Genomic DNA, 55,465 nt, shown 5'->3' with positions numbered 1-55,465 from the left:
GCTTTATGGTCACTGGATCACTGTCAATTACCGTGAAAGCTTCGGACTGCATGCCTCCAGCGGCATCTTGTTCAATCACGAGTCGCCGTTGCGCGGCATCGAGTTTGTCACCCGTAAAGTGACCGACGCTGTCGCACGGATCAAGCTGGGTAAGCAAAGCGAGTTGCGCATGGGTAACATCGACGCCAAGCGTGATTGGGGCTTTGCCGGTGATTACGTGGAAGCCATGTGGCTGATGCTGCAGCAGGAACAGGCCGATGATTACGTGGTGGCCACCGGGGTGACCACGACTGTGCGTGATATGTGCAAGCTGGCCTTCGAGCATGTTGGCTTGAACTATGAAGACTATGTGGTCATTGATCCGCAGTTCTTCCGTCCCGCCGAGGTTGAGGTGCTGCTGGGTAATCCAGGCAAAGCCGAGCGCAAGCTGGGCTGGACACCGAAAACTAGCCTGTCCACCTTGATTGAAATGATGGTTGAGGCTGACCTGCGCCGCGTTGGCAAGGAATAAGCCCATCATGATCATTCCTGTCATCCTTTCCGGTGGCGCCGGTACTCGTTTGTGGCCGGTATCGCGCGAGGACCATCCCAAGCCCTTTATGCGCTTGCCGGATGGCCAGTCGCTGCTACAGAAGACCTACTTGCGTGCCGCCAGCCTGATCGCCGAGGGTGGCGATATTGTCACGGTGACCAATCGCGAGCATTACTTTGAAAGCCGCGACCACTTCGCCCAAGCCAGTCTGAGCCGTCATCGCGCGCGGTTCTTGCTTGAGCCGCAAGGTCGCAATACCGCCTCGGCCATCGCGGTCGCAGCCCTGGCGTTGGCGGTCGAGCACGGCGAGGATGCTGTGTTGGTAGTTATGGCGGCGGACCACCTGATTCATGATTTGCCAGGGTTCAAGGCTGCAACCGAGCACGCGGTAGCATTGGCTCGTCAGGGCTATTTGGTCACTTACGGCATTCGGCCAACTGCACCCGAAACCGGCTTTGGCTATATCGAGGCGGGAGAGGCGCTGGACGAACAAGGAGGCTGCCGAGTACGACGTTTTGTCGAGAAGCCTGATTTTGCGACAGCGCAGGAGTACCTCGAGAGCGGTCGCTTTCTGTGGAACTCGGGGATGTTTTGTTTCACTGCTGGCAGTTTGATTGATGAGCTACAGGTGCATGCACCTGAGTTGCTGGAGCTGGCCCGTTCGTGCGTGGCGCAGAGCCCGCGTGGCGATGGTGCGCAAATGCGGGAGTTGCACGCCCAAAGCTTTGCGGCCTTGCCGGATATCTCCATTGACTATGCCTTGATGGAACGTTCAGACAAGGTTGCCGTCGTGCCTGCAGCCTTTGACTGGAGTGATATCGGCTCTTGGAATGCTCTGCGCGAATTGGTTGACGCCGACGCCCAGCAGAATCGTGTGCAAGGCGATGCGATTTTTATCGATAGCCGCAATACCTTCGTGCAGAGCCAGGGCCGTCTGGTCGCCACGGTGGGGGTCGACAACCTGATCGTGGTCGAGACACCCGATGCGATTCTGGTGGCGAACGCCGACTGCGCGCAGCAAGTGGGCCAGGTTGCCAAGCGTTTGAAGTTGGAAAACCATCAAGCCTATCGCCTGCATCGCACGGTATCGCGACCTTGGGGCACTTACACCGTGCTCGAAGAGGGTCCGCGTTTCAAAATCAAACGCATCGTGGTCAAGCCAGGTGCCGCGTTGTCGCTGCAGATGCACCATCACCGCAGCGAGCACTGGATTGTGGTGCAGGGCATGGCCAAGGTTGTGAATGGTGAAACCTCGCTACTGATCAACAGCAACGAGTCGACCTTTATCCCTGCAGGGCATAAACACCGGCTGGAAAACCCTGGTGTGATTGACCTGGTGATGATCGAAGTGCAAAGCGGCGAGTATCTCGGTGAAGACGACATTGTTCGCTTCGAAGACCAGTACGGCAGGGTGCAGTAATGGCCGTGGGGATAGCTCGTGCAGTATGGAATTATCGCGGCTTCGTACTGGGTAGCGTGCAGCGCGAGTTTCAGACGCGCTATCGCAACTCATTGCTGGGTGCGGTGTGGACGATCCTCAATCCGCTGTCGATGATCATTGTTTATACGGTGATTTTTTCCCAACTGATGAAAGCCCGCCTGCCAGGCGTCGACAACAGCCTGGCCTATGGCATTTACTTGTGCGCCGGGATTCTCGCGTGGGGCTTTTTCGCGGAAATCATTGGTCGTAGCCAGTCAGTGTTTCTTGAACACGCCAACTTGATCAAGAAGCTGAGCTTCCCACGGATATGTCTGCCGTTGATTGTGGTGCTGAATGCCAGCGTGAACTTTGCAATTATTTTTGCCTTGTTCCTCGGCTTCCTGGCGGTGACGCAAAACTTTCCCGGTTGGACGGTATTGGCGGTGATTCCGTTATTGATGATCCAGGTCGCCTTTGCCATTGGCCTTGGAATCATTCTTGGCGTGCTGAATGTGTTCTTTCGCGATGTCGGTCAGCTAGTTGGTATTGTCCTGCAGTTCTGGTTCTGGTTGACGCCTATTGTCTACCCCGCCTCTATTCTGCCGGAAGGCATTCGTCCGCTGATTGAGGCCAATCCCATGGCCGCGCTCATCGCGGCCTACCAGGGGATTTTTGTTTACGACCAGTGGCCTGATTGGTCGTCGCTCGGGCCGGTTACCGTGCTGGCGGTGATGATGTGCCTACTAGGGATGCGCCTCTTTCGCAAACGCTCCGGCGAAATGGTGGATGAACTCTGATGGGCAGTATTCAAGTGGTTCAGGTAGGTAAGGCCTACAAACAATATCCCACGCGCTGGTCGCGGCTGGCCGAATGGCTGATTCCCTTTTCGGCGCCCAGGCACCAATTGAAGTGGGTGCTGCAGGACGTTTCGTTCACCGTTAATCCCGGCGAGGCGTTGGGCATTATTGGCATCAATGGCGCGGGTAAAAGCACGCTGCTGAAGATGATTACCGGCACCACTCAGCCCAATGCCGGGCAGATTCATATTCAAGGCCGTGTCGCTGCCTTGCTTGAGTTGGGCATGGGTTTCCATCCGGATTTCAGTGGCCGGCAGAATGTCTTTATGGCCGGCCAACTCCTTGGGCTGAGCATGGAGGATTTGCAGGCGCTGATGCCGGAAATCGAGGCGTTTGCCGAGATTGGCGATTACATGGATCACCCTGTGCGCACTTACTCGAGTGGCATGCAGATGCGTCTGGCCTTCAGCGTGGCCACGGCTCGACGCCCCGATGTGTTGATCGTCGATGAGGCTCTATCGGTGGGTGACGCCTACTTTCAGCACAAAAGCTTCGATCGCATCCGTGAGTTTCGTAAGGCCGGCACCACGCTGTTGATCGTTTCCCACGATCGTCAGGCGATTCAGAATCTGTGCGATCGCGCGATTCTCCTGGCGCAAGGGCGTTTGGCCCTCGAGGGCGCTCCCGAGGAAGTGATGGACTTCTACGGTGCGATGATTGCGGAAAAGGAGCAGCAGACGGTCCGTCAGGAGCGTTTGGACAACGGCAAAGTGCGGACAATTTCTGGAAGCGGCGAAGCCGGCTTTGCTGATATCGCCTTGCTTAATGCCCGGGGCCAGCGGGTCGAAGTGCTGGAGGTCGGCAGTCAGGCGGTGCTTGAAGTGACTGTCGACGTTAAGCAGGCGGTTCCGCGCCTGGTGCTTGGTTTTATGATCAAGGACCGCATGGGCCAAGCCATTTACGGCATTAATACCCATCGACTACATCGTGCTCTTGAGAATGTATCCGCGGGTGAGCGCATCGTTTATCGCTTTGCGTTCCCCGCGAATATTGGCAAAGGCAATTACTCCATTGCCCTGTCACTCTCACGATTCGACTCGCATCTGGATACCAACTACGAGTGGCGGGATTTCGCGCTGGTGTTCCATATGATCAATATCAACAAGCCGGACTTTGTTGGTTGCAACGCGCTGGATGCCGATTTAAGCATTGAGCGCTTGCAGCAGGCAGCCAGTGTCTGAATCTGTGTGAGAGCTGCATGCGTTTTTTGATTGAATGTACTTATGTCTACGAGCATCCGCAGGACAACTCCGGGATTCAGCGGGTTGTACGCAATATCATTCGCGAATTAGGGGCTTCTAAACCCGCTGTCGAGTGTGTGCCGGTGATGATGAATGGTGGCCAACTTTATCGGGTTCTGAGCCTGGCCCCGATAGAGGTAGACCATCGAGCCAGCCGTCGTCAGGCGCTTATCGTCAAGCTAGACCACTGGCGAAATCGCTACTGGTGGTGGCATTCACGGTTAGAGCGCCTTTGGCCTTTTAGTGCGTCTAAGACTGCGCGTCGCTTACTCTATTGGCCGTGCAAACTGGCCAGCCTGGCCATTAGCCTGCCGTTGCGCGGACTGCTTTGGTTGAACCGCAACGCCCTCCCTGCGCCTCAGCGTGCAGTGCCGTTACAAGTGCAGGTCGGTGATCAACTGGTGCTGTTGGACTCATCCTGGCATGACGATATCTTCCCTTTGGCCGAAAAGCTCAAGCGCCAAGGCGTTGGCATCGTTTCAGTGATTTACGATTTGATCCCGCTTACACATCCGCAGTTTTGTGATGCAGGACTGGTCAAGGTGTTCGATCGTTGGTTTGACTGGATCGCAGCGACTGCCGATGGCTTTATGGCTATTTCCCAGACCATCAGTGAGCAAGTCGATAGTGAGATTCAGCGGCGTCTCGGCGAGGCTGAAGCCGCGAAGCGCTGGCATGGTTACTTCCACCTCGGTTCGGAGTTGGATTTACTGCGTAACGAGGCTCGTGTGCACCCTGATCTGCAGCGCATGTTTCGCGATCCAGCGCCGGTTTATCTGATGGTCAGCACCATTGAGCCGCGTAAGAACCATGCTTATTTGCTTGATGCATTCGAGTTGTTATGGGCTCAGGGCAGCAATGCGCGTCTGTGCATCATTGGCAAAATTGGCTGGAAGTGCGAAGCCCTGGTGGAGCGCATCAAGCGACACCCGCAATGGGATAAGCGCTTGTTTATGTTTAATCGCATTAATGACAAGAGCCTTGAGTTTGCCTACGCCAATGCGCGGGCGCTGGTTTTTCCGTCTTATGTTGAGGGCTTTGGCTTGCCGCTGGTGGAGGCGATGCAGCGAGGCCTGCCTGCGATGGCCAGCGATATTCCGGTGTTTCGAGAAATCGGCGGTGAATTTATGGCCTATTTCAATCTGGACGACCCGCAGACCCTGGCTGACAGAGTCACCCAATTCGAGTCCAGCAACGAGTTTCCGGCCAGTAGATCCGTTGCGGATTGGCAGTGGATAGGCTGGCGCGAGGCGAGCCAGCAATTGGTAAGCGGCGCTCTAGAGGGGCTGCGCCAGGGGCCGTCACTCAGTCAGGCCGATGCGACTCGCTCTTAACGCCAGCATCCTGCGGGCGCCGCGCACCGGTATTGGCCAGTATCTGGTTGAGCTGGTGCAGGCGCTGGCAGCCGATCCAGAGCTGGAGTTGGCTCTGTTCAACGGCTGGAATTGGCAGTCCGAATTACCTGGTGCAGCGCTGCCGGGCTATTCCCGAGCGAGCGGGTTGATCAAGCGCTGGGTGCCTAATGCTTATGTTTTACGCCGACTGATCGAGCAGCAGCGCTTCAGTCGCGGCTGTGCGGGTGTCGATCTTTATCACGATCCGAGCCTGTGGCCATTCGAGTTCGACGGGCCGATGGTTATGACCCTGCATGATCTGACCCATGTGCATTTCCCCGAAACCCAGCCCAAGGATCGCCTCGTCGAGATTGAGCGACATGCCGCACGAAGCGTCGTGCGGGCTGAGCGTATTCTGGTGGACTCGGAATTCATCGGTGCCGAGGTGTGTCGTTATTACGGGGTTTCGTCTGAGCGGGTGACGGTGGCGCCATTGGGCTGTGCAGCGCGGTTTCATCCCCGTAGTGCTGAGCAGTTGGTCGCGCCGCTGCAGGCCTTGGGTTTGCAAGCGGGCGAGTACTTGTTGTGTGTCGGCACTGTGGAACCGCGTAAGAACCTGCAACTGGCCTTGCGTGCCTACGAGCTGTTACCAGCGGCTGTACGTTCGCGCTATCCGCTGGTGATCGTGGGCATGCCGGGCTGGCGCACTGAGCAATTGGCGGCACCGCTGCAACGCGCCATCGCCAGCGGGCAGGTGCGCCTGCTCGGTTACCAGAGCGATCATACTGTTGCCGAACTGCTATCGGGCGCGCGCTTGCTGGTGTTTCCATCGCTGTATGAGGGCTTTGGCTTACCTGTACTGGAAGCCATGGCCAGTGGCACGCCAGTGCTGCTCACGCGCAGTTCGGCGTTGCCGGAGGTGGCCGGTGGGGCAGGCACTTATATCGATGCGCAGGATGAGCAGGTGTGTGCCGCAGCTATGCAGCGGCTGATCGATGATCAAGTCTATTGGCAACAACAACGGGATGCCGGTCTGCTGCGCGCCCAAGCATTTTCCTGGCAGCGCTGTGCGCAGATCACTGCACGCGTGTACCGACAAATGGTGAAATCCTGATGCGCGTTTTGCACTTTTTTAAAACATACCTGCCAGAGTCGGTGGGCGGCATAGAGCAGGTGATTTATCAGCTCTGCCAAAGCGGTATTGGCCACGGCATTCATGGTGAAGTGCTAACCCTCAGTGCTAATCCGCAGCCCCGTGAAGTCATGGTCGCTGACCACAAGGTGCATCGGGCCAAGCTGGACATTCAGCTGGCCTCCACCGGTTTTTCCTACAGCGTGCTCAAGCGTTTTCGGGTGCTGGCGGCACAGGCCGACGTGATCAACTATCACTTCCCTTGGCCGTTTATGGATTTGGTGCATTTTACCGCACGCATGCATAAACCTACGGTGGTCACCTATCACTCGGACATCGTGCGGCAGAAGAACTTACTGCGCCTCTACAGCCCACTGATGCACCGCTTTCTGGGGCAGGCTGACCGCATTGTCGCGGCTTCCCCCAACTATCTGGCCACCAGCCAGGTGCTCAAACATTACCGCAACAAGACCGTGGTGGTGCCGTACGGCCTGGATAAAAGCAGCTATCCGGTTCCGGTGAATGCTTGCGTCGAGGGTTGGCGTCAGCGTTTCGGCGAGCGCTTCTTCCTCTTTGTCGGCGTGATGCGCTACTACAAAGGCCTGCACATTTTGCTGGAGGCGGCGCAGGGTACTGGTTACCCGATAGTCATTGTTGGTGCCGGCCCTCTGGAGCAGGAGTTGCGTGAGCAGGCGGCTGCGCTGGGCTTACATCACGTGCACTTTGTCGGTCGCCTGGGTGAAGAAGACAAGGTGGCTTTACTACAGTTGTGCACGGCCATCCTGTTCCCTTCTCACCTGCGCTCCGAGGCCTTTGGCATCTCGCTGCTGGAGGGCGCCATGTACGGCAAACCGATGATCTCCAGCGAGATCGGCACCGGTACCAGCTACATCAACATACATAACGAGACAGGCCTGGTAGTGCCGCCCAGCGATCCGTTGGCGTTCCGTGCAGCCATGCGCACGCTTTGGGACAACCCGCTGCAAGCGCTCGCCATGGGGCAGAAAGCGGCGCTGCGTTATGAACAACTCTTCACTGCTGAGCAGATGGGCCGGCAGATGGCGAAAATCTACCGCGAGGTGGTGGCTGAAAAATCGGCGCGCTGAGGCAACCTCAACACACAAAAAACCCGGCACATGGCCGGGTTTTTTGCAGTTGCGGCGGGCGATTACTCGACCGCTTTAACCATGTCCTCGATAACCTTTTTGGCGTCGCCAAATACCATCATGGTTTTGTCGAGGTAGAACAGTTCGTTGTCCAGACCGGCGTAGCCGCTGGCCATCGAGCGTTTGTTGACGATCACGGTCTTGGCTTTGTAGGCCTCGAGGATCGGCATGCCGGCGATAGGCGAGGTGGGGTCGTTCTTCGCGGCCGGGTTGACCACGTCGTTGGCGCCCAGCACCAGTACCACGTCGGCTTGGCCGAACTCGGAGTTGATGTCGTCCATCTCGAACACTTGCTCGTAAGGCACTTCGGCCTCGGCCAGCAGAACGTTCATGTGGCCTGGCATACGCCCGGCAACCGGGTGGATCGCGTACTTCACGGTGACGCCGCGATGGGTCAGCTTTTCGGCCAGTTCCATCAGCGCGTGCTGGGCACGGGCCACCGCCAAGCCGTAGCCCGGAACGATGATCACGGTGTCGGCGTTGGTCAGCAGGAACGCGGCGTCGTCAGACGAGCCGGATTTCACCGGGCGGGCTTCCTGAGCGCCGGCTGGGCCTGCGGCTGCCGGAGCGCCACCGAAACCGCCGAGGATCACGTTGAAGAACGAACGGTTCATCGCCTTGCACATGATGTACGAGAGGATGGCGCCCGACGAACCTACCAGCGAACCGGCGATGATCAGCATCGAGTTGTTCAGCGAGAAGCCGATACCCGCCGCTGCCCAGCCCGAGTAGCTGTTGAGCATCGACACCACGACCGGCATGTCGGCACCGCCGATCGGGATGATGATCAGTACGCCAATGATGAAGGCCAGAGCCAGCATCACCGCGAATGCCTGCAGGTTGCCGGTGAACATGTACACCAGGCCCAGGCCGATCACGGTCAGGCCGATGGCCAGGTTCAGCATGTGCTGGCCCTTGAACTGCACAGGTGCGCCTTGGAACAGGCGGAACTTGTACTTGCCCGACAGTTTGCCGAAGGCGATCACCGAACCGGAGAAGGTGATGGCACCGATGGCTGCACCGAGGAACAGTTCCAGGCGGTTGCCGACCGGGATGGCGTCGCCGAGGCTGGCCACGATACCCAGGGATTGCGGTTCAACCACAGCGGCGATGGCGATGAACACTGCAGCCAGGCCGATCATGCTGTGCATGAAGGCGACCAGTTCTGGCATCTTGGTCATTTCCACGCGCTTGGCCATGATGGCACCCGCGCTACCGCCGACCAGCAGGCCGACGAGCACGAAGCCCAGGCCTTGGGCCAGGTCGATGCCCACGCCGCGCTGCTGGAACTCGCTCACCTTCATCGCGATCAGGGCGATGGTGGTGAAGGCGGCGAGGCCCATGCCGAGCATGCCGAACAGGTTGCCGCGGCGCGACGTAGTCGGGTGCGACAGGCCTTTGAGGGCCTGGATAAAGCAGATCGAAGCGATCAAATAGAGGACGGTGACGAGGTTCATGCTCATGTCAGTGCTTCTCCGCCGGCGCGCCGGTCGATACCGCTTTGGGCGCTTTCTTCTTGAACATTTCCAGCATGCGTCGGGTGACTAGGAAGCCACCGAAGACGTTTACTGCGGCCAGGGCCACGGCCAGGGTGCCCATGGTTTTGCCCAGTGGCGTGACGGTCAGTGCCGCAGCCAGCATGGCGCCGACGATGACGATCGCGGAAATCGCGTTGGTCACCGCCATCAGCGGGGTATGCAGAGCCGGGGTCACGTTCCACACCACGTGGTAGCCCACGTAGATGGCCAGGGCGAAGATGATCAGGTTGTAGATGCTGTCAGAAATTTCCATCGTCTTGCTCCCGCTTAACCGTTCTTGCGCACAACGTCGCCGCCGGTGCACATCAGGCACGCCGCGACAATGTCGTCTTCAAGGTTGAGGTGGAACTTGCCTTCGCCGTCGATAACCAGCTTGAGGAAGTCCAGCAGATTGCGTGCGTACAGCGCCGAAGCGTCTGCCGGCACCAGGGCCGCCAGGTTGGTGTGACCGACGATGGTCACGCCGTGCTTGACCACTACCTGATCGGCTTCGGTCAGCGGGCAGTTGCCACCCTGAGCAGCCGCGAGGTCGATGATCACTGAGCCTGGCTTCATTTCTTCCACGGTCGCGGCGTGCAGCAAGGTCGGTGCCTTGCGGCCCGGAATCAGCGCGGTGGTGATGACGATGTCGGCCTGCTTGGCGCGTTCGTGCACGGCGCCAGCCTGGCGCTGCATCCACGACGCCGGCATTGGACGTGCATAGCCGCCTACGCCTTGGGCGCACTCGCGCTCTTCATCGGTTTCGAACGGCACGTCGACGAACTTGGCGCCGAGGGATTCGATCTGCTCTTTCACCGCCGGACGTACGTCCGAGGCTTCGATCACCGCGCCCAGGCGCTTGGCCGTGGCGATGGCCTGCAAGCCGGCAACACCGGCGCCGAGCACCAGAATGCGCGCAGCCTTTACGGTGCCGGCAGCGGTCATCAGCATCGGCATGAAGCGCGGATAGTGATGGGCACCCAGCAGCACGGCCTTGTAGCCGGCAATGTTGGCTTGCGACGACAGCACATCGAGGCTCTGGGCGCGCGAGGTGCGCGGCGCGGCTTCGAGGGCGAAGGCGGTAATGCCGCGGGTGGCCATCTTGGCGATGGTCTCGCTGTCGAACGGGTTGAGCATGCCAACCAGCACGGCGCCGGCTTTCATCTGCGCCAGTTCGGCATCACTTGGGGCCAAGACCTTGAGGACCAGGTCCGCGCCCAGAGTGGTCGCGGCATCACCGATATCGGCACCGACGATCTCATAGACGTGGTCCGGCAGGCTGGCAGTAACGCCGGCACCGGTCTGGACAGTCACCTGATGGCCGTGGGCAATCAGCTTCTTGATGGTTTCCGGGGTAGCGGCAACCCGCGTTTCGCCGGCATGGGTTTCGAGAGGAACACCGATGTGCACTTCAAATCTCCTGCGTGTGATCGTTAGGAAAACCAGTTCACTACGTTGGCAAGCTGGGGTGGCTGATCAGCACAAAACTCCCTCGGCGCAGGGCTGCAGGCCGGCGGGGGCGGCATTCTGCCGGCGAACGGGCAGGGCATCAAGAGGTTCTGCTAGTGAACTGGAGAAGTAACTACAAGCCGCCGCCTGACTTGCTGGTCACGGAATGTGCTTAAAGCCCCGTTGTGAAAGGCTTTATGGGGTTTTTAGGGTTTTTTTTAGGATGCGCAGATGGCCGTCATGAATAACCGTTCATCAGGCCGGATCGGGGGTAGAAAACAGGGCTGGAGGCCTGATTATTAGGCCTCTGCATTAACTTTTATTAATGAATCTTATCCTCGGTATTAGCTATTGATTATGTATTTATGTAGCGCCGTTTAATATTCGCTACATAAGGGCCTGTAGTGGTTCGTTATTGCTTACGGTTGCTTGTCCTCGTCCAGCAGCCGTTGCAGTTCTGCACTAAGCGGCTGGCGGGCGAAGGCACTGATTCGCGCCCGGCCACTGTTGCCGATCGGCACCCACAGCCGCGAGAACAGCAGGGCGGCGATGATCCGCGGCAGTTGCCCGGCCACTTCGCGCCAGTCGCGTAGGTTCTGTTGACGTAAGCGCGCATGCCGCGACGGAGGCTGTTTTGCCGCAGGGCAAGGCGCGAGGAGCGCGGTTTGGTTATTCCAAATAAGCGACGAGTAACGCAGCCCTGCGGCAAAACAGCACCGTCCCTTCGGGTTGCGCGTCAAAGCCCGCCATACGGCGTTGCAGGACTTGGCAAGGGAATAACCATTGCCGGCGTCCTGCGCCTTGTCTGGCGGGCTTTGGCGCGGCAACGCGGCGCGTGCGCTTACGTCAACAGAACCTTAGCCAGCCCAAGCGCAGCATGCGCCAATGGCTGTAGGTGTGGAGCACAGGCAGGCGCTGGCTGAGGATGTGCGCGCGTTCGAGGGCGGCAAAGGCCGCCAGCGGATCGTCGGCCGCGCGATTGGCCGCATCGAGAGCGGCGTGAATGGCGCTGCGCAGGGCGCTACTCATGCCTGTTTCTCCTGACGCAGCAGGCGCAGGCCGTTGGCGACTACCAGCAGGCTGACACCCATGTCGGCGAACACCGCCATCCACAGGGTGGCGTGGCCGGTGAGGGTGATCAGCAAGAACAGCGCCTTGACCCCCAGGGCCAATGCGATGTTCTGCTTGAGGATGGCGGCGGTGCGCCGCGACAGGCGGATAAAGGCTGGGATCTTGCGCAGGTCGTCGTCCATCAGCGCCACGTCGGCCGTCTCGATGGCGCTGTCGCTGCCGGCCGCGCCCATGGCGAAGCCGATGTTGGCCTGGGCCAGGGCCGGCGCATCGTTGATGCCGTCGCCGACCATGCCGACGATTTGGTTGTTGCCTTGCAGGGTTTGGATGGCCGCCAGCTTGTGTTCCGGCAGCAGGTTGCCGTGTGCTTCGTCGATGCCGGCTTGCAGGGCAATGGCCGCGGCGGTGTGGGCGTTGTCGCCGGTCAGCATGCAGGTTTTGACCCCGAGTTGATGCAGCTCGGCGATGGCTGCCTGGCTGGAGGCCTTGAGCGTGTCGGCCACCGCAAACAGCGCCAGCACCTGGCTCGGCGCGCACAGCAGCACCACGCTTTTACCCTGGCGTTCCAGGGGCTCAAGCAGGGCTTCCAGGGCCGGGCTGCACAGACCCAGTTCTTCCACTAGGCGATGGTTGCCGAGCTGGTACAACTGGCCATCGAACAGGCCGCAGACCCCCCGACCAGGCAGGGCCGTGAAGTTGACCAGCGGCAGCAGTGTTACGCCTTGCTGCTCGGCGTGGCGGGCGATGGCCTGGGACACCGGATGGTCGGAGCGCTGGGCCAGGCTGGCAGCCAGTTGCGCCGGGTCACAGGCGTCGCTGTGCAGCGCCAAGTAGTCGGTTTGCACCGGGCGGCCGTGGGTCAGGGTGCCGGTTTTATCCAGGGCCAGGGCGCGCAGCTGATGGCCGAGCTCCAGGTACACCCCGCCCTTGATCAGGATGCCGCGGCGGGCGGCTGCAGCCAGGCCGCTGACGATGGTCACCGGGGTGGAAATCACCAGCGCACAGGGGCAGGCGATCACCAGCAGCACCAGGGCGCGGTAGGCCCACTCCAGCCAGGCGCCGCCGAGCAGCAGGGGCGGCAGCAGCGCGACGGCTACGGCCAGAGCAAACACCGTCGGGGTATAGATGCGCGAGAACTGGTCGACGAAGCGCTGGGTCGGTGCCCGCGTGCCCTGGACTTGCTCCACCGCATGAATGATGCGCGCCAGGGTGCTGTTATCCGCCGCCGCGCTGACCTGATAGTGCAACTCGCCACCCTGGTTGATGGTGCCGGCAAACAGCGGGTCGCCGGCAGCTTTGTCTACTGGCAGGCTCTCGCCGGTAATCGGGGCCTGGTTGACCGTGGACTGCCCAGCGCTGACCACGCCGTCCAGGCCAATGCGCTCGCCGGGGCGCACCCGCACCTGGGCGCCGATCGCCACCTGGCTGGTTGGTACGCTCTGCCACCTGCCGTCGGCCTGCAGCACCGTGGCCTGTTCCGGGGTCAGTGCCAGCAGGCTGTGAATCGCCTGGCGGGCGCGGTCCAGGGACTTGGCCTCGATCAACTCGGCGAGGGCGAAGAGCACCATCACCATCGCCGCTTCCGGCCACTGGCCGATCAGCACGGCGCCAGTGACGGCAATGCTCATCAGCGCATTGATATTCAGGTTGCGGTTTTTCAGCGCCACCCAGCCCTTCTTATACGTGCTGAGGCCAGAGAGCAGAATCGCCAGCAGGGCCACGCCGGCCACGGCCCATTCGGGCGCCAGCGCGCTGAAGTGCAGCAGCTCTGCAGCCAGCGCCGCCACACCGGCCAGGGCCAACGGCCACCAGGGCTTGCTGGCTGGGGTGGTGCTGGTGGGTGGCTGTTCGGCGGCGACGGGCTGGGCACTAAAGCCCAGCTCGTTGATCGCGGCAATGATCGTCTGTTCGTCAGGCAGTGCATGCCAGACGCCTAGCACCCGGCTCAGCAGGTTGAACTCCAAGGCGCTCACGCCGGCCAGTTTGCCCAGGCGCGTCTCGATCAGGCCCTGCTCGGTGGGGCAGTCCATCTGCTCAATGCGAAAACGGCTCAGACGGGCACCTGTAGGGTGCGGATTGCTGTCGCCGCTGGGCGCCGGAGTGGCCGGGTTTGGGTGCTGATGATCGCAACAGTGACTCATGGGATGCTCCTCGGTAAGCCGTGTTGCACAGTCAACACCCTGAAGCCACTATAGGGTCAAGCACCCTGTTGGAGGCAATTATGAAAATCGGTGAACTGGCCACCTTGGCCGACTGCCCGGTACAGACCATCCGCTATTACGAGCGCGAGGGCCTACTGCCGCCGCCGGCACGCAGTGACGGCAATTACCGGCTGTACAGCCCAGAGCATAGCGAGCGCCTGACCTTTATCCGCAATTGCCGCAGCCTGGACATGACCCTCAACGAAATCCGCGACCTGCTCAACCTGCGCGACCGTCCTCAGGAGGACTGCGCCAGCGTCAACCAACTGATCGACGCGCACATCCAGCACGTGCAGGCGCGGGTCGCCAGCTTGCAGGCCCTGCAGGAGCAATTGTTGGAGTTGCGCCAACGCTGCGCGGCGGCCCAGGAGGTTGAGCACTGCCCGATCCTGCAGCAGTTAAAGGTCAGTGGCGGGGTCGGTGCGCTGGCGGATGACGACTCCCACGTCGGCCGCAGCCATGGTCATTAGTGACCTCGCCCCCATCTAATCCGGGCACAGGCCGAGGGTTGCCAACTCTTCCAGCGGGACCTGTTGTTGCAGGCTCAGGCAGGTGGCGCTGGGCGCTGCCACGGTGCTTGGCGCGGGTGCGTTGGCGCTGGGTTCGGCGCGCTGGCTGGAGGCGTTATCCAGGTACAGCAGGGCCTGGCGGCCGCCGCGTTGCACGCGCACATGGTCGCGGTACACCGCTAACAAGGTGATGCCCTCGAGGATCAGTTCGCCGGGCCGCACCGCGAGGGGCGCGGCGCCGGCGATGCTGATCAGGGCCATGGAGTTGCTGCTCTGGTTGCTCTGGAAGGCGCCGTTCAGTTGCCAATTTTCAAGGCCGTGCAAGGGCGCGGGCGCCGGCAGGTGGAAGGCCGGCACCCGCCAGGCACCGCCATCCAGGTGCAACTCCAGCGCGCTGCCCGGAAGACTGCTCAGCAGCCCTAGGGCGAGCGCGGCGGCACGCCCGCCGTTAGGGGGCGGCATTGGCCTGGTCCAGGCGCACGATCTGCCCCAGGTTGCGCCGGCTGACCAGCGGCAACAGCAGGTTGTCGGGGTTAGCGGTCAGCCCGGTCCACCTCTGGTTACCGCCACCGTGGCAGCCGTACATCAGCACTTCGCCCGTGCCGTCGCTCATCGAACTACCGGCCAAGTCCATGCAGGCGCTGCCCTGCTTGAGGGTCAGCGCTTGGCTGAGGTCGAAGCTCTGTCCGTTATTGGCCAGGTCACAGGGGCTCAGGCGCAAGCCGCTGGAGTTGGTCAGGCACAGGGTTGGATCGGCGCCGCTGTGCACCGCACCGCGGGCGTCGATGATCCAGGTTTCGCTGGCCGCGCCGCTGCAGTTGGCCGCTGGCAAGACTTGCAAGGAGGTACCCGCGGCTTTCAGGCAATTGGTGCCGTTCTTGATCGGCACGGCAGTTGGCAGCAGCGGCGTGCTGTTGAGGTTGAGGGTGGTGAGCAGTTGGCGCAGGGCAGCATCGGCCGCCGGGTCGCCCTGTTCCAGTTGCGGGCGGTAGACGTTGATCCAGCGGTTCAAACGCAGAGCCCGCTGTTGTTGGTCCTGGTAGCGATCAAAGACGGCGCGCGCCTCGGCCGAGAGGCCGTCGGGGTTGTCGCTGTAGCTGTCATACAGCAGTTGCGCAGTGCCGCTGAGCACCAGCACGGTTTTGCTCGCCAGGGCGCGCAGGGCGGTGTCCAACTCGGGTATTTCGACGCTGCGCAGGGCGCTGTAGCCGGCTTCTTTGCCGACCACCACGGGTGCCGGCATCGGTGGCAGATTTTGCGGCAGGGCCAGGCTGGCCAGTTCAGTGGGTGTTGGGTCTGCCGGAGCCTGGCAGAACAGCTTGGCGAGGGTCGGCTGCTGGTCTTCGGCCAGTTGGATATGCAGCTTGTTGGCCTTGTTGGCGGCGTTACTGTCCAGGCGCTGGCCGGCCACGGCGATGCGCTGGTTACTGCCATTGGCATAGTCGACGCTCAGCCAGCACTGGCGTGTTGTGGCGTTAGCGACCGGCGCCGGCAGGTTGAAGACGTTGCCCCAGTTGCTGCGCAGGGCTGGATAGAGCACCGCGCTGCCGGTTTCCGGCACATAGCCGCCGAGGATGGTGAATACCGGCACGCCGAGGCGTTGCGGCTTGGCGAAGGTTTTGGCGCCGTTATAGAACAGGTTGCTATTGTTTTGCACCGGCGGTGCCAGCTCATCCATTTTGCGGGTCACGGCATTCCATTTCAGATAGCCGGTGCTTGAGCTGCTGCTGGGGATGGCGCGGTCCAGGCGCGGTTGGATACCGGTCTTGGCACTGAAGCCGGTGTAATGGGTGTAGCGCGACAGCTTGCTGGCAAAGGAGCCGCCGGCCATGGCGTCCGGGGCATAGCTGTACAGGTCGAGGAACTGGTGGCTCCACTCGCCCTGTTGGTTGGCGGTCACTCCGGCAGTCCAATGCACATTGGCACGCAGGCGCTTGCGGTGGCCGATCAGGCCCCAGCCGCTGTCGGCATGGTGGTTGGACCAGAAGTAGGGTTTGGGCGGCAGATTGCTGCCGGGGTAGTGACCGAGGCCGAAGTGATGGCCGATCTCGTGGCTGAACTCATTGCCCTGGCTGTCGTAGAGCGTAAGCATGCCATTACCGCCGCTCAGTCCGTGGCTTTGCACGCCGTTGCTGTAGAGCCCGGCGGTGTGGTGGGCGACCACGCTCTGGAACAGTTGCGGCTGGCTTTGCGAGGCCATGCTCGAACTGGTCACGCCGTAGTTGGCCAGGTTGATGCCGACGCTGATGGTTGATTTGCCGGTGTTCTCGCGCATATCGCCCGAGTAGACGCCGCCCTCGCTGGCGCTGGCGGTGGGTTCTGGCGGGGTGTGGCTGGCACCGTCGAGGTTATAGATCACCCCGCTGGCGACCATCACCCGGTTGAACTGCACATCCTCGTACTGCGCGGCGGTGATGCGCGCCACCGGAATGGTCTGGAAGTAGTCGGTGGCCGCCTTGGCCGGCTGCAGGCTGAGCCAATGGCCGTTGCCTTTCGGTGGCGCGGTGAGGAAGCCGGCGCGGATGGTGTGCAGCACCAGTTCGGCGGGCGCGGCAAACTCGATGCCCTCAGCCGCCAGTTGGCCGTTGCGGCCCTGCTCGTCAGTGAGGCTCAGACTGAGACCCGGCTTGACCCAATCCCACGGCAGCAGCACCGACCAGGCGCGACGCGAGTAGGTTAGGTCGGGGCGGCCATCGGTGTTGGAGTAATCGGAGCGGAACAGCTCGTTGGGCGAGCGCAGGGTCAGGGCCGGCAGCGGCTGACCGTCCAGCGTGGCATTCAGGGTCAGCGTTTGCAGCTTGCCCAGGCTCGGGTCCGGGGTGATCAGCAGCAGCGCTTCGCGTTCGCTGGTCAGGGTCGGCATGTTCTTCGCGGCGTTACCGGCCGGATCGACCGAATGACTCTGCACGAACTGCACCATGGCCGGCAGGCTGCCGGACAAGTCACGGCGCACCGCGCGCGGTTGGCCTTCGCTGTCAATGTCGTAGAAGGCCACGGCATTCACTTCATCATCCGTAACGCCGGTGGGCTCGGCAAAGGTCGGCGCCGGCGGGCTCACCGGCGGCGGTACCTCAACGTCCGGGGCCGTGCCGTGGTCGCCGTCGGGATCACTGGGCGTGGTGCCGGTCTGGTCGTTGTCGTTGTCATCCGCGGGCGGTGTCACAACGGGCGGCGTTTCCGGTGATACAGGTGGCGTTACGTCGGGTGGTGTTTCCGGCGATACCGGCGGGGTGACCACGGGCGGCGTTTCCGGTGAAACGGGCGGCGTTACAGCCGGTGGGGTTGCTTCGGTGTTTTTCTGTGGGTCAAAGAAGGTGGTTTGCACCACCAGCGGCGCGCCGATTGTGGGGTTCATATAGAACGGGCGCTTGATGCGCAGGCCTACGCCGTTAGCGATGAAGGTGTAACGCACGGTGTGATACTTGGGTTTGGCGGCCGCTGAAAAATCGGCGTTCATCTGCGCAAACCAGGCCTGCGGCATGCGGAACTGGGTGGGGAAGTTGCTGCCATCGAGGGTGAAGTGATAGCCACCACCAAATACTGCGCCTGCTTGCGGGGTAATGAAGTCCGGCCCGTCGTAGTCGGGCAGGCCTTGCGCATTGAGGGCGCCTTTGCCGCCGGCATTGACGCCACTGCCTTTGATGTCGGAAACCTCGATGCTCGCCACCGGATTGCTAAGCGTGCTCAGATCGCCGTCTTGTTCGTGGACGAAATATTCCATCTTCAAGGTAACGACTTCGTCTTGGCTGGGCGCGCTGACATCCTCGGAATACAGTTTCATGCCCCAGCTTTGGTTGCGTCCGTGGAGGGCAAAAAACGGAAAGTAACCATGCGATGGCCAGACTTGCACCCCATTTGGCGTGCGTCCTTGCGGATAGCTGTCATGAATACGCTTTTGTTCGGCTCCGCCGAGCAGGTTGCCGTTGTTGCGCAGGGGGTCGGCGCCCCATGACTGCCATGAGTGGAGTCCGGGCATCAAGCCCGCCCCAATGTCTTTGCCTGGGGTGAACATAAAGCTCACGCGATGGCCGAGGGTGGCAATGTTGTCCCATTCGCCCTCATTCCAGATGCCGGTCAGATCGTCATTTCGGTCGAGGCGCGTCGCATTGGCGAAGTCCCAGTTGCGGTTGACGTTGCCACCTTGCAAGTTGCTGCTGCTGCGGCCAAAGGCGATGGCATCAAAGAATGCGCCGGTGAAGCCTTTGCTGGCGCCGTCGGCCGCCGAGGGGTAATGCCCGCCAGAGAGGTCGCTGAACGATGAAGCCTGTGCCGACACCTGTTTGTAGCCGGACATATACACCCGCTGGGCACCGAACAGGGCGCGCATGAAGTTGTAATAGTCCAGGTGGTTTTCCGCGTAGGGCTTGCTCAGGATGCCGATGCGGTATTGGCCTTTGGTAAAGTTCGGCGCCTCGGCGTAAACCCGTGCGGAGCCATCGAAGTTCCGAAACGGCGTGCTTGTATCGGCGTGCCGAATGGCGTTGTACCAGCGGATCAGATCGAGGCGCTTGGTACTGCCCTGATCGTTGCCCTTGCTCGTTGCGTTGACGTACGAGTCATAGGGCTCCTGAGCATTGCTCGGCATATCCGGCAAGTTGGCCAGCAAGGTTGGCTGATCATAAAACACGCTGGTGCTGCTCGGCGGCGTTACAGGCGGCGGTGTCGGCGTGGTAACGGGCGGTGTCGCAGGTTTGCTATTGCTCCCGCCGCCGCCACCACCCTTATCAAAGCAGCCGGTGAGCATCAGCGGAAGAAGTAGCAGAACTATGGGTCGAGACATCGGTGTGTATCACTTAAACAGGGAGGTTTGAAGGTTGAGCGCTTCGCGTTTGGCGCAGTGCTGACTGTTCGGGTCGGCTCAGGTCAGTGCGGCACGACGTGTGCCCTCTGATGCGGTAGTTCGTTTGGCAAACTGGCCATTACCCGCTCTGCCAGTGCGCGGTCCGGGTAGTTGCCGTACAGCACGCGGAACCACGGCTGACCGTCGCGCTGGTCGCGCTGCAGGCGCAGGGGTTCGCGTGGGTGCCGCTTGAGCAGGGCCAGCATGTAGGCTTCGCCGGTGCCGCTGATCAGCTCAATGGCATAGCGCTTGGCTGGCGGGGTCGGCAGTGCCGTGCTGGCCTTGGCCAGTACGGGCAATGGCGGTTTACTCGGGGCGCGGCTTAGGCCCTCACCGCCCTGGCCATTGCCGAGCGTGGCGGGGTCGATGGCCTTGGGCTTTTCCAACAGGGTGCGCGGCGGTGCGGCGTAGGGCTGGGCGGCAGGCGCTTGGGCCGCCGGGCGCAGGTCGAGGGCATTAGCGGCCGGTGCGGCGGGCTCGAACAGTTGTTGTGGATTGTTCGGCAGCAAGCTGGCTTGGTCGAGCACGCGGATGCCCTGGTACTTCTCCCGGCTCAGGTTGGCCAGGCCGGCGGCATCGCGAACCACGCTGGGGCGCAGGAACACCATCAGGTTACGTTTGACCTTGACGTCCTTGCTGGAGCGAAACAACCCACCAATCAGCGGCAGGTCACCCAGCAGCGGCACCTTGCTGTCGCTGCGGGTGACGTCATCCTGAATCAGGCCGCCGAGGACGATGACCTGGCCGTTGTCGGCGAGGATGGTGCTTTTGATCGAGCGCTTGTTGGTCACCAGATCGACCGCTTGCGCGCTGGGCGCCAGAGAGGAGATTTCCTGCTCGATCTCCAGGCGCAGGGTGGCACCTTCGTTGATATGCGGCGTGACCTTGAGGCTGACGCCGATGTCCTGGCGCTCGATGGTGGTGAACGGGTTGTTGGCCCCGGCCGCGTCGGTGGTGTAGGAGCCAGTCTGGAAGGGCACGTTCTGGCCGACGAGGATTTCCGCCTTCTGGTTATCCAGGGTCAGCAGGCTTGGGGTGGACAGCAGGTTGCTGTTGCCGGTGGCCGACAGCGCGGTGATCAGTGCGCCGAAATTGTCGTTGCCAACACCGACGATGGCGCCGTCCGGTAGCCCGCCAGGTGGCGGTGTGCCGCTTTGGATAGCCCCTAACAGGGTGCCGACGGACAGCCCGGTGTTGCTGAAGTTGACCCCGCCCAGACCGCTCTTGCCGTCGCGGCCATCGATCGCCCACTGCACGCCGAGTGCGTCACTGATGTCGCCGGACATCTCGACGATGGCGGCTTCAACCAGCACCTGGGCGCGCGGCACGTCGAGCTGGCGGACGATGTCTTCAAGCAGGCTGACGGTGGTGGGTTCGGCCAGCAGCACCAGGGCGTTGAGGTCTTCGTCGGCGCGGATCAACAGCGGCTGAGCAGCGTTGTCGCTGCCGCCCGCCGGTTTGAGCCCGGCACTGATTTCGCCGAGGGTGGCGGCCAGGCGTTTGGCGTCCCCGTGGCGCAGGCGAATCACGCGGGTATTGGCTGAGCGGCTGGTCGGCGTGTCCAGTGATTGCGCCAGTTTCAGCAGGCGCGCGCGGGCCTGCGGGGTGCCGAGGAAGATCAGCCGATTGCTGCGGCTGTCGGCCAGCACTTGGGTGTTGCTGGTGCCGCTGCCCTGGCTCTGCTTGAGGCTAGCCTGCAGCGCTTGCACGGCGTCCTGCACCCAGCCGTGGCGCATGTCGTAGACGCTGTAGTCGCTGTCGCTGGCGCGGTCGAGTTGGTTGATCAGGTCCTGCACGCGCTCGATGTTGGCGCGCCGGTCGCTTATGATCAGTGCATTGGAGGAGGCCACCGCCGCCAGGTGCGCGTATTGCGGCAGCAGCGGGCGAATCAGCGGGATCAGTTCACTGACCGGGGTTTGCTGCACCTGCAGTAGGCGGGTTTCCAAGGCGTCGGGGCCGGTCAGGTTGGCGTTGTCGCTGTTCTCCGTCTTGGCCTCAGCATTTGGCACGATGCGCGCCTGGTCGCCTTCGGTGAGTACCGAGTAGCCATGGGTCGACATCACCGAGAGGAACAGCTGATAGACCTCGGTGAGGGTCAGCGGTGCCTGGGAGATGACGCTGACCTGGCCCTTGATGCGCGGGTCGAGAATCAGGGTCTGGCCGCTGATGCTGGCGATCTGCTCGACGAAATCCTCGATGTCGGCGTCGCGCATGTTGATGGTCCAGCGTTCTTCGGCCTGTTCATTACTGGCCGGGGCCGCCAGCAGCGGACTGCCGGCGGGCAGGCCAAGTAGCGCCAGGCAGAGGGCTGCGGCGCGCAGCGTAATGGCTGTGTTCATGGGTAGCTCGCCGTGGCGGGTTTGCGATAAAGGCCAAGGCGCTGACGCTGGCCATGGACGTCGAGTTCTACCTGGCGGGCCTGGATGCTCAGCAGGCGTACGCCAGGCTGGATCTGTGCGCCCACCCGCAGGCGCCGTGCCGGTTGGCCGGCACGGGCGATCAGGGCGCTGGACTGCTCCGCTGGGTCGCGCACAAAACACCCCTGCAGACGCAGATCGAGGGCCGCGCTGTTGGCGATTGGGGCGGCTGCCGGTTGGCCGAACAGAATGCGTGCCTGCTCTGCCAGGGGCAGTGCCGGGCCTGGACGACTGGGTGCCGGTAGGGCCTGCGACTTGGCGGGTTGCAGCAAGGTCCGCAGCTGCCAGCCTTGCCAGGCCAGGCTGGCGATGATCAATAACAGGCCAAGCAGCCAGGTCGGGTTGAAGAGGCTGGGTTTAGGGCAATGAAGAGCGAGGGACACGAACAGGTTTCCGAGCGGGGCGCCTATCCATGCACCAACAGCGGCTGATTCCGGCAATCCGCCGCAATCGTCTGGGATCTACCCAGGAACGGCCGGCAGACTAATCAAAAATCATCCATCTGGTCAGTTTCGGTTCTGTAACTGTGTGATTGCTCACATAAAGCAGCGTCTGCGGATATTGGCGCCCGGCACTCAGGCAATAATCGCCGCGGCTTTTTGCTCGGCGGCGATTGACCGCCGTGCCGAACTGCGGTTTATAGCGTTCTGCGCCCGAAGAGGCGCGGCCGTCTGCCATTCGTTTTGTCCGGGGCACTCCAACACCATGCACGACCCAGCTCAGCCGTCGCCGCGGCGCCTGCCGTTTACCTTTGCCAAGCGCCATGGCGTGCTGTTCGACGGCCTGCGTCTGCAGGCGCGCCGCGGCGCCAGCCTGAATGCCCTGCACGAGGCACAGCGCTTTGTCGGCAGCGGTCTGGCCTGCGACTGGCTGGACGCGCCGGCCTTCGAACAGGCCCTGAGCGACGCCTACCAGCACGACTCGTCCGCCGCGATGCAGATGGTCGAGGGCCTGGGTGCCGACATGGACCTGGCCAGCCTGGCCGAACAGGTGCAGGAAACCGAAGACCTGCTGGAGCAGGAAGACGACGCGCCGATCATCCGCCTGATCAACGCCATTCTCGGCGAGGCGATCAAAGAGAACGCCTCGGACATCCACGTCGAAACCTTCGAAAAACGCCTGGTCATCCGCTTTCGTATCGACGGCATCCTGCGTGAGATGGTGCAGCCCAAGCGCGAACTGGCCACCCTGCTGGTGTCGCGGATCAAGGTCATGGCCAAGCTGGACATCGCCGAGAAGCGCGTGCCCCAGGACGGCCGCATCTCGCTCAAGGTCGGCGGCCGCGAAGTGGATATCCGCGTCTCCACCCTGCCTTCAGCCAATGGCGAGCGGGTGGTGCTGCGTCTGCTGGATAAACAGGCCGGGCGCCTGACCCTGCAACACCTGGGCATGAGTGACCGCGATCGCAGCCTGATGGAAGCGGCGGTGAAGAAACCCCACGGCATCATTCTGGTGACCGGCCCCACCGGCTCGGGTAAAACCACCACCCTGTACGCCAGCCTGGTCAGCCTGAATGACGGCACGCGCAACATCCTCACCGTCGAAGACCCGATCGAATACCACCTTGAAGGCATCGGCCAGACCCAGGTCAACAGCAAGGTCGAGATGACCTTCGCCCGTGGTCTGCGCGCAATCCTGCGCCAAGACCCGGACGTGGTGATGATCGGCGAAATCCGCGACCAGGAAACCGCCGAGATCGCCGTGCAGGCCTCGCTGACGGGTCACCTGGTGCTGTCCACCCTGCACACCAACACCGCCATCGGCGCCATTACCCGGCTGGTGGACATGGGCATCGAGCCGTTCCTGCTCTCGTCGTCCTTGCTCGGCGTGCTGGCCCAGCGCCTGGTGCGGGTGCTGTGCCCGAGTTGCAAGCAGCCTTATCAGGCCGATGCCGCCGAGTGCGCGCTGCTCGGCGCCGACCCGGCCACGCCGCCGACCCTGCACCACGCGGTGGGCTGCGCGGACTGCCGGCAGCTGGGCTATCGCGGTCGTACCGGCATCTATGAACTGGTGATCTTCGACGAACACCTGCGCGGACAGATCCACAGCTGCGCCGCCGAGCAGGAGATGACCCGCCACGCCCGCAGCCTCGGCCCGAGCATCCGCGACGACGGCATGCGCAAGGTCCGCGAAGGGGTGACCACCCTGGAAGAAGTGCTGCGCGTGACGCGGGAGGAATAGCCGTAATGCCGACCTTCTGCGTAGCCCGGATGCAATCCGGGACGGCTGTTGCTCCGTGGCTCCCGGATTGCATCCGGGCTACGTTCGCTTCGGGCGAGGGGGCATAAGTCATGGCCGCCTTCGAATACCTCGCCCTCGACGCTCAGGGCCGTCAGCAGAAGGGCAGCCTCGAAGCTGACAGCCCGCGTCAGGCGCGCCAGTTGCTGCGCGAGAAGCAGCTGACGCCGTTGCAGGTCAAGCAGGCCAAGGCCCGCGAGAGCCGCAGCGACAGCCCGCTGAGCTTCGGTCACGGCCTATCGGCCAGCGACCTGGCGCTGATTACCCGGCAACTGGCAACCCTGGTGCAGGCGGCCCTGCCGATTGAGGAAGCGTTGCGCGCCGCCGCCGCGCAAACCCGTACGCCGAAGATCAAATCCATGCTGCTCGCCGTGCGCGCGCGGGTGCTCGAAGGCCACAGCCTGGCCGCCAGCCTCAAGGAATACCCGGCCGCTTTTCCCGAGCTGTACCGCGCCACCGTGGCCGCCGGCGAACATGCCGGGCACCTTGGTCTGGTGCTCGACCAGTTGGCGGACTACACCGAGCAACGCCAGCAGTCGCGGCAGAAGATCCAGCTGGCGCTGCTCTATCCGCTGATTTTGATGGTCGCCGCGTTGACCATCGTCGGTTTCCTGCTCGGCTACGTGGTGCCGGATGTGGTCAAGGTGTTCGTCAACACCGGGCAAGAATTGCCCGCCCTGACCCGTGGCCTGATTGCCACCAGCGACGTGGTGAAAACCTGGGGCTGGCTGATGGTGCTGGTGGGTGTCGGCGCTGTGCTCGGCCTGCGTGTGGCCCTGCGCGACGAGGCCCTGCAACGGCGTTGGCACGCGTTCATTCTGCGCATCCCGCTGGTCGGCCGGCTGGCCCGCGCCACCAACACTGCGCGGTTTGCCTCGACCCTGGCGATCCTCAGTAAAAGCGGCGTGCCGCTGGTGGAGGCCCTGGCGATTGCCGCGGCGGTGATCGCCAACCTGCGCATTCGCGACAAGGTTATCGTTGCCGCGCAAGCGGTGCGCGAAGGCAGCAGCCTGACCCGCGCCCTGGACGCCAGCGGCGAGTTCCCGCCGATGATGCTGCACATGATCGCCAGCGGCGAAAAATCTGGCGAGCTGGACCAGATGCTGGCGCGCACCGCACGCAATCAGGAAAACGATCTGGCCGCCCAGGTGGCCTTGCTGGTCGGGCTGTTCGAGCCCTTTATGCTGGTGTTTATGGGCGCCGTGGTGCTGGTTATTGTGCTGGCCATCCTGCTGCCAATCCTCTCTCTCAACCAACTGGTGGGCTAATCCCGATGCAACGACGTCAATCAGGTTTCACCCTTATCGAAATCATGGTGGTGGTGGTCATTCTCGGCATCCTCGCCGCGCTGGTGGTGCCGCAAGTGATGAGCCGTCCGGACCAGGCCAAGGTCACCGTGGCCAAGGGCGACATCAAGGCCGTGGCCGCCGCCCTGGACATGTACAAGCTGGACAACTTCGCCTACCCAAGCACCCAGCAGGGCCTCGAAGCCCTGGTGAAGAAGCCTTCCGGCAACCCGCAGGCGAAGAACTGGAACAAGGACGGCTACCTCAAGCGCCTGCCGGTGGATGCCTGGGGCAATCCCTATCAATACCTGGCACCGGGCACCAAGGGCCCGTTCGACCTGTACTCCTTCGGCGCCGACGGCAAGGAAGGCGGTACGGACAACGACGCCGATATCGGTAACTGGGACAACTGATGCCCGCGCCCCGTAGCCCGGATGCAATCCGGGGAAACCGTCCTGGATGGCATCCGGGCTACGGGCGTGCACGCGGTTTTACCCTGATTGAGCTGCTGGTGGTGCTGGTGATTCTCGGCACCCTGGTCAGCCTGGCCGTATTGTCGGTGGGCAATGGCGCGGGCCGGGCGTTGCGCGACGAAGGCGACCGCTTGGCCACGGTGATGGCCCTGTTGCTGGAAGAAGCGACCCTGGATAACCGCGAATACGGTCTGCAACTGCGCAGCGATGGCTACCGGGTGCTGGTCTATGACGATCTCAACAGCCGCTGGCAGCGCCACCCCGACACGGCCGACTACCAGCTGCCCGCACGCCTGCAACTGAGCCTGGCGCTGGACGGCGCGCCGCTGCAATTGGCGGCGGTACCCGGCGCTGATGACGACGAAGAGCAGCCCGCCGCCAAGGGTGAAGCGCCGCCGCAACTGTTGCTGCTTTCCAGTGGCGAGCTGTCGCCGTTTCGTCTGCAACTCAGCGAGCGCGGCAAGGGTGGCGCCGCCTACGAGCTGCACAGCGACGGCTTCAGCCTGCCCCACGCCGCACCGGTGGCCAGTCGATGAAAGCGCAGCGCGGCTTTACCCTGCTGGAAGTGCTGGTGGCCTTGGCGATTTTTGCCAGCGTCGCGGCCGCCGTGCTCACTGCTAGCGCGCGCAGCCTGCAGAATGCCGCACGCCTGGAAGACAAGACCCTGGCCGGCTGGATCGCCGACAACCAGCTCACCGAACTGCAACTGGCCAGCAGCCCGCCGGCCACCGGCCGCGACACCCGCGAAGTCAGCTATGCCGGGCGCCAGTGGCAGCTTTACAGCGAAACCGTCACCACCAGCGACCCCGGCCTGCGCCGCGTGACCCTATGGGTGGCCAACATGCCGAGCAGCCGCGACACCAGCAGCGTGCAAGAGCGCGCACTGCTGTCGCTGGATGGCTTTGTCGGGGTGCGCCAGTGAAACAGTCGGCGCGCGGTTTCACCCTGCTCGAGGTGCTGATCGCCATCGCCATCTTCGCCCTGCTCGGCCTGGGGTCCTACCGCATGCTGCACAGCGTGCTGAGCGCCGATGAAGCCACCCGCCGCCATGAGCTGCAGTTGCGTGAAGTGGTGCGTGCCTTCGCTGTGCTGGAGCAGGACCTGGCCCAGGCCGGCGCGCGGCCGGTGCGCGATGGTTATGCCGACCTGCGTCCGGCGCTGCTCGGCGAGGCCGAACCCGCGACCCTGGAGTTCACTCGCCTGGGTTGGCGCAACCCGCTGGGTAGCCCGCGTTCGGCTTGGCAACGGGTGCGCTGGCAACTCACCGGCAGCACATTGGAGCGCCAGTACTGGACCGTGCTCGACCAGGCCGTGGACAGCGCGCCGCGCCCGCAACAGGTGCTGACCGAGGCGCGCAACCTGCAACTGCGTTACCTCGATGATGACGGCACCTGGCTCAGCGACTGGCCGCCGAGCGAGGCCGGCAGCGATCCGCAACAGCGCCTGCAACAGCTGCCGCGCGCCGTTGAAGTCAGCCTCGAACACCCGCGTTATGGCCTGCTGACCCGCGTGCTGCGCCTGCCCGACAATCCACCGAAACAGAACGCCGCCCAGTCACCGGCGCCCGAGGGTGGTGGGTCCGAGGCCGGCACGCCCGATGCCGGAGCCCCCGAGGTGCCGGCCTCATGAAGCGTCAACAGGGCGTGGCCCTGATTACTGTATTGCTGGTGGTGGCCCTCGTCACCGTGGTCACCGCGGGCATCATCGCCCGCCAGCAGTTGAGCATCCGCAGTAGCGCCAACCAGCTCACCGCGCGCCAGGCCTGGCACTACGCGCTGGGCGGTGAGGCGCTGGCCCAAGCCATGTTGCAGCGCGACTTCAAGCAGGCCGGCGGCGCACCTGGCCAGGCGGTGGATCATTGGCGTGAGGCCTGGGCGCGCAAGATCGCCCCTTATGAGGTCGAGCACGGGCGCATCAGTGTCAGCATCGAAGACCTCAGTGGGCGCTTCAATCTGAACAGTCTGGTGGTCAATCAGCAGGTCAATCAAACCGCCTTGCAGCGCTTTCGCCGTTTGCTCCTGCGCCTGGAGATCGAGCCGCAGCTGGCCGAGCGCCTGATCGACTGGCTCGACGACAACCAGGACGTGAGTGGCAGCTACGGTGCTGAAGACAACCAGTACCTGCTGCTGGAGCCGCCCTATCGCGCCGCCAACCGGCCCATGCAGGATGTTTCCGAGTTGCGCCTGCTGCTCGAACTCAGCGAGCGTGACTACCGCCGCCTGTTGCCCCACGTCAGCGCCTTGCCGGCGGCGACGGCGTTGAACGTCAACACCGCCAGTGCTCTGGTGCTGTCGACCCTGGCGGACAACCTCAGCCCGCAAGCCGCCCAGCAACTGGTGCAGGCCCGTGGTGCCGAGGGTTACCGGCAACTGTCTGACTTCACCGGTCAACCGGCCCTGGCCGGGCTGGGCGTGCAAGCCACCGGGCTGGCGCTGGGCAGCCAGTACTTTGCTGCGCGCAGCGAAGTGCAGTTGGGCGAGCGCCGGCGCGTCTTAATCAGTGTGTTGCAGCGTGGTCCGGACGGCCGCGTGCACGTGTTACAACGAGATCTCGGTCAGCCCGCCCGTGTGCTGGCGACCGTCAAACCGCTTGAGGAACAACCATGAACGACTGCCTGTTTCTGCCCGCCAACTGCGGTGCCGAGCTGAGCACCGCACCCGCGCTGTACTGGCAGCCGGCCAACGGCCCTGGGCTGGCCCTGAGTTGGGCGGCCTGCGCTAATGAGCTGGCGGGTCGCAGCCTGGCGCTGGTGCTGCCGATGGAAGTGGTCAGCGCCTGTGCGGTGCAACTGCCCACGCAAAAGGCCCGCTGGTTGCGCCAGGCGTTGCCCTACGCGGTGGAGGATCTGCTCGCCGAAGATGTTGAGCAGCTGCACCTGGCCCTTGGCGAACCTCTGGCCGACGGCCGCCACTTGCTGCTGGCGGTGCGCCGCGACCTGCTCAAGGGCTGGTTGGCGCAGCTGCATGCCGGGGGCATCAGCGTCAGTGCCATTTATGTGGATGCTGACCTGCTGCCGCGAGATGGCATTCAGGTGCTGCTGCACGGTGAGCGCGGTTTGCTCGGCGGTGCGGGTGAGCTGCGTCTGGCCTTCGCCGCCCGCGACTGGGACAACCTCGCCGGCGCCTGCAGCGAAGAACCACAGCTGACCATCGACGCCAAACCCTGGCCGCTGCTGGCTGCGGGTCAGGCTCAGGCGATCAACCTGGCCCAGGGCGAGTTTGCCGTGCAGCAGGCCAGTGGCCACGGTCAGGCGTGGCGCAGCGTGCTTGGTCTGGCCGGCCTGTGGCTGGTGCTGCAGATGAGTTTCGACCTGGCCCAGAGCTGGTATCTGCAGCGCGAAGGTGATGCCTATGCGGCCCAGAGCCGGGCGCTGTACCAAGAACTGTTCCCGGCCGACACGCGCATCGTCAACCTCAAGGCGCAATTCGCCGAGCATTTGAATGCCGCTGCCAGCAACGGTCAGGGTGCGTTTTTCGGCCTGCTCGAACAGGCTGTTGCGGCCCTGAGCGAGGCCCCGCAACTGAGCGTGCAGCAACTGGACTACAGCGGTGACGGCGGCGAGCTGGCGCTGCAACTGCGCGCCGATGACTTTGCCAGCCTCGAACAACTGCGCCAGCGCCTGTTGCAAGCCGGTCTGCAGGTGCAACTGGGCTCGGCCAGCCGCGAGGAGCAAGGGGTGAGTGCCCGCATGGTGATAGGGGGTGGAGCATGAATGCCATGGTCAGTTTGCGCAGCCAACTGCAACAACGGGTGCAGCTGTCGCCCCTCGGCCAGCGTTGGCAACAGCTGCCGCCGCGCGATCGCCTGGCGCTGCTCGGCCTCGGTGCCTTTATGGCCGTGGTGCTGATTTATCTGGCGCTGTGGCTACCGTTGCAGCGCGACTTGCAACAGTCGCGCGCGTGGTACAGCCAGCAGCGCGAACTGCATGCCTATGTGCTGGCCCATGCCGACCAGGCGCGGCAACTGGCCGGCCAGCCGCAGCAGCAGATCGACGCCGAAGCCTTGCACGGCTTGGTCACCCGCAGCGCCCAGGAGCGCGGCCTGAGCATCGAGCGGGTGGACAGCGACGCCACTGGCGTACAGGTCAACCTGGCCCCCGCGCCGTTCGCCAACTTGCTGGCCTGGTTGCAGCAGTTGCAGAGCGAGGGCGTGCGCTTTGCCGACGTCAGCCTGGAGCGCGGCGATAACGGTCGCGTGCTGGCGCGCCTGAGCCTAGCGGCCAACGGCTAAGCCCAGGCTGGTATGCTGCTGGGCACCTATCGGCAGCGAGGCAAGGGATGAACTGGTGGTCTGATCTCATCTGGGTGCTGGGCCTAGCGCTCAGCGTGCTGCACCTGCTGGGCATTCTCGCTGCCCTGCATGCGCTGCTGACCGTGCGCACCGCCCAGGGCAGCAGCGCTTGGGTGCTGTCGCTGCTGCTGTTGCCTGAGCTGACGCTGTTGCCGTATCTGATCTTCGGCCGCAGCCGCTTCGAAGGCTATATCGCCGCCCGCCGCCAGGAAAACCGCCAGATGCAACTCGCTGCCCAGGCCCAGGGCTGGCCGTTGGCGACCCCCGCGGACAATAGTGTGCGCGGCCTGCCGGCCCTGGCCAAGCTCACCGGCATGCACTGCCGCGGCGGCAATCAGGTGCGCTTGCTGATCAATGGTGACGATACCTTCACGGCCATTCTTCAGGCCATCCGCGCGGCCCAGAGCCTGGTCATCGTGCAGTTCTTTATCATCCGCGACGACCGCCTCGGCCGCCTGTTGCAGGAAGCTTTGCTGGAGCGCGCCGCTGCCGGTGTGCGGGTGTATCTGTTGTACGACGGCGTCGGCAGCCACGACCTGCCACCTGCCTATATCGAGCGCCTGCGGACTGGCGGCGTGCACGCCCGCACCTTCCGTGCTCGCCAGGGCTGGGGCCGGCGCTTCCAGCTGAACTTTCGCAACCACCGCAAAATCGTGGTGGTGGACGGCACCTGCGCCTTCGTCGGCGGCCACAACGTCGGCACTGAATACCTCGGCGAAAAACCACCGCTGGCGCCCTGGCGCGACACCCATGTGGAAGTGCGCGGCCCGGCGGTGGTCGACCTGCAACTGACCTTCAGCGAAGACTGGTACTGGGCCAGCCAACACCTGCCCGAACTGAACCTGCAGCTCCAGCAACAGGCCGGCAGCATGCACTGCCAGGTGATCGCCGGCGGCCCGGCCGATCGCCTGGAAACCACTCAACTGTTCTTCCTCGAAGCCATCGGCCAGGCCCAGCGACGCATCTGGATCACCTCGCCGTACTACGTCCCCGACGAAGCCATCGACGCCGCCCTGCGCCTGGCCGTGCTGCGCGGCGTGGACGTGCGCCTGTTGCTGCCCAGTCGCCCGGACCATCGCGTGGTGTTCGCCGCCAGTTCGCTGTACGCCCTCGGCGCGGTGGCCGCCGGCATCGGCGTGTACCGCTACCAGCCGGGGTTTATGCACCAGAAAGTGCTGCTGGTGGACGACGAACTGGCCGCCATCGGCAGCGCCAACCTAGACAACCGCTCGCTGCGCCTGAACTTCGAAGTGATGCTGGTCACCGTCGACCGCCCGTTCGCCAGCAGCGTCGAACACATGCTCAGCGCCGACTTCGCCCAAGCCCGCAGGCTGACCCTCGAAGATGCCCGCGTCAGTTTTATCCAGCGCCTATGGATGCGCCTGACCCGGCTGTTTGCGCCGATTTTGTAAGTGCTGCCGTCGTTAGGTGCTGTGTGGTTGAGCAATGCCGGTGGCGGCTTTACGCCGAATCACTGCCTCTGCTGCGCTGCCTGCCGGCCACCTGACAGAACCAGGCGCGCTAGGCACCTGCTACGCCCGTGGGAGCGGTCTTGACCGCGAAGCTTTTCAGCGCACATGAGTAGACGATCCGTAGGATGGGCTGCTGCTCGCACTCGGCCATGCATTGTTCGTACAGGTTGATTTCCGCCAGGACGATATGCAGTACGCGGCCCCAGTAGTGGGCCGTACCACAGGCCACTATCACCCCTCGACCGGCTCGGCCTGCTCCTGTATATATCGCCTAAATGCCTCTCGGTTCAGCCGCTTGCGCTGCACCACTTGGCCGGAACGGACACTCTCGGCAACTTGGTAAACGGACTTGGCCAGATCAACCGCTATTCGCTTCATCACGACACTCCCAATTTCAGTCACCACCGTTCTAGGTATAGAACGGTGGCGCGGGGAGAGTCCATTACAGCCTTCAAATCGTTCGCTTCGCTCTCTGGGACCGGCAGAGCCGGCCCCTTAACCAAACGTTAGGCCGCTTGGAAAAGAACATGCCCTCACCATCACAAAACGACCGCTCGTTGATGCCTTTGCTGATCACCAGCATGGCTGTTGTAGCTCCACTTCTCTTCATACTTGGATTGGTGGTCGGCAACCATCTACAAGGAAACGCAAGCCTCACCGCGGACTCAATCTCTTCATGGTTGTCTGCTATTGCAACCGTCGCAATTGCAATCTTGACATTCATACTCGCAAAGGAAACCTGGTATCTGCGAGAAGCGCAGATTCGACAACTTGAAGAGTTGAAGCGCGAGAATATTCGGCCCTGCATTGGCATTCAGCTTGATAGCAGCCCCGTCGGGATCCACTTCATAGACGCAAGAGTCATCAACTCCGGTAAAGGCATAGCAAAGAAGGTCCGCTTCGCCTTTAAGGACCGGTCTGGGGCAGCACTGGCTCCTGGCAACGATCCCGTCTCAGATAAGTTCCTAAAACTTTCGATGTTCAGCAAGGGAATAGAGACAATCGGCATTGGTCAAACACTGTCGAGCTTTGTCTTCAGCTTCCTCGATCTTGGCAAAGAGCTGGACGGCAAGATATTTGAGCCGTACCTCAGCATCGTCGTCGATTTCGAAGATATTGAGGAAAACAAATATCAGAACACCTTCGAAATTGACTTTGCACAGTACGAAGGCGTGAGTCACCTCGGCGGTGCAGATGCTGTGCACAAGATTTCGGATGAGATAAAGAAGATTCGAGAGCTACTCGGAAAGGTCGTAAAAACCTCGAGAAACAGATTAGAGGTGGATGTATTCGACGAAGCCGATAGACAGGCTGAGAACGAACTCATTCATAAGCGTCTTGAAGAGGCCCGCTGCCAAAATAACGGTGGAGCCTAACCATTCAATCAACCTGACCGCTCAAAGCTACGCTTTGGGTACCCTCCATGCCTCCGGCACTCCGGCGGCAGGGTATTTCCAGCGTTAGGGTGGAAGTACCACATACCAACCAAGGATAAACAATGCTAGCTATACGCCATGAAAACAGCTCCACTTCAGACAATCTAAATAACATCTGCAATATAATCAAAGATCAAAAATGCGAAAGAGTTACACTGTTTGCAAGTCCTAAATTTGCTACCGGCGACACAAGGAACTCCGATGGCCCTGAAACAAACTTTCCACTGGTAGTTGTACTGGCGGAATACAGCATTCCAGGTATCACAAAAATATCAGTGGTTTTTGATGGTATATTCTTAACAGCAGCACGAAAGCCGCGATTCTTTGAAATACAAGATTTGCTCGATGTGTGCGAGCTTAGTGATAAAGTCTTCTACTCAAAGACCCGCGCTCCATTCACATCCTCGCTAACCGCAGAAGATGCTGTGAATATCCTTGCTGAAGTTACGCCTGTAGCACCGCTCACAAAATTATCTCGGGCAGATTATTTTTCACTTCTAAGCGGCTTTACAGAGTCTACGTACCCCTAACAACTGTATATAGACTCTCCCCGCAAGTAGTGAGCAAAGCTTTTCTTTTGCACTTGTCGTCAGCGCGGTTGCATTCGACTATCCGGCCTGTTTTGGGCTTTTCGCCCTGGCCGATCTGTAGTTCGCGCAGCGGGGGCCAAGCGTTCAATCGATCACGCGGATCATGATTGTTGTCGGCCTTATTCCGCTGCAGGAACTGTGGCGCGGGGAGAGTCCATTACAGCCTTCAAATTGTTCGCTTCGCTCACTGGGACCGGCAGGGCCGGCCCCTTAACCAAACGTTAGGCATCTTTATCGAGTACCCGATGGAAAATATTGACGGAAATACGCTTTACTATGCATTTAGTACTATTGCGCAGGCTGGTGCCGGAGCATTTGCATTTGTATCTGCATTCGTACTGTATAGACTTCAATCAGTAGATCAGAGAATGTATTCAGCGGCCACACATATCGCTGAGCAAACGCGCAGGCAGGACGGTCTTACTTCTGCTCGTGGTTATATTGCAGGAAGACAATATGATCTATTGTTGGTTAGCTTCAATGCATCAATGGCTGTGATCAATGCGGATCAGTCACTTTCTGCTAGCTGGAATCTACTTCAAAATGAAAAGCGTATAGCAAAATATCTAGTAGGCGGGTTCAAAAGACAAATTTGGCCAACTGTAATTATTCTGGGGCTTTCGGTGGCATCAATCTTAATGGTTACAACCTTAGTTCGGTGTCAAATTCTTGCTGTGCTAGTTGCTGCTGTGCTGTCTATAAGTTTTGTGTCACTTTTGGTATTTCAGGCGTGTTTGCTTACCAAATGTTTGTCGGAGTAAATATGCCTAACAGTCGTATATGGACTCTCCCCACAGGTAGTGAGCAAAGCTTTTCTTTTGCACTTGTCGCCAGCGCGGTTGCATTCGTATATCCGGCCTGTTTTGGGCTTTTCGCTCTGGCCAATCTGTAGTTCGCGCAGCGGGGGCCAAGCGTTCAATCGATCACGCGGATCATGATTGTTATCGGCCTTATTCCGCTGCAGGACTCGCCTGTTCCGACAGTGCTGCTGCTCACCACAACCACAAGAAAACCATCGCACCTTACTGATTACCTCCGCCGTCAGGCGGGCTTTGTGCTCTGCCAATTGCCATTGAAACGTCGCTCATGGCACCACACCGCCCAGCAGATCCTGACCAACTTGTTGGCCAGCGCCACAGCCGCTTTGTTGTGGCCAATACGGGCTGCCGTCTCGACCGCCCAGCGTTGTAGCTCGGTCAGTTTCTCCGGCGTGCGTGCCTGGCAGCGCTGCGCCGCTAGCAAGGCCGCTCGCGAACCGTGGATAAAGAGCGTGCGCACATAAATATGTGCCTTTGCAGCTGATCCGCCCAAGCCGTCGCCGTAAACGCGTTAGACGTACCTATCAAATACCGGTGATAAGTAAATCAAGTGCAGCAATTATTTCATTGCGCTGTGCTGAGAGGTCGGCAACTTGCGTGCCGAGTTGTTTCTTAGCGATACCGGCCAGTTGCGGAGTCACCATCACGTACTGTTTGTCATCAATTTCAAACGTTGGCGTGAGGGTTTTGAGAATTTTTCCCTTCATGGCAGTAGCCGTGTAGAGAGGCACTACAACCCGCGTGCCGAGCTCGGCAATCAGGTCGCTTTGCACGTCAAGCAGAAAGGGCACGACAGCCTTGGTGGCAGCGTTGGTGTTCTTGTGTACGGCGAACGGAGGCATCAGAAGCTCCGTAGGTCGTCGCTGAACACGCCGTGGGCTTCCACATGCTCGTTGTAGGCGTTGATGGCGTTGCGATTTTCTGCCAGCCACTGCTCACGCTGTTTCTTCTTCAGGGCCTCGGCCAGAGCCTGCTCTAATGTCGCGGAGAGGTTAATATCCAAGTCCTTAGCTTTATTGAGCAAGTCACCGTTAACGCTGAGGTTGGCCGCTCGTTTGGGGGCATTGAGGTTGTAGGCAGCAAGCATGGGCATTCCCTCCTGGGTGTGCATGCGCATATGGTCTGCGCACTCAAGCTTGCGGTCAAAGGCGCCTCTAGCAACAGCATTCAAGATGATTTACTTGACTGACTTTTACGGATTAAAAATGCCCATGGCTTACGACAATCAGAAAATTACTGAAGTTGTTTTGGCTCTGCTTGGAGCGTTCGAGTTCGAGAATGGACGCGTTTGGAAGCGCATAGATTTCAGCGTGATGGATGAGTTATTTGAAAAGGGCTACATCAGTGATCCGAAAGGGAAGTCGGAATCGGTCTTCTTGACAGACGAGGGGCTGCGACTGGCCAAGCAACTGGCTATTAAGCATTTTTCTCCTGAAGACTGAGCTTCTGGCTAGGCACGTTGAGCCGGGCAAGTAGGCGTTGGCTAGGTATGTTGCTAGGTGTTATTTGAATTTTTCCAGATTGGGTAAGTAAGCATGAATCGCCGTAAAAAAATTAAGCAGCTATTAACGGCGCACGCTAAAAAAGCCAGTGCCAAATTGGCGCCAAAAAGAAAATCTACCTATGTCAGTAAAGCCGACCGCTTGAAGCTGGAGGCTGAAGCCAGTTCAGAGGCCAGTGCTTCTGCTGAGAGCTGATCGCTGTGGCGGGCTTAAGACCCGACCTCTAACCTCGCGTTAGCCAGAGACATAGCAATGCCAATTATCCAGACTCAAAACCCGAAATTTTTCCTGCGCACTGCCACTCCTGAAGACGCAGCACTGGTGGTCAGCTTTATGCAGAAGCTCGGCACCTTTCAGAAAATGGCCGATAAGATCACGGCCACCCCGGAGCGAATTGAGCGGCTGCTTGCCGCTCAGCAAGGTGAGGCGGTGTTTGGTGTTTATGCCGGTGAAACGGTGGGGTTCGCCTACTTCCATCAGAAAAGCTCGGCCTTTACCGGGCGCTCAGGCTTATACATTGATGGGTTTTTCATTGATGACTCAATGCGCGGCAAAGGTTTGGGCAATGTGATGATGCAGTTTTTGTCCAAGCACGCCCTTGAGCGTGGCTGCGAATTGCTCGAATGGGGTTGCCTGGATTGGAATACGCCGGCCATCGAGTTTTACAAAAAGCTGGGCGCCTACTGTGTGGATGCCATGCACATCTATCGCCTCTCGCCAGATGATTTAGCAGCAAACGCGGCGTTGTTTAACGACGCTAAACACAGTGAACTGTCTGCGCAGTAGGTAAACGCTGGCCGCCCTTTCACTTAATCGTCAGGCCCGAATATGCCCTTTACGCCCATTCACCTCGGCCCAGGTGCCGCCTGCAAAGCCATTGGCGGCAGGCATTTCAGCTTTATGGTGTTTGGCGGGGCGCAGGTGTTGATGGATATCGAGCCGCTGCTGGGCATCATTCAGGGCTGGGATGTGCTGCATGGCTATAGCCACACCCTTGTTGGGGCGTTGGTGATCGGTTTGTTGGCGGCGCTTATGGGTCGGCCGATCAGTGCCTGGGTGCTTAAGGCGCTGAAGGTTGAGCACTACCCACTTACCTGGCTGGCTGCGTGCACCGGGGCATTTATCGGTACGTTCTCGCATATCGGTTTGGATGCGCTGATGCACAGCGATATGAACCCGTGGTGGCCGCTTGCCGATGGCAACGGTTGGCGCGGGTTTATTTCTATCGATCAATTGCACCTGCTGTGCTTGGGCCTGGGTGTATTTGGCGCGCTGCTGGTGGTGGGTAAATACCGCCGTTATGGCCGTGCCTGAATAATGCCTACAGCGCACGTTTTGCAGCGTGGCATCTGATCCCAGGGAGGCTTGCCGAGCATGCTCGATTACCTACAGACAATGTTCGACCTGGCGCTGCGCAAGGAGCTGCAGGGCCTGCATTTTTGGGCGACGGTGTATGTGCTGGTCGTGTTGTTGGGCACTGTGTGGCATGTGCTGCGCGTGCGGCGTTGGCCCAGTACCCAGGGGCAGTTGTTGCGCCTTGGCGTGCGCGAGTTTGCCGGGCCGGCGCTTAATCCTGTGGATCAGGCGTATGTGCCGGATGCGCTGTATGCCTATGAGGTGGCGGGTCGGGCGTATCAGGGCCGCGAGCTGTCCGTGTGGAAGGTCTCGGCGTCGGGCATCTTGCGCGGTGCCGCCGGCCTGCTGCCCGCACGGGTCAAGGCGGATGCTGCGGGGCGGGTGCCGGTGTATTACCACCCGACGCGGCCGCACAAGAGCGTGCTGCTGCGCCCCGGTGTGGCGACGGTGGTGAGCGTGTGGCTGCTGATGGCGTTGGTTGCCGGGTTTTATCTCTGGCGCTGGTGGCCGTCGATCTAACCCGTGGCGCCACGCTCAGCCGGTGAGCGCATGCCAGGTGATGACGCCTACGCCTTCAGGCTGGTCAGCCAGGCGCTGTCGAAGCGCGTCTGGTCGAGGTCCAGGCCTTGGGCTTCCATGTGCTCGCGGTGTTGGTCGATCTCGCGGGTCAGGCTGCTGAGGGCGCTGGTGTTGCCGTCCAGTTGGTGCATTTGCAGCAGGCCGAGGTGGTAGAAGCGCAGCAGCTTCATCGCTGCGGGGTTGTTGGCGGCGACGCCGCTGGTGACGTGGTGCATGACGTTGGTGACGCGCATCAGGTTGCGTTTCAGTTGCCAGCCGTACACGGCGGCGGCCATCCACGGTTGTTGCCAGAACTGCAGGCGCACCAGGGCGAAGGTGAGCAGCACGCCGGCAATCACCCCGCCGAGGTTGTAGCGGAAGTTGTCGCCACCGGGCTGGCCCAGCAGGCTGACGGCACCGGTCGAGAGCAGCATGGTCAGCAGCACGAACAGCACGACGATGATCAGTGTGCTGCGGCGGGTTTGCTGGCGGTAGGTTTGCGGGTCCATCGGCTTGATTTCGAACATCTGCAGCGCAGGGCTCCGGATTGGGCAGGGTTGGGCGTGGATCATCCCACGATTGCGCGGTCACCGCCGCGGGATGATCGCGCCGGCGCTTGGCGTCAGGCGCTGACCTGGCGGACCTGGGCTTCCAGTTCGACTTTCAGGGCCGGGTCGAGTTTCAGCTGGCGGGCCAGTTCGTCGAGGTAGGCGCGCTCCATAAAGTGTTCTTCGTCGACCAGCAGCACGCTGGCCAGGTACATCTCGGCGGCCATTTCCGGGGTGCTGGCGGCGCGGGCGACTTCGGCCGGGTCGAGGGGTTTGTTCAGTTCAGCTTGCAGCCAGTGTTGCAGCTGCGGGTCGTTGTCGAGCTTGCTGAACTCGCCTTCGATCAGCTCACGCTCGCGGCTGTCGACATGGCCGTCGGCTTTGGCCGCGGCCACCAGGGCCCTGAGAATCGCCTGGCTGTGTTGTTCGGCTTGCGCGGCGGGCAGGCGGTCGAGGGTTTGCGGCTCACCCTGGGGCGCGCTGGCCTGCTGGCTCTGCCAGTTGCCGTAAGCCTTGTAGGCGAGCACGCCGAGGGCCGCGAGGCCGCCATAGGTGAGTGCCTGGCCGCCGATCTTGCGCGCGGTCTTGTTGCCCAGCAGCAGGCCCATGGCGCCGGCAGCCAGGGCACCGCCAGTGGCGCCGGAGAGCAAGCTGCCGAGGCCGTTCTTGCCGGCGCCGCCGAGCAGGTCGCCAAGACCGCCGCCGCTCTGCTGATTGCTGTTGGTCGGGTTGTTGGCGCGTGCCGGTTGGTTGTTCTGCAGCAGATCCTGGCCGGATTTAAGCAGTTGGTCGAGTAAGCCACGGGTGATCATTGGTTGCCCTCCACGGACGTTGGCTGAGATGCCCGCAGGGTAAAACGAAGTGCGCCAGCGCTGGTGGCGGGAGTGCTTCCAGATGTTGCCTGGCGGCGGGTCGATGGCGCTGTAAGGGGACGATTAGCTATTGCTGTAGCGCCCGTGTAGGAGCGGCTTTAGCCGCGAACAAGGGGGTGTCATTTGTCGCTCCAGGGGCTCCAGAGCTTTAGAGCTTTAGAGCTTTAGAGCTTCGCGGCTGAAGCCGCTCCTACGGGAGAATGCGTGGGTCGTTCGCCGCCCCCCATTCAGACCGGTGGGTTGGCGGCGCGATAGGCGCTGGCGGCGCTCACCAGCCAGTCGCGGAAGGCTTGCAGGGTGGCGGACTCGACCTTGCGCTGCGGCACGATCAGGTAATAGCCCTTGTCGCTCTGGCTGCCCTGCGGGTGGGCGATCACCAGGCGGCCTTCGGCCAGTTCGCGCTGGATCAGGAACGGCGGGATCAGGGCGATGCCCATCTCGTGCATGGCCGCTTGGGCGAGCATGGAAAACAACTCGTAGCGCGGCCCACTCATGTCGCGCGGCACGTTCAGGCCACGCGAGCTGAACCACTGGCGCCAGGCGTAGGGGCGGGTGCTCTGTTGCAGCAGCGGCAGGTTGGCGATCTGTTCGGCGCTGAGCTGGCTCTGGCCGTCGAGCAGGGCCGGGCTGCAAACCGGCAGGAGGTTTTCCTGCATCAGGAAGTAGGCCTCGGTGCCGGACCAGTCGGCATCGCCGAAATAGATGGCGGCGTCCAGCTCGGTGTCGGCAAACAGAAACGGCCGGGTGCGGTTGGTCAGGTTGACGGTGACATCCGGGTGCAGGCGCTGGAATTCTTTTAAGCGCGGCAGCAACCACTGAGTGCCAAACGTCGGCACCACCGCCAGCTCCAGGCTGCCGGCGCCAGGTTGGCCCATGACCGCCAGGGCGTCGCGCTCGACGGCATCCAGCTGGGTAGCGACGCGTCGGCTATAGGACAGCCCGGCCTCGGTGAGCTTGACCCCGCGGCGTGAGCGGCGGAACAGCTCGATGCCGAGAAACGCCTCCAGTCCGGCGATCTGCCGGCAGATCGCGCTCTGGGTCAGGGCCAGTTCGTCGGCCGCCTTGGTAAAGCTCTGGTGGCGGGCGGCGGCTTCGAAGCTGATCAGGGCGGCGGTGCTGGGAATTTTGCGGCGCATGGCGGGTTTCCTGGGGCCGGTCGGGGACGCAATTGGGCTTCTTATGCGCATGCTGCACATGCAATTGCTTGATACGGGCTAAAAAGTCCATTCGAAGTGCGAAATTAGCACAACAGCGTGCAAATTCCTCGGTTGTCGGACAGTCCGCTGCTGGCTAGGCTTAGTCCAACCGTATTTCCGGGTGCGCCGCGACTGTGCGCCCCAGTCCACCGCATGTTTGAGGATTCGCTTATGGCCGGCAAGGCAAGCTTCAACTGGGAAGACCCGCTGTTGCTCGATCAGCAACTGACCGAAGAAGAACGCATGATCCGCGACAGCGCCCGGCAGTTTGCCGCCGACAAGCTGGCCCCGCGCGTGCTGGAAGCCTTCCGTAAGGAATACACCGACCCGGCGATCTTCCGCGAAATGGGCGAAGTAGGCCTGCTCGGCGCCACCATTCCAGAAGTCTACGGTGGCAGCGGCCTCAACTATGTCAGCTACGGCCTGATCGCCCGTGAAGTGGAGCGTGTCGACTCCGGCTACCGCTCGATGATGAGCGTGCAATCGTCCCTGGTGATGGTGCCGATCAACGAATTCGGCAACGAAGCCACCAAGCAGAAGTACCTGCCGAAACTGGCCAGCGGTGAATACATTGGCTGCTTCGGCCTGACCGAACCGGACCACGGTTCCGACCCAGGCTCGATGATCACCCGCGCCAAGAAGGTTGAGGGTGGCTATCGCCTGTCCGGCGCCAAGATGTGGATCACCAACAGCCCGATGGCGGACGTGTTCGTGGTTTGGGCCAAGGACGATGCCGGTGAGATCCGCGGCTTCGTGTTGGAAAAAGGCTGGGAAGGCCTGAGCGCCCCGGCGATCCACGGCAAAGTCGGCCTGCGCGCCTCGCTGACTGGCGAGATCGTCATGGACAACGTGTTCTGCCCAGAAGAAAACGCCTTCCCGGACGTGCGCGGCCTGAAAGGTCCGTTCACCTGCCTGAACTCGGCCCGTTACGGCATCAGTTGGGGTGCCCTGGGTGCTGCCGAAGCCTGCTGGCACACTGCGCGTCAGTACACCCTGGACCGTAAACAGTTCGGTCGCCCATTGGCGCAGACCCAACTGATCCAGAAGAAGCTGGCTGACATGCAGACCGACATCACCCTGGCCCTGCAAGGCTGCCTGCGTCTCGGCCGGATGAAAGACGAAGGCACCGCCGCTGTCGAAATTACCTCGATGATGAAGCGCAACAGCTGCGGCAAGGCCCTGGATATCGCCCGTATGGCCCGCGACATGCTCGGTGGCAACGGCATCTCCGACGAGTTCGGCGTGGCCCGTCACCTGGTCAACCTGGAAGTGGTCAACACCTACGAAGGCACCCATGACGTGCACGCGCTGATCCTCGGCCGTGCGCAAACCGGCCTGCAAGCCTTCTACTAAGGCGGCGCGCCAAAGGGCGGGTAGCTGAGCTGCCCGCCTTTTTAGTTTCTGTCTGATTGGCTGACTGGCCAGTCAGGGTTTAGCTGCTGCTTGAGGACGGCTTCGATGCCCGACATGCTCGCTCACCGCCAGGCTTGCCGCAATGCCCATCCGGCTGCTGCGCAGGCGACGGCGGGCGGTCAGTCGCAGTTCGCGCCGTGCCACATCTTCCCCAGTGCCGATGGCGCGTTCTTTGTTGCGGTCAGCACCGATCAGCAGTTTGCCGAGCTGAGCCACCTGGCCGGCCAGCCGCAGTGGTTGCATGACCCACGCTTTGCGACCCATGGTGCGCGCATCCGTCATGAGCATGAGCTGAATGGCGTGTTGCGCCGGGCCACCGTTGAACACCGCACCGACGAGTGGATGGCGGCCCTGCGTTTTGCCGGTGTACCGTGCGCGGCACTGGCGCCGAGCCCTGCCAACGTCGGTGGCTGACGCGCCGGGCCCAGCGGTTGCCTGACTTCCTGCAAGCGTGCTGCAGCGATAGCGCCTTGCGTTTTGACCTTGAGGTTTCACTCCCATGCATCCCCATTTATCCACCGCCAGCGAAGCCCAGAGCTGGTTGCAGGCCAATGACATTCGTCGGGTTGAGTTGGTGTTTGCTGACCTGACCAGCGTGGCGCGCGGAAAGGTCATGAGCACTGCCAGTTTTGTTGAAACCCTGGCGGCGAAGATGCCCTCGCTGTTTCTCGGTCTGACCGTCACTGGCGGCGAGCCACCGGAAGTGTTTAAGCGCATTTTCCCGCCGATGTTTCCGGACATGGCCATGCGCCCGGACTGGAGCACCCTGGTACGTGATCCGCTGGCAGGTGTGCCGAGCGCCACGGTGATCTGCGATATCGAGGCGAGCTTTACCGCCGCCGACGGTCACTGCCAGTACGAGGTGGCTGAGCTGTCGCCACGGCAGTTGCTCAAGCGTGTACTGGCCCGTCTCAAGGCTGCTGGCTACACCGCCAAGGTGGCGCCGGAACTGGAGTTCTTCTTGGTGCATCCGCAGCGCGCCGCCGATGGCGGCCTGCAGGTGGCCCACGGTATGTCGGCCCAGGTGCCGCATATTGAAAGCTCCCACGACCTGGCCTCGGCGGAAACCGCCAGCAGCTTCACGCCGTTCTTTGACGAGCTGTGGGCCGCCTGTGAAGCCCAGGGCATCCCGATTACCGGCTACGGCCATGAGTCGGCGCTGGGTCAGTACGAAGTCAATTTCGGCCCGGATGCGCCGCTGGCTCAGGCCGATGCAGTGTTCCGCTTCAAGCGCCTGGCCCGCGAGATTGCTCGCCGCCATGGCTGCTACGCGACCTTTATGGCCAAGCCGTACCTGACCGAGCCAGGCACCGGCTTGCACTGGCACATCAGCCTGGCCGACGCCGAGGGCAACAACCCATTTACCGCTGCTGACGGTTCGCCGCATGCACGGCTGCAGCACTTTATCGGTGGCTGGCAGGCCTCGGCGCGGGCGTCGATGGCGTTCCTCGCGCCTTATGCGCACTCCTACGTGCGCCTGCACCGCCCGGATGCCTCGCCGGCCAGCGTCGAGTGGGGTTATGACAACCGCACTGCGGCCTTCCGCGTGCCGCATTCCGATCCAGCCAACCGCCGCGTTGAACACCGCCTGCCGGGCGGTGATGCCAACCCGTACCTGAGCCTGGCGCTGATGCTCGGTGCCGGTCTGGCTGGCATGCAGCAGCAGATCGAGCCGGGGCCGGAAGTCAGCGACCGTCCGGCCGTCTCGGAGCGCGGCGCGTTGCCGGCGGACCTCAGCGAGGCGCTGGTGGAATTGCAGGCCTGCCCGATCCTCGGCGAGGTGTTCGGCGCACCGTTTATCGAGCTGTACAACATGATCAAGCAGCATGAATTGAGCGAGCAGGCCGCCGACGCGGACTTCGCCATCAAGCATTTGCTGGCCAGAAGCTAATTGGGTGGCGACCCGATCGGTCGCCCTACTGCCACGAAATCGGAGGCGCTATGAGCACTACTCACAAGAACCCACAAACCCAGAAATGGCAGGCCATGAGCCGCGACCATCACCTGGCACCGTTCAGCGACTACCAACAGCTGAGCGACACTGGCCCGCGCATCATCGTTAAAGGTGACGGTGTGTACGTGTGGGACAGCGAAGGCAACAAGATTCTCGACGGTATGGCCGGCCTCTGGTGCGCCGCCATCGGCTACGGTCGCCATGAGCTGGCCGATGCCGCCAGCAAGCAGATGAAAGAGCTGCCGTTCTACAATACCTTCTTTATGACCGCCCACCCGCCGGTGCTGGAGCTGGCCAAGGTGATCGCCGAGATCGCCCCCAAGGGCATGAACCACGTGTTCTTCACTGGTTCGGGTTCGGAAGGCAACGACACCATGCTGCGTATGGTCCGCCACTACTGGGCGGTCAAAGGCCAGCCGGAGAAGCAGGTGATCATCAGCCGCATCAACGGCTATCACGGCTCCACCGTTGCTGGCGCTGCGTTGGGTGGCATGGCTGGCATGCACGCCCAGGGCGGCACGCTGCCGGGCATCGTGCATATTCCGCAACCGTATTGGTTCGGCGAAGGTGGCGACAAGACGCCGGAAGCATTCGGTATCTGGGCCGCCGAGCAGCTGGAAGCGAAGATTCTCGAAGTCGGAGTGGACAAGGTGGCGGCCTTTATCGCCGAGCCGATCCAGGGCGCGGGTGGCGTGATCGTGCCGCCGGAAACCTACTGGCCGAAGATCCGCGAGATCCTTGCCAAGTACGACATTCTGTTTGTCGCCGACGAAGTAATCTGCGGTTTTGGTCGCACCGGCGAGTGGTTCGGCAGCGACTACTACGGCAACACCCCGGACCTGATGACCATCGCCAAGGGCCTGACCTCGGGTTACATCCCGATGGGTGGCTTGATCGTCAGCGACAAGGTGTTCGACGTGATCAAAACCGCGGGTGACTTCAACCACGGCTTCACCTACTCCGGTCATCCGGTGGCGGCGGCTGTAGCGCTGGAAAACATCCGCATCCTGCGCGACGAGAAGATCATCGAAACCGTGCGCGAAGAAACCTCACCGTATCTGCAGAAGCGCCTGCGCGAGCTGCTCGACCATCCGCTGGTGGGTGAAGTGCGCGGTGTTGGCATGCTCGGCGCCATCGAGCTGGTCAAGGACAAGGCCACCCGCGCCCGTTATGAAGGCAAGGGCGCTGGGATGATCTGCCGCGGTCACTGCTTCAACAACGGTCTGATCATGCGCGCCGTGGGCGACACCATGATCATCTCGCCGCCGCTGGTGATCAGCAAAGCCGAGATTGACGAGTTGGTGACCAAGGCGCGCTTGTGCCTGGATCTGACCTTGAAGGATCTGCAAGGCTGATAGGTTCAGCCCTCTGCAGGCTGTAGCCCGGATTCCATCCGGGGCCACAGCGCAGGCCATCCCCGCTCCCGGATTTCATCCGGGCTACGGCAGACACGAGAACGCCCGGCATTGCCGTAACTCTGCTCACTTAAGGTTGTACGTGCTTTGCCCCCCTCGCCCATTTATGGGAGAGGGGCAGGGGGAGAGGGCTGAAATCAGCACGTAACTGCCGGTTTATCCCCTCTCCCTAACCCTCTCCCCTGAGGGACGAGGGGACTGATCGCGTTAGGCTAGTTCCCGGATTTCATCCGGGCTACGGCAGACACGAGAACGCCCGGCATTGCCGGGCGTTTTTGTTGCTGCGGTGTGCTTTTACATGTCCATGCTCAGCGACAGGTGCACGGCGCGGGGCTGCTGGTCGGCGCTGCGCAGGGATTGGCGCAACACTTCATTGAGCGGCAGCTCCACCGGCATACCGGTGCTGGTGCGACCCTTGAGCAGGGTCCAGGGGTGAACGGTGTCGACATAACGCGGCGACTTGCCGTAGGTCTCGGTAAACAGGGCCACAGCCTGATCCGCCTGCTTGGCGGCAAAGTAATCCTGCTCGACCTGGAAAAACTGCAGTGTATTGACCTGGCTGGTACCGCCCAGCAGCAGGTTCAAGGTGCGCCCGATAAGGGCTACTAGAGACTTGATCATGGGTTAATCCTCGTTATTGGCGGTGCTCGGCACCAACAGAAACGTACGGCAAAGGTTGACCGCGCCAGGTAAAAGGCGGGTGCACACAAGGCAATGAATGACTGAAAGGGTTCGCCACTGTTGGTGTTAGGGCGCCGCGCATCCTGTTGCGCGATACCCGGCTGGCGTCTGGGCGACGGCATGTCCGGGTAGAGGCGGGCAGCTACTTTGGCTGCCGCTCGGTTGTTACTCGGGGCGATTATGCCGGATATGAGCGATAAGTCAGCTTTTGGCGATCAACGGTCATGCGTAAACGGCTCTGGAACGCGGGTTCCAGAGCTATTTACGCCCCAGCTTGGTGCGTTTGGCGCCAGGCTTACGCCTCGGCAACGGCCACTTTGGTCTTGGTAAACACCGGCAGTTCGCGTAGCTGCTGACCAAGCTGGGCGACGATATGGGCGCCGATTGGCAGTGCCGAGGTGGCCGCCGGTGAGGGCGCGTTGCACACGTGCAAGCTGCGGCGACTGTGGCGGAACAGGAAGTCGTCGATCAGTTGGCCAGCGTCTGACACCGCCTGTGCGCGCACGCCGGCCGGGTGCGGCTGCAGGTCGCCGAGCTGGATGCTCGGGCAGTACTTGCGCACCTGCTGCAGGTAGCCGCGCTTGAACAGCGAGTTCTTCAGCTCGCCTAGCCCTGGGCGCAGGTTGGCCTTGAGCACCTTGAGGATGCCGGGGTTGCTGAGCATGCGTGCGCTGTCGGCCAAGGAAATATCGCGCTTGCGGTAGCCCTCGCGCTTGAACGCTAGCACGGCGTTGGGGCCGACGGTGACGCTGCCGTCGATCATTCGGGTCAGGTGCACGCCGAGAAACGGCATGCTCGGGTCGGGGATTGGGTAGATCAGGTGATTGACGATCTGGTTGTGGCTGGCCGGCAGGCGGAAGTATTCGCCACGGAACGGGCAGATGCTGAAACCCGGATCGATGCCCAGCATGCGCACCACGCGATCGGCCATCAGCCCGGCGCAGGTGAGCAGGAAGCGGCAGGCAAAGTCGCCGGCGCTGGTTTGCACGCGCACTTCCTGCTGGCGCTCTTGCAGTGCAGTGACGCTGGCGCCGTAGCGGATCTCGCCGCCGGCGTTGATGAACTCGCGGGCCATGGCCGCTGTCACTTCGGCGTAATTGACGATGCCGCTGGAGGGTACAAAGATGCCGCCAAGGCCCTGGATGTTCGGCTCGCGCTCGCGCAGCTGCTCGGCATTCAGCCATTCGCGCTCAATGCCGTTGGCGGCGGTGCGCTCCCACAGCGCCTGCATGCGCTGCATTTCCAGGTCGTTGGTGGCCACCAGTAGCTTGCCGGGCACCTCGTAGGCAATCCCGTGCTGATCGCAGAACGCCTTGGTGGCCCGATTGCCGGCCAGGCAGAACTTGGCCTTGAGGCTGCCGGGCGTGTAGTACACACCGGCGTGGATAACGCCGCTGTTGTGGCCGGTCTGGTGGCGAGCCGGGGCGGCTTCCTTTTCCAGCAGCAGCATGCGGCTGTCGGGGTAGGTGCGCTGCAGTTGCATGGCGGTGGACATGCCGAGAATGCCGCCGCCGATAATGATGAAGTCGTACACCGGATCACCTGTTGTGCGTGATGGCCAAGCCATAACGTGGTTGTGCGCAGCGCTGGCGGCCTGGGTTATTTGGCCGCCAGCACGGGAAAAGGATTACTGACGCGGTTCGCGCAGCACCTTGGCGTGGGTGAAGTAACCGCGCTGGCGCATCAGCTCGCGGCGCAGGCCCGGGTGGGCGGTGAAGCGGTCGCGGCCGTGCAGCCAGAAGTGGTTGTTGATCAGCAGGAAGCTGCCCACTGGCACGGGGACCGAGAGCTTGGCCGGGCTGTTTTCCAGGGACTGGCTGAGGTCGGTCAGCCAGTTGCCTTCCTCGAAGTTCTTCGGCTGCACGAACTGGTCGATGTAGCTGATGATCGGCCGGCCTTCGGCATCGTTGTCGAACACCGGGTGGAACACGTCCTTGTCCACGCGCTTGCTCGGTGGCGCGGTCCAGCGCAGTTCGCGGCGGGCCAGCGGGTGGTGGTTGAAGGTGGCCAGGTCTTCCCAGTCGTCCAGATGCAGCAGCAGCGAGTTGCCGCCCTCCATGTTCTGCTCGTCGATTTTCATCATCAGCACGTAGTCGGTGTCCTGCTCGACGAAGGTGCCATCGGTGTGCAACTCCAGTACCCGGTGCGGCTGGCGCAGGTAGCTGTCGGAGGCATCGACGTTCTGCACCACGAAGCGTGCGTAGTACTGGCCGCTCATGGCGTCGAAGTTGGAACGGCCGAACAGGTGCGACACGGCGGTGGCCAGCTTGACCATCTCGTCGGCCTGGGCCACGTGATCGAGGCCTTCGGCACTGATCAGCAGGCCGCCTGTGGCGCGGTCCATCAGGGTATTGATCAGCACTGGCTGCAGGGTGTTGTCGCACAGGTCATCGAGAATCCGGGCGATGCGAAAGCGCAGAAAGGATTTGTACTCCAGCGCCTGCACCGGCCATTCCTCGACCATCGCCAGAAAGGCCTGCACGGTGGCTGCCGGGAAGCTCAGCTGCAGCAGACGCGGCGACTGTGGCGAGGGCTGCAGGCTGAAGCCGCTGAGGGTTTGTGGCGCGGGGACTACCAGGTTTTTCAGCTGAACAAAGGTACTCATGGCGATGCTCCTGGGCGATAGAGGTGCTGTCGGTGGCGACGAGCTATTGTCGATGTAAATTCAAAATATCGACATTTTATGAAAGTGTCAAAAATAACTTACGCCCTGTGCACAACAGCATCCGCTCGCTGATTCGGTATGATGGCCGCGGATCTGTGCAAGGACGGTGCGATGCAAGCTTCTGGCTCCCGAGAAAATCTGCCGCTGGGTGGTTACCCGGCACTCAAGCGCGACATCCTGCGCGGCGTCTTTGCGCCCGGTGAAAAGCTCTTGATGAGCGCCCTCAAGGCGCGCTACGGCCTGGGCGTTGGGCCGCTGCGCGAGGCGCTGTCGCAACTGGTGGCCGAGCACTTGGTGGTGGCCATCAGTCAGCGCGGCTTTCGCGTGGCGCCGATGTCGCTGGCCGAGCTGGCGGACATCTACGATGCCCGCGCCCATCTGGAGGCAATGATTCTCGGCCTGGCGATTGCCCGCGGCGACGATGCCTGGGAGGCACAGATTGTCGCCAGCGCCCACCGCCTGGCGAAGGTGTTGGAGGTCAAGGACGGCGAGGAGATGCTCAGCCTCTGGGATGCCCGTCACCAGGACTTCCATGCTGCGATTGCTGCCGGTTGCGGCTCCCAGCACTTGCTGCAGGCGCGCGCCGCGCTGTTCGATCAGGCCGAGCGCTACCGCCACCTGTGGTTGCAGCAGACGGTATTTTCCCCGGCGGCACTGGAAGCCAAGCGCCAGGAGCATGCCGAGTTGGTCGAGGTGATTCTGCGGCGCGACAGCGCCCGTGCCTGCGCCCTGATGCAGGCGCACCTGCTCAGTCCGGTGAGCATCATCGGTGAGCTGTTACAGGCTCGGCAGAAGAGCGCCGAGTAAGCGTATCGCGCACATCGGCTGGCGCTACTCCTCGTGCCTTGCCCTGCGGCAAAACAGCCTCCGTCGCGGCATGCGCGCTTACGTCAACAGAACCTATTGCTGTTCTGGAGTGAGTAATTGGCACAGCTGCGTGCGAATTCCTCGTTTGCCGCCGTCCCGCCGCCCTCCTAGGATGAAGCCATGGGTGAGTGCTCGACTGCGGTCGCGGCACTGGCGTTATTTACGCGCGCGCCCGACCTCTTTCTTGGAGCACTTGTCATGTCTGGCGCCCTCTCGCATATCCGTGTTCTCGACCTCACCCGTGTGTTGGCCGGCCCTTGGGCGGCGCAGGTGTTGGCCGACCTCGGCGCCGAGGTGATCAAGATCGAGCGCCCCGGCAGCGGTGACGACACCCGCGCCTGGGGCCCGCCCTTCCTCAAGGACGCCGAGGGGCGCGACACCAGTGAGGCGGCCTATTACCTGACCGCCAACCGCAACAAGCAATCGGTGACCGTGGACTTCACCCAGCCGGAAGGTCAGCGCTTGGTACGCGAGCTGGCGGCGCAGTGCGACGTGGTGCTGGAGAACTTCAAGGTCGGTGGCCTGGCCGCTTATGGCCTGGATTACGCCGCGCTGAAAGCGGTCAATCCGAAGCTGATCTATTGCTCGATCACCGGCTTCGGCCAGGACGGCCCCTACGCCAAGCGCGCCGGCTACGACTTTATGATCCAGGGCCTGGGCGGCTTGATGAGCCTGACCGGGCGCCCGGAAGGCGAAGAGGGCGCAGGGCCGATGAAGGTTGGCGTGGCCCTGACCGATATTCTTACCGGCCTGTATGCCACCGTGGGTGTGCTGGCGGCGCTGAATCACCGTGAGCAGACCGGCATCGGCCAGCATGTCGACCTGGCGCTGTTGGATGTGCAGGTGGCCTGCCTGGCTAACCAGGCGATGAATTTCCTGACCAGCGGCGTATCGCCGCGGCGGCTGGGCAATGCCCACCCGAATATCGTGCCCTACCAGGACTTCCCCTCGGCGGATGGTGATTTCCTCCTGGCGGTGGGCAATGACAGTCAGTTCCGCAAGTTTTGCGAGGTCGCCGGTCAACGGGAGTGGGCCGACGACTCGCGTTTTATCAGCAACAAGGCGCGGGTCGCCAACCGCGATGTGTTGATCCCGCTGATCCGCCAGGCCACGGTGTTCAAGACCACGGCCGAGTGGATCTCTGCCCTGGAGCAGGCGGGCGTGCCGTGCGGGCCGATCAACAACCTGGCCGAGGTGTTTGCCGATGCTCAGGTGCAGGCTCGCGGGTTACGTATCGACATGCCCAACAGCCTCGGCGGTACCACGCCGCAAGTGGCCAGCCCGCTGCGCTTGTCCGCCACCCCAGTGGAGTACCGCAACGCTCCACCGCTGCTCGGTGAGCACACAGACACTGTGCTGCAGCGCCTGCTGCAGTTGAGCGCTGAGCAGATCGCCGCATTGCGTCAGGGTGGCGTGTTGTAACGCGCGAAGAGCGCCTGCCAGAGCGGTCGCAGGTGCTTTCGAATTCGCCGTCACTGGCTGACTGGTGAGTTCTGCGCGAAAGCGGTGCGCCTCGTGATTTACACCTAGTCAATCAGGGGGTATTTGCACCAAATCGGTGCCTTGTATTTCGGCTAATTTTATAAGGCATTGATAAATAGAGGCTTTGCGGTCTGGCACGGGCCTTGCGATGACACTCCTACTCGGGTGAGAAGGAGTCCATCATGGCCCGTCAGTTCTATGACGAAATGTACGATGCGCGTGGCAAGTGCCGTCCGCACTATCAGGAATTTGCCCGCTGGTTAGCGGCCACCCCGCCGGAACAACTGGCTCAGCGGCGGCGCGAAGCCGACCTGCTGTTTCACCGTGCCGGCATCACCTTCACGCTCTACGGTGACGAGCAGGGCACCGAACGGCTGATCCCCTTCGATATCATTCCGCGCAGCATTCCCGCTCGCGAGTGGCGCATTGTCGAGCGTGGCTGTATTCAGCGGGTCAAGGCGCTGAACATGTTCCTCGCCGACCTCTATCACGACCAGCGCATCATCAAGGCCGGAATCATTCCTGCCGAGCAGGTGCTGGCCAACGAGTGCTACCAGATCGCCATGCAGGGTCTGGATCTGCACCGCGACCTGTATGCGCACATCGCCGGGGTTGACCTGGTGCGCGACGGCGACGGCACCTATTACGTGCTCGAAGACAACCTGCGCACGCCCAGCGGCGTCAGCTACATGCTGGAAGACCGCAAGATGATGATGCGTCTGTTCCCCGAGCTGTTCTCGGCTCAGCGCATTGCGCCTATCGATCACTACCCGAGCCTGTTGCTGTCGACGCTGAAGACCTCTAGTCCGGTGGATGACCCGTGCGTGGTGGTGCTGACGCCTGGGCTATTTAACAGCGCCTACTTCGAACATGCCTTCCTCGCCCGCGAGATGGGCGTGGAGCTGGTTGAGGGGGCCGATCTGTTTGTGCGCGACGAGCACGTTTATATGCGCACCACCGACGGTGCCAAGCATGTGGATGTGATCTACCGGCGCCTGGATGATGTGTTCCTTGATCCGCTGGCGTTCAATCCGGACTCGATGCTCGGTGTGCCTGGTCTGCTGTCGGCCTACCGCTCCGGCAACGTGGTGCTGGCCAACGCGATTGGCACTGGGGTCGCCGACGACAAGTCGATCTATCCCTTTGTGCCCGACATGATCCGCTTCTACCTAGACGAAGAGCCAATTCTGGCCAACGTACCGACCTTCCAGTGCCGTAAGCCGGAAGAGCTATCCCATGTGCTGGCGCACTTGCCGGAACTGGTGGTCAAGGAAACCCAGGGCTCCGGTGGCTACGGCATGTTGGTCGGACCAGCGGCGAGCAAGGCGGAGATCGAGTTGTTCCGCCAGCGCCTCAAGGCCAATCCGGCGGCCTATATCGCCCAGCCAACGCTGAGCCTGTCGACCTGCCCGACCTTTGTCGAAAGCGGCGTGGCGCCACGGCATATCGACCTGCGGCCGTTCGTCCTGTCAGGCAAGGAAACCCGGCTGGTGCCGGGTGGCCTGACACGGGTGGCATTACGCGAAGGTTCACTGGTGGTCAACTCGTCCCAGGGCGGTGGCACCAAGGACACCTGGGTGGTCGAGGATTAAGGGGAAGATGTCATGTTGAGTAGAACCGCTGCCGACCTTTACTGGATGTCGCGCCATTTGGAGCGCGCGGAAAACCTCGCGCGCATGTTGGATGTCAGTTATTCGCTGTCGTTGATGCCACAGGATGGCCGTGGCGATGGCCTCGATGAGCTGGCCATGCCGCTGCTGATTACCGGCACCTTGGATGCCTATCTGGGCTGGCATGGCGAGTTGCATGGCGAGCGCATGCTGCACTTCTTCGCCCTGGATGCGAATAACCCAGCGAGCATCTACAGCTGCCTGCGTGCCGCCCGCGGTAATGCGCACGCCGTGCGCGGGCGTATCACGGCGGACATGTGGGAGAACGTCAACGCCACCTGGCTGGAGATGCGCACCATCGCCGATGAAGGCCTGGGCCGTTATGGCATCAGCCGCTTCTGCGAGTGGGTCAAGCAGCGCTCCCATCTGTTCCGTGGCGCCACCTTTGGCACCTTGATGCGCCATGACGCCTTTCGCTTTATTCGCCTGGGTACCTATATAGAACGCGCCGATAACACCCTGCGGCTGCTGGATGCACGCTACGAGATGCTCGGCGATGACGCTGCCGGCATCAGCGATGGTTCGGCTTATGGCTATTACCAATGGAGCGCGCTGCTGCGTGCGCTGTCGGCGTTCGAGGCGTTTACCGAGCTGTACCGCGAGGCGCCGGGCGCACGCCAGGTTGCTGAACTGCTGATTCTGCGCGACGACGTACCGCGTTCGCTGCGCAGCTGCTTGGACGAAATCAATCAGATTCTTGCCAGCCTGCCTGGCAACAATGGTCGACCGGCACAACGTCTGGTCGCCGAACTGGATGCCCGGCTGCGTTACACCGGCATCGACGACATCCTGGCCGAGGGCCTGCACGGTTGGTTGTCGGACTTCATTCTGCAGGTGCGTGAGCTGGCCAATGCCATCCACAGCGCTTATCTGGAGGCTGCATGAGACTCTCTATCCGTCATGACACCACCTATGACTACGCCGATGAAGTACGCGGCAGCATTCAATACCTGCGCCTGACCCCGCAGGAAAGTGCGCGTCAGCATGTGCTCAATTGGCAGTTGGATTTGCCGCATCCGGTGCGGGCGCAGCGCGACCCCTACGGCAACGTGCTGCACGTGCTGACCATGGATCAGCCCCATGACTCGATCGTGATTGGCGCGCGTGGCGTGGTCGAGATCGATGAGCACAGCGATGGCGAGCGTGACAGTGGTTCGCCGCTGCCCTTTCTGCGCAGCACGCGCCTGACCCAGGCCGACCAGGCCTTGCGAGAGTTTGCCATTTTGCAGTGTGGCGAGCGGCGTGAGCGCGAAGCCCTAATCGATCTGATGCATGGGCTGAGTGAAAAGATGCCCTATACCCCTGGTATCACCTCGGTAGAGAGCACTGCGGCTGAAGCTTTTGCCGGTGGCGCCGGGGTTTGCCAGGACCATACCCATGCGTTCCTCGCCTGTGCTCGCAGTCTTGGTGTGCCGGCGCGTTATGTGTCGGGCTACTTATATAGTGACGACAGTGAGCACTTGGCCAGTCATGCCTGGGCTGAGGCGTGGATTGACGGCGTGTGGTACAGCTTCGATATCACCAATGGCATGTCGCGTCCGCAGCGTCACCTCAAGCTGGCCATCGGCCTGGACTACCTCGACGCCTGTCCGGTGCGCGGCATGCGCCGTGGCGGCGGTAGTGAGCAGATGCATGCGCGGGTGTATGTCAGTCCTCATGCGCTACAGACCCAGCAATAAGGTCAAGTCGGATAAACTGGCCGCTACTTGCGGCCATGCCGACTGAATGATGAGAGCCTTATGACTTACTGTGTTGCCATGAACCTGGCCGAGGGGCTGGTGTTCGTTTCTGACTCGCGCACCAACGCCGGTGTCGACCATATCGCCACCTACCGCAAGCTGCATGTATTCGGTGTGCCGGGCGAACGGCTGGTTGTCTTGCAGTCAGCGGGCAACCTGGCGACCTCGCAGTCGGTGATCAGCCTGCTGCGCCAGCGCTTGAACAGCGACTGCAGTCACTTGCATAACGTCAGTAATCTGTTTGAGGCGGTAGGCCTGGTCGGCGCCACCTTGCGTGAGGTCTTGGCGCGAGACGCTAGCGCTACCTTGGGGCAGGGCGTGGACCTTGGTTGTTCCTTTCTGGTTGGCGGGCAGATTGGTTGCGAGTCCCCACGCTTGTTCAATATCTACCCGCAAGGCAACTTCATCGAGTCCACCGAGGACACGCCGTATTTCCAGATCGGCGAGAGCAAATACGGCAAGCCCATTCTCGATCGCGCCTTGAAGCACGCCACGCCACTGCAGCAGGCCCTGCGCTGCGCGCTGATCAGCTTTGACTCGACTATCCGCAGCAACCTGTCCGTAGGCATGCCGCTGGATCTGTTGGTCTATCACCGCAATAGCCTGGAAGTGCCTGTCGGCTATCGCGTGTGTGAAGGCGACGCCTACTTCGAAGGTATCTGCGGGCACTGGGGCGCAGGCCTGCGTCAGTTGCTCGGCGAGCTACCCGCACCGCCGGAAGCCTACTGGGGCTAAGGCATACGGCTGAGCCTGGGTTACCTTGGCTACGCCCAGCGAGCGCTACCTATATATAGGTGCAGACTAAATCAAAGTTAGTCCTTGACGGCTCAGTTTAAGTGTCTATAATTCGCACCTCTTCCGGCGCAGACCTCTCGGAAAACTCTTTTGAAAACAAAGAGTTAGCTTAAAAAGAGGGGTTGCAAAGCAGCGAAAGCTGTGTAGAATGCGCCGGGCTGACAAGGTGGTGTTTTGATCTTGTCGGTGCTTCGATCGAGTTGATCGGAAGCGGTTGAGAAGGATGTTGACAGCGGTTTGAAATGCTGTAGAATTCGCCTCCCGCTGACGAGAAGCTGAAAAGAAGATCTAAGGCGCAAGTGGTTGAAGTTGAAAAGAAATTTTCAAAAATCACTTGACAGGGAATGAGGCTGCTGTAGAATGCGCGCCTCGGTTGAGACGAAAGAATCAGCCAACCGCTCTTTAACAACTGAATCAAGCAATTCGTGTGGGTGCTTGTGAGGTAAGACTGTTAGTCAACTGA

The 55,465-nt window shown here is 61.8% G+C and carries 55 protein-coding genes and 2 pseudogenes (1 of these 57 cut by a window edge); 36 read left to right on the top strand and 21 right to left on the bottom strand.

Going from position 1 to position 55,465, the window contains the following annotated elements; translation table 11 throughout:
* The 7 genes in view from gmd to AC56DI_RS13975 are tightly spaced (at most 17 nt apart) and all read left to right on the top strand, a layout consistent with a single transcriptional unit that may run on beyond the window.
* Nucleotides 1-511: the 3' portion of a GDP-mannose 4,6-dehydratase gene (gene gmd, locus AC56DI_RS14005; protein WP_496346715.1), read on the top strand. The gene continues 461 nt to the left of window position 1, outside the view; only the last 511 of its 972 coding nucleotides appear in the window; its start codon lies beyond the left edge, outside the window; its stop codon occupies nt 509-511.
* A 7-nt stretch (nt 512-518) separates the two neighbouring features.
* Nucleotides 519-1,952, top strand: coding sequence for a mannose-1-phosphate guanylyltransferase/mannose-6-phosphate isomerase (locus AC56DI_RS14000; protein WP_496346714.1), 1,434 nt, complete (start codon nt 519-521; stop codon nt 1,950-1,952).
* Entirely contained in the window at nt 1,952-2,749 is a 798-nt protein-coding gene (locus AC56DI_RS13995) for an ABC transporter permease (protein WP_496346713.1), read from the top strand. Before AC56DI_RS14000 ends, AC56DI_RS13995 begins: the two co-directional genes overlap by 1 nt.
* Complete coding sequence (locus AC56DI_RS13990; RefSeq protein ID WP_496346712.1) at nt 2,749-3,990, top strand: ABC transporter ATP-binding protein; 1,242 nt, start codon at nt 2,749-2,751, stop codon at nt 3,988-3,990. Before AC56DI_RS13995 ends, AC56DI_RS13990 begins: the two co-directional genes overlap by 1 nt.
* 17 nt (nt 3,991-4,007) lie before the next feature.
* Entirely contained in the window at nt 4,008-5,384 is a 1,377-nt protein-coding gene (locus tag AC56DI_RS13985) for a glycosyltransferase family 4 protein (RefSeq protein WP_496346711.1), read from the top strand.
* On the top strand, nt 5,368-6,498 hold the full coding sequence (locus AC56DI_RS13980) for a glycosyltransferase family 4 protein (RefSeq protein ID WP_496346710.1): 1,131 nt from the start codon (nt 5,368-5,370) through the stop codon (nt 6,496-6,498). Before AC56DI_RS13985 ends, AC56DI_RS13980 begins: the two co-directional genes overlap by 17 nt.
* Complete coding sequence (locus AC56DI_RS13975; protein ID WP_496346709.1) at nt 6,498-7,622, top strand: glycosyltransferase family 4 protein; 1,125 nt, start codon at nt 6,498-6,500, stop codon at nt 7,620-7,622. The genes AC56DI_RS13980 and AC56DI_RS13975 overlap by 1 nt, the downstream gene beginning before the upstream one ends.
* Before the next feature lie 62 nt (nt 7,623-7,684).
* On the opposite strand, the gene AC56DI_RS13970 is transcribed toward AC56DI_RS13975, so the two are convergent.
* From AC56DI_RS13970 to AC56DI_RS13945, 6 genes are all read right to left on the bottom strand, one after another.
* Entirely contained in the window at nt 7,685-9,145 is a 1,461-nt protein-coding gene (locus AC56DI_RS13970) for an NAD(P)(+) transhydrogenase (Re/Si-specific) subunit beta (RefSeq protein ID WP_324519775.1), read from the bottom strand.
* A gap of 1 nt (nt 9,146) precedes the next feature.
* Complete coding sequence (locus AC56DI_RS13965) at nt 9,147-9,473, bottom strand: NAD(P) transhydrogenase subunit alpha part 2 (protein WP_496346708.1); 327 nt, start codon at nt 9,471-9,473, stop codon at nt 9,147-9,149.
* Nucleotides 9,474-9,487: 14 nt separating this feature from the next.
* Nucleotides 9,488-10,609: a Re/Si-specific NAD(P)(+) transhydrogenase subunit alpha gene (locus AC56DI_RS13960; RefSeq protein WP_496346707.1), complete on the bottom strand. Its 1,122-nt coding sequence runs from the start codon at nt 10,607-10,609 to the stop codon at nt 9,488-9,490.
* 458 nt (nt 10,610-11,067) lie between these two features.
* Complete coding sequence (locus tag AC56DI_RS13955) at nt 11,068-11,475, bottom strand: DUF3703 domain-containing protein (protein ID WP_496346706.1); 408 nt, start codon at nt 11,473-11,475, stop codon at nt 11,068-11,070.
* A 19-nt stretch (nt 11,476-11,494) separates the two neighbouring features.
* Complete coding sequence (locus tag AC56DI_RS13950; protein ID WP_496346705.1) at nt 11,495-11,677, bottom strand: DUF3703 domain-containing protein; 183 nt, start codon at nt 11,675-11,677, stop codon at nt 11,495-11,497.
* Nucleotides 11,674-13,860, bottom strand: coding sequence for a heavy metal translocating P-type ATPase (locus tag AC56DI_RS13945; protein WP_496346704.1), 2,187 nt, complete (start codon nt 13,858-13,860; stop codon nt 11,674-11,676). The genes AC56DI_RS13950 and AC56DI_RS13945 overlap by 4 nt, the downstream gene beginning before the upstream one ends.
* Before the next feature lie 80 nt (nt 13,861-13,940).
* Between AC56DI_RS13945 and cadR the strand changes: the two genes are divergently transcribed.
* Nucleotides 13,941-14,390, top strand: coding sequence for a Cd(II)/Pb(II)-responsive transcriptional regulator (gene cadR, locus AC56DI_RS13940; protein ID WP_496346703.1), 450 nt, complete (start codon nt 13,941-13,943; stop codon nt 14,388-14,390).
* A 15-nt stretch (nt 14,391-14,405) separates the two neighbouring features.
* On the opposite strand, the gene AC56DI_RS13935 is transcribed toward cadR, so the two are convergent.
* The 5 genes from AC56DI_RS13935 to AC56DI_RS13915 form a co-directional block, all read right to left on the bottom strand.
* Nucleotides 14,406-14,891, bottom strand: coding sequence for a type II secretion system protein N (locus AC56DI_RS13935; RefSeq protein WP_496346702.1), 486 nt, complete (start codon nt 14,889-14,891; stop codon nt 14,406-14,408).
* A complete protein-coding gene (locus AC56DI_RS13930) occupies nt 14,878-19,056 on the bottom strand; it encodes a M66 family metalloprotease (RefSeq protein WP_496346701.1) in 4,179 nt (1,392 codons plus the stop codon). The genes AC56DI_RS13935 and AC56DI_RS13930 overlap by 14 nt, the downstream gene beginning before the upstream one ends.
* A 236-nt stretch (nt 19,057-19,292) precedes the next feature.
* Nucleotides 19,293-21,608 (bottom strand): type II secretion system secretin GspD, encoded by a 2,316-nt coding sequence (gspD, locus tag AC56DI_RS13925; protein WP_496346700.1) that lies wholly within the window; start codon nt 21,606-21,608, stop codon nt 19,293-19,295.
* Nucleotides 21,605-22,069: a type II secretion system protein N gene (locus AC56DI_RS13920; RefSeq protein ID WP_496346699.1), complete on the bottom strand. Its 465-nt coding sequence runs from the start codon at nt 22,067-22,069 to the stop codon at nt 21,605-21,607. Before AC56DI_RS13920 ends, gspD begins: the two co-directional genes overlap by 4 nt.
* A gap of 100 nt (nt 22,070-22,169) precedes the next feature.
* Nucleotides 22,170-22,364 (bottom strand): hypothetical protein, encoded by a 195-nt coding sequence (locus AC56DI_RS13915; protein ID WP_496346698.1) that lies wholly within the window; start codon nt 22,362-22,364, stop codon nt 22,170-22,172.
* 27 nt (nt 22,365-22,391) lie between these two features.
* Between AC56DI_RS13915 and gspE the strand changes: the two genes are divergently transcribed.
* The 10 genes from gspE (at nt 22,392) to cls (ending at nt 31,385) form a co-directional block, all read left to right on the top strand.
* Nucleotides 22,392-23,867 carry a type II secretion system ATPase GspE gene (gene gspE / locus AC56DI_RS13910; protein ID WP_496346697.1) on the top strand — a complete coding sequence of 492 codons (1,476 nt, stop codon included), beginning with the start codon at nt 22,392-22,394 and terminating at the stop codon, nt 23,865-23,867.
* A gap of 110 nt (nt 23,868-23,977) precedes the next feature.
* Nucleotides 23,978-25,192: a GspF family T2SS innner membrane protein variant XcpS gene (gene xcpS, locus AC56DI_RS13905; RefSeq protein ID WP_496346696.1), complete on the top strand. Its 1,215-nt coding sequence runs from the start codon at nt 23,978-23,980 to the stop codon at nt 25,190-25,192.
* Between the two features lie 5 nt (nt 25,193-25,197).
* On the top strand, nt 25,198-25,623 hold the full coding sequence (gspG, locus tag AC56DI_RS13900; RefSeq protein ID WP_496346695.1) for a type II secretion system major pseudopilin GspG: 426 nt from the start codon (nt 25,198-25,200) through the stop codon (nt 25,621-25,623).
* A complete protein-coding gene (gene gspH, locus AC56DI_RS13895) occupies nt 25,623-26,219 on the top strand; it encodes a type II secretion system minor pseudopilin GspH (RefSeq protein ID WP_496346694.1) in 597 nt (198 codons plus the stop codon). The genes gspG and gspH overlap by 1 nt, the downstream gene beginning before the upstream one ends.
* A complete protein-coding gene (gene gspI, locus AC56DI_RS13890) occupies nt 26,216-26,605 on the top strand; it encodes a type II secretion system minor pseudopilin GspI (protein WP_496346693.1) in 390 nt (129 codons plus the stop codon). The genes gspH and gspI overlap by 4 nt, the downstream gene beginning before the upstream one ends.
* Entirely contained in the window at nt 26,602-27,312 is a 711-nt protein-coding gene (gspJ, locus tag AC56DI_RS13885; RefSeq protein WP_496346692.1) for a type II secretion system minor pseudopilin GspJ, read from the top strand. Before gspI ends, gspJ begins: the two co-directional genes overlap by 4 nt.
* Nucleotides 27,309-28,289 carry a type II secretion system minor pseudopilin GspK gene (gene gspK, locus AC56DI_RS13880; RefSeq protein ID WP_496346691.1) on the top strand — a complete coding sequence of 327 codons (981 nt, stop codon included), beginning with the start codon at nt 27,309-27,311 and terminating at the stop codon, nt 28,287-28,289. Before gspJ ends, gspK begins: the two co-directional genes overlap by 4 nt.
* Nucleotides 28,286-29,395 (top strand): type II secretion system protein GspL, encoded by a 1,110-nt coding sequence (gene gspL / locus AC56DI_RS13875; protein ID WP_496346690.1) that lies wholly within the window; start codon nt 28,286-28,288, stop codon nt 29,393-29,395. Before gspK ends, gspL begins: the two co-directional genes overlap by 4 nt.
* Nucleotides 29,392-29,913: a type II secretion system protein M gene (locus AC56DI_RS13870; protein WP_496346689.1), complete on the top strand. Its 522-nt coding sequence runs from the start codon at nt 29,392-29,394 to the stop codon at nt 29,911-29,913. The genes gspL and AC56DI_RS13870 overlap by 4 nt, the downstream gene beginning before the upstream one ends.
* A 47-nt stretch (nt 29,914-29,960) precedes the next feature.
* The gene (cls, locus tag AC56DI_RS13865) at nt 29,961-31,385 is read left to right on the top strand and encodes a cardiolipin synthase (protein WP_496346688.1); all 1,425 of its coding nucleotides are present in this window, start codon (nt 29,961-29,963) and stop codon (nt 31,383-31,385) included.
* Nucleotides 31,386-31,638: 253 nt separating this feature from the next.
* Here the strand turns inward: cls and AC56DI_RS13860 are convergent.
* A pseudogene (locus AC56DI_RS13860) lies at nt 31,639-31,823 on the bottom strand (IS110 family transposase); the annotation flags it as partial.
* A gap of 149 nt (nt 31,824-31,972) precedes the next feature.
* Between AC56DI_RS13860 and AC56DI_RS13855 the strand changes: the two are divergent.
* The 3 genes from AC56DI_RS13855 (at nt 31,973) to AC56DI_RS13845 (ending at nt 34,232) form a co-directional block, all read left to right on the top strand.
* Nucleotides 31,973-32,821 (top strand): DUF8453 domain-containing protein, encoded by an 849-nt coding sequence (locus tag AC56DI_RS13855; RefSeq protein WP_496346687.1) that lies wholly within the window; start codon nt 31,973-31,975, stop codon nt 32,819-32,821.
* Nucleotides 32,822-32,943: 122 nt separating this feature from the next.
* Nucleotides 32,944-33,411 carry a hypothetical protein gene (locus AC56DI_RS13850; protein ID WP_496346686.1) on the top strand — a complete coding sequence of 156 codons (468 nt, stop codon included), beginning with the start codon at nt 32,944-32,946 and terminating at the stop codon, nt 33,409-33,411.
* Between the two features lie 305 nt (nt 33,412-33,716).
* A complete protein-coding gene (locus tag AC56DI_RS13845; protein ID WP_496346685.1) occupies nt 33,717-34,232 on the top strand; it encodes a hypothetical protein in 516 nt (171 codons plus the stop codon).
* Between the two features lie 280 nt (nt 34,233-34,512).
* On the opposite strand, the pseudogene AC56DI_RS13840 reads toward AC56DI_RS13845, so the two are convergent.
* The 3 genes and pseudogenes from AC56DI_RS13840 to AC56DI_RS13830 form a co-directional block, all read right to left on the bottom strand.
* Nucleotides 34,513-34,792 (bottom strand): annotated as a pseudogene (locus AC56DI_RS13840) (IS110 family transposase); the annotation flags it as partial.
* Between the two features lie 21 nt (nt 34,793-34,813).
* The gene (locus AC56DI_RS13835) at nt 34,814-35,131 is read right to left on the bottom strand and encodes a CcdB family protein (protein WP_496346684.1); all 318 of its coding nucleotides are present in this window, start codon (nt 35,129-35,131) and stop codon (nt 34,814-34,816) included.
* Nucleotides 35,131-35,376: a type II toxin-antitoxin system CcdA family antitoxin gene (locus AC56DI_RS13830; RefSeq protein WP_496346683.1), complete on the bottom strand. Its 246-nt coding sequence runs from the start codon at nt 35,374-35,376 to the stop codon at nt 35,131-35,133. Before AC56DI_RS13830 ends, AC56DI_RS13835 begins: the two co-directional genes overlap by 1 nt.
* Before the next feature lie 85 nt (nt 35,377-35,461).
* Between AC56DI_RS13830 and AC56DI_RS13825 the strand changes: the two genes are divergently transcribed.
* The 5 genes from AC56DI_RS13825 (at nt 35,462) to AC56DI_RS13805 (ending at nt 37,666) form a co-directional block, all read left to right on the top strand.
* Nucleotides 35,462-35,731 carry a DUF6429 family protein gene (locus AC56DI_RS13825; protein ID WP_496346682.1) on the top strand — a complete coding sequence of 90 codons (270 nt, stop codon included), beginning with the start codon at nt 35,462-35,464 and terminating at the stop codon, nt 35,729-35,731.
* A 93-nt stretch (nt 35,732-35,824) separates the two neighbouring features.
* Nucleotides 35,825-35,986, top strand: coding sequence for a DUF2986 domain-containing protein (locus AC56DI_RS13820; RefSeq protein WP_496346681.1), 162 nt, complete (start codon nt 35,825-35,827; stop codon nt 35,984-35,986).
* 57 nt (nt 35,987-36,043) lie between these two features.
* Entirely contained in the window at nt 36,044-36,577 is a 534-nt protein-coding gene (locus AC56DI_RS13815; RefSeq protein ID WP_496346680.1) for a GNAT family N-acetyltransferase, read from the top strand.
* A 42-nt stretch (nt 36,578-36,619) separates the two neighbouring features.
* Nucleotides 36,620-37,105 (top strand): metal-dependent hydrolase, encoded by a 486-nt coding sequence (locus AC56DI_RS13810; protein ID WP_496346679.1) that lies wholly within the window; start codon nt 36,620-36,622, stop codon nt 37,103-37,105.
* 60 nt (nt 37,106-37,165) lie between these two features.
* A complete protein-coding gene (locus tag AC56DI_RS13805; protein ID WP_496346678.1) occupies nt 37,166-37,666 on the top strand; it encodes a DUF3592 domain-containing protein in 501 nt (166 codons plus the stop codon).
* Nucleotides 37,667-37,713: 47 nt separating this feature from the next.
* Here the strand turns inward: AC56DI_RS13805 and AC56DI_RS13800 are convergent, their stop codons facing one another.
* The 3 genes from AC56DI_RS13800 to AC56DI_RS13790 form a co-directional block, all read right to left on the bottom strand.
* Nucleotides 37,714-38,232, bottom strand: coding sequence for a DUF3087 domain-containing protein (locus AC56DI_RS13800; protein ID WP_496346677.1), 519 nt, complete (start codon nt 38,230-38,232; stop codon nt 37,714-37,716).
* Between the two features lie 95 nt (nt 38,233-38,327).
* Nucleotides 38,328-39,065, bottom strand: a complete 738-nt coding sequence (locus tag AC56DI_RS13795; RefSeq protein WP_496346676.1) for a tellurite resistance TerB family protein — start codon at nt 39,063-39,065, stop codon at nt 38,328-38,330.
* Nucleotides 39,066-39,352: 287 nt separating this feature from the next.
* On the bottom strand, nt 39,353-40,261 hold the full coding sequence (locus AC56DI_RS13790; RefSeq protein ID WP_496346675.1) for a LysR family transcriptional regulator: 909 nt from the start codon (nt 40,259-40,261) through the stop codon (nt 39,353-39,355).
* 231 nt (nt 40,262-40,492) lie between these two features.
* On the opposite strand from AC56DI_RS13790, the gene AC56DI_RS13785 reads away from it, so the two are divergent.
* The 4 genes from AC56DI_RS13785 (at nt 40,493) to AC56DI_RS13770 (ending at nt 45,043) form a co-directional block, all read left to right on the top strand.
* Nucleotides 40,493-41,674 carry an acyl-CoA dehydrogenase gene (locus AC56DI_RS13785; protein ID WP_496346674.1) on the top strand — a complete coding sequence of 394 codons (1,182 nt, stop codon included), beginning with the start codon at nt 40,493-40,495 and terminating at the stop codon, nt 41,672-41,674.
* Nucleotides 41,675-41,779: 105 nt separating this feature from the next.
* Nucleotides 41,780-42,148 carry a CoA transferase gene (locus AC56DI_RS13780; protein ID WP_496346673.1) on the top strand — a complete coding sequence of 123 codons (369 nt, stop codon included), beginning with the start codon at nt 41,780-41,782 and terminating at the stop codon, nt 42,146-42,148.
* A gap of 85 nt (nt 42,149-42,233) precedes the next feature.
* On the top strand, nt 42,234-43,625 hold the full coding sequence (locus tag AC56DI_RS13775) for a glutamine synthetase family protein (RefSeq protein WP_496346672.1): 1,392 nt from the start codon (nt 42,234-42,236) through the stop codon (nt 43,623-43,625).
* A 50-nt stretch (nt 43,626-43,675) separates the two neighbouring features.
* Nucleotides 43,676-45,043, top strand: coding sequence for an aspartate aminotransferase family protein (locus AC56DI_RS13770; RefSeq protein WP_496346671.1), 1,368 nt, complete (start codon nt 43,676-43,678; stop codon nt 45,041-45,043).
* 354 nt (nt 45,044-45,397) lie between these two features.
* Here the strand turns inward: AC56DI_RS13770 and AC56DI_RS13765 are convergent, their stop codons facing one another.
* From AC56DI_RS13765 to glaH, 3 genes are all read right to left on the bottom strand, one after another.
* Nucleotides 45,398-45,724: a hypothetical protein gene (locus AC56DI_RS13765; RefSeq protein WP_324519806.1), complete on the bottom strand. Its 327-nt coding sequence runs from the start codon at nt 45,722-45,724 to the stop codon at nt 45,398-45,400.
* Between the two features lie 355 nt (nt 45,725-46,079).
* Nucleotides 46,080-47,318, bottom strand: coding sequence for an L-2-hydroxyglutarate oxidase (gene lhgO, locus AC56DI_RS13760; RefSeq protein ID WP_496346670.1), 1,239 nt, complete (start codon nt 47,316-47,318; stop codon nt 46,080-46,082).
* Between the two features lie 93 nt (nt 47,319-47,411).
* A complete protein-coding gene (glaH, locus tag AC56DI_RS13755; protein ID WP_496346669.1) occupies nt 47,412-48,389 on the bottom strand; it encodes a glutarate dioxygenase GlaH in 978 nt (325 codons plus the stop codon).
* A 171-nt stretch (nt 48,390-48,560) separates the two neighbouring features.
* Between glaH and csiR the strand changes: the two genes are divergently transcribed.
* The 6 genes from csiR to AC56DI_RS13725 all read left to right on the top strand — a co-directional run bounded on the left by csiR (nt 48,561) and on the right by AC56DI_RS13725 (nt 54,942).
* Nucleotides 48,561-49,256 carry a DNA-binding transcriptional regulator CsiR gene (gene csiR / locus AC56DI_RS13750; RefSeq protein ID WP_496346668.1) on the top strand — a complete coding sequence of 232 codons (696 nt, stop codon included), beginning with the start codon at nt 48,561-48,563 and terminating at the stop codon, nt 49,254-49,256.
* 258 nt (nt 49,257-49,514) lie between these two features.
* A complete protein-coding gene (locus tag AC56DI_RS13745; RefSeq protein WP_496346667.1) occupies nt 49,515-50,738 on the top strand; it encodes a CaiB/BaiF CoA transferase family protein in 1,224 nt (407 codons plus the stop codon).
* 242 nt (nt 50,739-50,980) lie between these two features.
* Entirely contained in the window at nt 50,981-52,390 is a 1,410-nt protein-coding gene (locus AC56DI_RS13740) for a circularly permuted type 2 ATP-grasp protein (RefSeq protein ID WP_324519812.1), read from the top strand.
* Between the two features lie 12 nt (nt 52,391-52,402).
* Nucleotides 52,403-53,353, top strand: a complete 951-nt coding sequence (locus AC56DI_RS13735; RefSeq protein WP_324519813.1) for an alpha-E domain-containing protein — start codon at nt 52,403-52,405, stop codon at nt 53,351-53,353.
* Nucleotides 53,350-54,147: a transglutaminase family protein gene (locus tag AC56DI_RS13730; RefSeq protein ID WP_496346666.1), complete on the top strand. Its 798-nt coding sequence runs from the start codon at nt 53,350-53,352 to the stop codon at nt 54,145-54,147. The genes AC56DI_RS13735 and AC56DI_RS13730 overlap by 4 nt, the downstream gene beginning before the upstream one ends.
* A 60-nt stretch (nt 54,148-54,207) precedes the next feature.
* Entirely contained in the window at nt 54,208-54,942 is a 735-nt protein-coding gene (locus AC56DI_RS13725; RefSeq protein WP_496346665.1) for a proteasome-type protease, read from the top strand.
* Nucleotides 54,943-55,465: the final 523 nt, after the last annotated feature.

The organism is Pseudomonas sp. BGA-UO-ETr-WB11 (assembly GCF_059567785.1).
The sequence above is the reverse complement of the archived record's forward strand: the minus strand, read 5'-3'. Positions and strand labels throughout refer to the sequence as shown.

Excerpts from the sequence above, each read along its gene's own strand:
- AC56DI_RS14000 (WP_496346714.1), top strand. The coding sequence starts at position 519 with ATGATCATTCCTGTCATCCTTTCCGGTGGCGCCGGTACTCGTTTGTGG.
- AC56DI_RS13995 (WP_496346713.1), top strand. The coding sequence starts at position 1,952 with ATGGCCGTGGGGATAGCTCGTGCAGTATGGAATTATCGCGGCTTCGTA.
- AC56DI_RS13990 (WP_496346712.1), top strand. The coding sequence starts at position 2,749 with ATGGGCAGTATTCAAGTGGTTCAGGTAGGTAAGGCCTACAAACAATAT.
- AC56DI_RS13985 (WP_496346711.1), top strand. The coding sequence starts at position 4,008 with ATGCGTTTTTTGATTGAATGTACTTATGTCTACGAGCATCCGCAGGAC.
- AC56DI_RS13980 (WP_496346710.1), top strand. The coding sequence starts at position 5,368 with ATGCGACTCGCTCTTAACGCCAGCATCCTGCGGGCGCCGCGCACCGGT.
- AC56DI_RS13975 (WP_496346709.1), top strand. The coding sequence starts at position 6,498 with ATGCGCGTTTTGCACTTTTTTAAAACATACCTGCCAGAGTCGGTGGGC.
- AC56DI_RS13970 (WP_324519775.1), bottom strand. The coding sequence starts at position 9,145 with ATGAGCATGAACCTCGTCACCGTCCTCTATTTGATCGCTTCGATCTGC.
- AC56DI_RS13965 (WP_496346708.1), bottom strand. The coding sequence starts at position 9,473 with ATGGAAATTTCTGACAGCATCTACAACCTGATCATCTTCGCCCTGGCC.
- AC56DI_RS13950 (WP_496346705.1), bottom strand. The coding sequence starts at position 11,677 with ATGAGTAGCGCCCTGCGCAGCGCCATTCACGCCGCTCTCGATGCGGCC.
- AC56DI_RS13945 (WP_496346704.1), bottom strand. The coding sequence starts at position 13,860 with ATGAGTCACTGTTGCGATCATCAGCACCCAAACCCGGCCACTCCGGCG.
- cadR (WP_496346703.1), top strand. The coding sequence starts at position 13,941 with ATGAAAATCGGTGAACTGGCCACCTTGGCCGACTGCCCGGTACAGACC.
- AC56DI_RS13935 (WP_496346702.1), bottom strand. The coding sequence starts at position 14,891 with ATGCCGCCCCCTAACGGCGGGCGTGCCGCCGCGCTCGCCCTAGGGCTG.
- gspD (WP_496346700.1), bottom strand. The coding sequence starts at position 21,608 with ATGAACACAGCCATTACGCTGCGCGCCGCAGCCCTCTGCCTGGCGCTA.
- AC56DI_RS13915 (WP_496346698.1), bottom strand. The coding sequence starts at position 22,364 with ATGGCAGACGGCCGCGCCTCTTCGGGCGCAGAACGCTATAAACCGCAG.
- gspE (WP_496346697.1), top strand. The coding sequence starts at position 22,392 with ATGCACGACCCAGCTCAGCCGTCGCCGCGGCGCCTGCCGTTTACCTTT.
- xcpS (WP_496346696.1), top strand. The coding sequence starts at position 23,978 with ATGGCCGCCTTCGAATACCTCGCCCTCGACGCTCAGGGCCGTCAGCAG.
- gspG (WP_496346695.1), top strand. The coding sequence starts at position 25,198 with ATGCAACGACGTCAATCAGGTTTCACCCTTATCGAAATCATGGTGGTG.
- gspH (WP_496346694.1), top strand. The coding sequence starts at position 25,623 with ATGCCCGCGCCCCGTAGCCCGGATGCAATCCGGGGAAACCGTCCTGGA.
- gspI (WP_496346693.1), top strand. The coding sequence starts at position 26,216 with ATGAAAGCGCAGCGCGGCTTTACCCTGCTGGAAGTGCTGGTGGCCTTG.
- gspK (WP_496346691.1), top strand. The coding sequence starts at position 27,309 with ATGAAGCGTCAACAGGGCGTGGCCCTGATTACTGTATTGCTGGTGGTG.
- gspL (WP_496346690.1), top strand. The coding sequence starts at position 28,286 with ATGAACGACTGCCTGTTTCTGCCCGCCAACTGCGGTGCCGAGCTGAGC.
- AC56DI_RS13870 (WP_496346689.1), top strand. The coding sequence starts at position 29,392 with ATGAATGCCATGGTCAGTTTGCGCAGCCAACTGCAACAACGGGTGCAG.
- cls (WP_496346688.1), top strand. The coding sequence starts at position 29,961 with ATGAACTGGTGGTCTGATCTCATCTGGGTGCTGGGCCTAGCGCTCAGC.
- AC56DI_RS13855 (WP_496346687.1), top strand. The coding sequence starts at position 31,973 with ATGCCCTCACCATCACAAAACGACCGCTCGTTGATGCCTTTGCTGATC.
- AC56DI_RS13850 (WP_496346686.1), top strand. The coding sequence starts at position 32,944 with ATGCTAGCTATACGCCATGAAAACAGCTCCACTTCAGACAATCTAAAT.
- AC56DI_RS13845 (WP_496346685.1), top strand. The coding sequence starts at position 33,717 with ATGGAAAATATTGACGGAAATACGCTTTACTATGCATTTAGTACTATT.
- AC56DI_RS13835 (WP_496346684.1), bottom strand. The coding sequence starts at position 35,131 with ATGCCTCCGTTCGCCGTACACAAGAACACCAACGCTGCCACCAAGGCT.
- AC56DI_RS13830 (WP_496346683.1), bottom strand. The coding sequence starts at position 35,376 with ATGCTTGCTGCCTACAACCTCAATGCCCCCAAACGAGCGGCCAACCTC.
- AC56DI_RS13825 (WP_496346682.1), top strand. The coding sequence starts at position 35,462 with ATGATTTACTTGACTGACTTTTACGGATTAAAAATGCCCATGGCTTAC.
- AC56DI_RS13820 (WP_496346681.1), top strand. The coding sequence starts at position 35,825 with ATGAATCGCCGTAAAAAAATTAAGCAGCTATTAACGGCGCACGCTAAA.
- AC56DI_RS13815 (WP_496346680.1), top strand. The coding sequence starts at position 36,044 with ATGCCAATTATCCAGACTCAAAACCCGAAATTTTTCCTGCGCACTGCC.
- AC56DI_RS13810 (WP_496346679.1), top strand. The coding sequence starts at position 36,620 with ATGCCCTTTACGCCCATTCACCTCGGCCCAGGTGCCGCCTGCAAAGCC.
- AC56DI_RS13805 (WP_496346678.1), top strand. The coding sequence starts at position 37,166 with ATGCTCGATTACCTACAGACAATGTTCGACCTGGCGCTGCGCAAGGAG.
- AC56DI_RS13800 (WP_496346677.1), bottom strand. The coding sequence starts at position 38,232 with ATGTTCGAAATCAAGCCGATGGACCCGCAAACCTACCGCCAGCAAACC.
- AC56DI_RS13795 (WP_496346676.1), bottom strand. The coding sequence starts at position 39,065 with ATGATCACCCGTGGCTTACTCGACCAACTGCTTAAATCCGGCCAGGAT.
- AC56DI_RS13790 (WP_496346675.1), bottom strand. The coding sequence starts at position 40,261 with ATGCGCCGCAAAATTCCCAGCACCGCCGCCCTGATCAGCTTCGAAGCC.
- AC56DI_RS13785 (WP_496346674.1), top strand. The coding sequence starts at position 40,493 with ATGGCCGGCAAGGCAAGCTTCAACTGGGAAGACCCGCTGTTGCTCGAT.
- AC56DI_RS13780 (WP_496346673.1), top strand. The coding sequence starts at position 41,780 with ATGCCCGACATGCTCGCTCACCGCCAGGCTTGCCGCAATGCCCATCCG.
- AC56DI_RS13775 (WP_496346672.1), top strand. The coding sequence starts at position 42,234 with ATGCATCCCCATTTATCCACCGCCAGCGAAGCCCAGAGCTGGTTGCAG.
- AC56DI_RS13770 (WP_496346671.1), top strand. The coding sequence starts at position 43,676 with ATGAGCACTACTCACAAGAACCCACAAACCCAGAAATGGCAGGCCATG.
- AC56DI_RS13765 (WP_324519806.1), bottom strand. The coding sequence starts at position 45,724 with ATGATCAAGTCTCTAGTAGCCCTTATCGGGCGCACCTTGAACCTGCTG.
- glaH (WP_496346669.1), bottom strand. The coding sequence starts at position 48,389 with ATGAGTACCTTTGTTCAGCTGAAAAACCTGGTAGTCCCCGCGCCACAA.
- csiR (WP_496346668.1), top strand. The coding sequence starts at position 48,561 with ATGCAAGCTTCTGGCTCCCGAGAAAATCTGCCGCTGGGTGGTTACCCG.
- AC56DI_RS13745 (WP_496346667.1), top strand. The coding sequence starts at position 49,515 with ATGTCTGGCGCCCTCTCGCATATCCGTGTTCTCGACCTCACCCGTGTG.
- AC56DI_RS13740 (WP_324519812.1), top strand. The coding sequence starts at position 50,981 with ATGGCCCGTCAGTTCTATGACGAAATGTACGATGCGCGTGGCAAGTGC.
- AC56DI_RS13735 (WP_324519813.1), top strand. The coding sequence starts at position 52,403 with ATGTTGAGTAGAACCGCTGCCGACCTTTACTGGATGTCGCGCCATTTG.
- AC56DI_RS13730 (WP_496346666.1), top strand. The coding sequence starts at position 53,350 with ATGAGACTCTCTATCCGTCATGACACCACCTATGACTACGCCGATGAA.
- AC56DI_RS13725 (WP_496346665.1), top strand. The coding sequence starts at position 54,208 with ATGACTTACTGTGTTGCCATGAACCTGGCCGAGGGGCTGGTGTTCGTT.